General features: G+C 35.7%; 48 protein-coding genes and 1 pseudogene (2 of these 49 only partly in view). 9 read left to right on the top strand and 40 right to left on the bottom strand.

Going from position 1 to position 57,671, the window contains the following annotated elements; all coding sequences use genetic code 11:
- The 4 genes in view from OB_RS13225 to OB_RS13240 are tightly spaced (at most 44 nt apart) and all read right to left on the bottom strand, a layout consistent with a single transcriptional unit that may run on beyond the window.
- Nucleotides 1-521, bottom strand: the beginning of a protein-coding gene (locus tag OB_RS13225) for an AbgT family transporter (protein WP_011066974.1). Its footprint begins 970 nt before the window's first position; only the first 521 of its 1,491 coding nucleotides appear in the window; it begins with the start codon at nt 519-521; its stop codon lies beyond the left edge, outside the window.
- Between the two features lie 44 nt (nt 522-565).
- A complete protein-coding gene (locus OB_RS13230; RefSeq protein WP_011066975.1) occupies nt 566-1,876 on the bottom strand; it encodes a hypothetical protein in 1,311 nt (436 codons plus the stop codon).
- Between the two features lies 1 nt (nt 1,877).
- Nucleotides 1,878-3,188 carry an amidohydrolase gene (locus tag OB_RS13235; protein ID WP_011066976.1) on the bottom strand — a complete coding sequence of 437 codons (1,311 nt, stop codon included), beginning with the start codon at nt 3,186-3,188 and terminating at the stop codon, nt 1,878-1,880.
- On the bottom strand, nt 3,181-4,386 hold the full coding sequence (locus OB_RS13240) for a M20 metallopeptidase family protein (protein WP_011066977.1): 1,206 nt from the start codon (nt 4,384-4,386) through the stop codon (nt 3,181-3,183). The genes OB_RS13235 and OB_RS13240 overlap by 8 nt, the downstream gene beginning before the upstream one ends.
- Nucleotides 4,387-4,574: 188 nt before the next feature.
- On the opposite strand from OB_RS13240, the gene OB_RS13245 reads away from it, so the two are divergent.
- A complete protein-coding gene (locus tag OB_RS13245; RefSeq protein WP_231846950.1) occupies nt 4,575-4,784 on the top strand; it encodes a DUF2188 domain-containing protein in 210 nt (69 codons plus the stop codon).
- Nucleotides 4,785-5,900: 1,116 nt separating this feature from the next.
- On the opposite strand, the pseudogene OB_RS17965 reads toward OB_RS13245, so the two are convergent.
- The 4 genes and pseudogenes from OB_RS17965 to OB_RS13265 all read right to left on the bottom strand — a co-directional run bounded on the left by OB_RS17965 (nt 5,901) and on the right by OB_RS13265 (nt 10,111).
- Nucleotides 5,901-6,963, bottom strand: a pseudogene (locus tag OB_RS17965) (glycosyltransferase).
- A 65-nt stretch (nt 6,964-7,028) separates the two neighbouring features.
- Complete coding sequence (locus tag OB_RS13255) at nt 7,029-7,301, bottom strand: YwqI/YxiC family protein (RefSeq protein ID WP_011066981.1); 273 nt, start codon at nt 7,299-7,301, stop codon at nt 7,029-7,031.
- Nucleotides 7,302-7,718, bottom strand: a complete 417-nt coding sequence (locus tag OB_RS13260) for a DUF5082 family protein (RefSeq protein ID WP_011066982.1) — start codon at nt 7,716-7,718, stop codon at nt 7,302-7,304. It abuts the gene before it with no gap.
- A gap of 230 nt (nt 7,719-7,948) precedes the next feature.
- Complete coding sequence (locus OB_RS13265) at nt 7,949-10,111, bottom strand: DNA topoisomerase III (RefSeq protein WP_011066983.1); 2,163 nt, start codon at nt 10,109-10,111, stop codon at nt 7,949-7,951.
- Between the two features lie 165 nt (nt 10,112-10,276).
- Between OB_RS13265 and ytaF the strand changes: the two genes are divergently transcribed.
- Nucleotides 10,277-10,903 (top strand): sporulation membrane protein YtaF, encoded by a 627-nt coding sequence (ytaF, locus tag OB_RS13270; RefSeq protein ID WP_011066984.1) that lies wholly within the window; start codon nt 10,277-10,279, stop codon nt 10,901-10,903.
- Nucleotides 10,904-11,099: 196 nt separating this feature from the next.
- Here the strand turns inward: ytaF and OB_RS13275 are convergent, their stop codons facing one another.
- Nucleotides 11,100-11,996 (bottom strand): AEC family transporter, encoded by an 897-nt coding sequence (locus OB_RS13275; RefSeq protein ID WP_011066985.1) that lies wholly within the window; start codon nt 11,994-11,996, stop codon nt 11,100-11,102.
- Nucleotides 11,997-12,399: 403 nt separating this feature from the next.
- Between OB_RS13275 and OB_RS13280 the strand changes: the two genes are divergently transcribed.
- On the top strand, nt 12,400-13,260 hold the full coding sequence (locus OB_RS13280; protein WP_011066986.1) for a CvfB family protein: 861 nt from the start codon (nt 12,400-12,402) through the stop codon (nt 13,258-13,260).
- A gap of 381 nt (nt 13,261-13,641) precedes the next feature.
- On the opposite strand, the gene OB_RS13285 is transcribed toward OB_RS13280, so the two are convergent.
- The gene (locus tag OB_RS13285; RefSeq protein ID WP_041544295.1) at nt 13,642-13,926 is read right to left on the bottom strand and encodes a hypothetical protein; all 285 of its coding nucleotides are present in this window, start codon (nt 13,924-13,926) and stop codon (nt 13,642-13,644) included.
- A 201-nt stretch (nt 13,927-14,127) separates the two neighbouring features.
- Between OB_RS13285 and OB_RS13290 the strand changes: the two genes are divergently transcribed.
- Nucleotides 14,128-15,825: a M3 family oligoendopeptidase gene (locus OB_RS13290; RefSeq protein WP_011066988.1), complete on the top strand. Its 1,698-nt coding sequence runs from the start codon at nt 14,128-14,130 to the stop codon at nt 15,823-15,825.
- A 70-nt stretch (nt 15,826-15,895) separates the two neighbouring features.
- On the opposite strand, the gene OB_RS13295 is transcribed toward OB_RS13290, so the two are convergent.
- Together OB_RS13295 and OB_RS13300 are read right to left on the bottom strand one after the other, a co-directional pair.
- Nucleotides 15,896-16,087, bottom strand: coding sequence for a Phr family secreted Rap phosphatase inhibitor (locus tag OB_RS13295; RefSeq protein WP_011066989.1), 192 nt, complete (start codon nt 16,085-16,087; stop codon nt 15,896-15,898).
- A 5-nt stretch (nt 16,088-16,092) separates the two neighbouring features.
- Nucleotides 16,093-17,331: a helix-turn-helix domain-containing protein gene (locus OB_RS13300; RefSeq protein ID WP_231846951.1), complete on the bottom strand. Its 1,239-nt coding sequence runs from the start codon at nt 17,329-17,331 to the stop codon at nt 16,093-16,095.
- 307 nt (nt 17,332-17,638) lie between these two features.
- Here OB_RS13300 and OB_RS13305 point away from each other — a divergent pair, with 307 nt between their 5' ends.
- Together OB_RS13305 and OB_RS13310 are read left to right on the top strand one after the other, a co-directional pair.
- On the top strand, nt 17,639-18,853 hold the full coding sequence (locus tag OB_RS13305) for a S8 family peptidase (RefSeq protein ID WP_011066991.1): 1,215 nt from the start codon (nt 17,639-17,641) through the stop codon (nt 18,851-18,853).
- Between the two features lie 412 nt (nt 18,854-19,265).
- Nucleotides 19,266-20,057: an HAD family hydrolase gene (locus OB_RS13310; RefSeq protein ID WP_011066992.1), complete on the top strand. Its 792-nt coding sequence runs from the start codon at nt 19,266-19,268 to the stop codon at nt 20,055-20,057.
- Nucleotides 20,058-20,167: 110 nt separating this feature from the next.
- On the opposite strand, the gene OB_RS13315 is transcribed toward OB_RS13310, so the two are convergent.
- From OB_RS13315 to ilvD, 25 genes are all read right to left on the bottom strand, one after another.
- Complete coding sequence (locus tag OB_RS13315; RefSeq protein WP_011066993.1) at nt 20,168-21,328, bottom strand: mannitol-1-phosphate 5-dehydrogenase; 1,161 nt, start codon at nt 21,326-21,328, stop codon at nt 20,168-20,170.
- A 1-nt stretch (nt 21,329) separates the two neighbouring features.
- On the bottom strand, nt 21,330-21,767 hold the full coding sequence (locus OB_RS13320) for a PTS sugar transporter subunit IIA (RefSeq protein ID WP_011066994.1): 438 nt from the start codon (nt 21,765-21,767) through the stop codon (nt 21,330-21,332).
- Between the two features lie 13 nt (nt 21,768-21,780).
- Nucleotides 21,781-23,877: a BglG family transcription antiterminator gene (locus tag OB_RS13325; RefSeq protein WP_231846952.1), complete on the bottom strand. Its 2,097-nt coding sequence runs from the start codon at nt 23,875-23,877 to the stop codon at nt 21,781-21,783.
- A 15-nt stretch (nt 23,878-23,892) separates the two neighbouring features.
- Nucleotides 23,893-25,353 (bottom strand): PTS mannitol transporter subunit IICB, encoded by a 1,461-nt coding sequence (locus tag OB_RS13330; RefSeq protein WP_011066996.1) that lies wholly within the window; start codon nt 25,351-25,353, stop codon nt 23,893-23,895.
- A 912-nt stretch (nt 25,354-26,265) separates the two neighbouring features.
- Nucleotides 26,266-26,793, bottom strand: coding sequence for a chromate transporter (locus OB_RS13335; protein ID WP_011066997.1), 528 nt, complete (start codon nt 26,791-26,793; stop codon nt 26,266-26,268).
- Nucleotides 26,790-27,353, bottom strand: coding sequence for a chromate transporter (locus tag OB_RS13340; RefSeq protein WP_011066998.1), 564 nt, complete (start codon nt 27,351-27,353; stop codon nt 26,790-26,792). The genes OB_RS13335 and OB_RS13340 overlap by 4 nt, the downstream gene beginning before the upstream one ends.
- A gap of 193 nt (nt 27,354-27,546) precedes the next feature.
- The gene (locus tag OB_RS13345) at nt 27,547-28,215 is read right to left on the bottom strand and encodes a FadR/GntR family transcriptional regulator (protein WP_011066999.1); all 669 of its coding nucleotides are present in this window, start codon (nt 28,213-28,215) and stop codon (nt 27,547-27,549) included.
- Nucleotides 28,216-28,428: 213 nt separating this feature from the next.
- The gene (locus tag OB_RS13350) at nt 28,429-28,707 is read right to left on the bottom strand and encodes a YciI family protein (RefSeq protein WP_011067000.1); all 279 of its coding nucleotides are present in this window, start codon (nt 28,705-28,707) and stop codon (nt 28,429-28,431) included.
- A gap of 200 nt (nt 28,708-28,907) precedes the next feature.
- Nucleotides 28,908-30,752: an asparagine synthase (glutamine-hydrolyzing) gene (gene asnB / locus OB_RS13355; protein WP_011067001.1), complete on the bottom strand. Its 1,845-nt coding sequence runs from the start codon at nt 30,750-30,752 to the stop codon at nt 28,908-28,910.
- Nucleotides 30,753-31,205: 453 nt separating this feature from the next.
- Nucleotides 31,206-31,880: a ribose 5-phosphate isomerase A gene (rpiA, locus tag OB_RS13360; protein WP_011067002.1), complete on the bottom strand. Its 675-nt coding sequence runs from the start codon at nt 31,878-31,880 to the stop codon at nt 31,206-31,208.
- A 150-nt stretch (nt 31,881-32,030) separates the two neighbouring features.
- Entirely contained in the window at nt 32,031-32,540 is a 510-nt protein-coding gene (locus OB_RS13365) for a GNAT family N-acetyltransferase (protein ID WP_011067003.1), read from the bottom strand.
- Nucleotides 32,541-32,620: 80 nt separating this feature from the next.
- On the bottom strand, nt 32,621-34,462 hold the full coding sequence (opp4A, locus tag OB_RS13370; protein ID WP_011067004.1) for an oligopeptide ABC transporter substrate-binding protein: 1,842 nt from the start codon (nt 34,460-34,462) through the stop codon (nt 32,621-32,623).
- A 97-nt stretch (nt 34,463-34,559) separates the two neighbouring features.
- Complete coding sequence (locus OB_RS13375; protein ID WP_011067005.1) at nt 34,560-35,450, bottom strand: ABC transporter permease; 891 nt, start codon at nt 35,448-35,450, stop codon at nt 34,560-34,562.
- 30 nt (nt 35,451-35,480) lie between these two features.
- A complete protein-coding gene (opp4B, locus tag OB_RS13380; protein WP_011067006.1) occupies nt 35,481-36,443 on the bottom strand; it encodes an oligopeptide ABC transporter permease in 963 nt (320 codons plus the stop codon).
- A gap of 7 nt (nt 36,444-36,450) precedes the next feature.
- Entirely contained in the window at nt 36,451-37,383 is a 933-nt protein-coding gene (locus OB_RS13385) for an ABC transporter ATP-binding protein (protein WP_011067007.1), read from the bottom strand.
- Nucleotides 37,370-38,377: an ABC transporter ATP-binding protein gene (locus OB_RS13390; protein WP_011067008.1), complete on the bottom strand. Its 1,008-nt coding sequence runs from the start codon at nt 38,375-38,377 to the stop codon at nt 37,370-37,372. Before OB_RS13390 ends, OB_RS13385 begins: the two co-directional genes overlap by 14 nt.
- 572 nt (nt 38,378-38,949) lie before the next feature.
- Nucleotides 38,950-39,918, bottom strand: a complete 969-nt coding sequence (ilvA, locus tag OB_RS13395; RefSeq protein WP_081427541.1) for a threonine ammonia-lyase — start codon at nt 39,916-39,918, stop codon at nt 38,950-38,952.
- A 100-nt stretch (nt 39,919-40,018) separates the two neighbouring features.
- The gene (leuD, locus tag OB_RS13400) at nt 40,019-40,597 is read right to left on the bottom strand and encodes a 3-isopropylmalate dehydratase small subunit (RefSeq protein WP_011067010.1); all 579 of its coding nucleotides are present in this window, start codon (nt 40,595-40,597) and stop codon (nt 40,019-40,021) included.
- Between the two features lie 13 nt (nt 40,598-40,610).
- Entirely contained in the window at nt 40,611-42,017 is a 1,407-nt protein-coding gene (gene leuC / locus OB_RS13405; protein WP_011067011.1) for a 3-isopropylmalate dehydratase large subunit, read from the bottom strand.
- A gap of 16 nt (nt 42,018-42,033) precedes the next feature.
- The gene (leuB, locus tag OB_RS13410) at nt 42,034-43,134 is read right to left on the bottom strand and encodes a 3-isopropylmalate dehydrogenase (protein ID WP_011067012.1); all 1,101 of its coding nucleotides are present in this window, start codon (nt 43,132-43,134) and stop codon (nt 42,034-42,036) included.
- 16 nt (nt 43,135-43,150) lie between these two features.
- Nucleotides 43,151-44,698: a 2-isopropylmalate synthase gene (locus OB_RS13415; protein ID WP_011067013.1), complete on the bottom strand. Its 1,548-nt coding sequence runs from the start codon at nt 44,696-44,698 to the stop codon at nt 43,151-43,153.
- Nucleotides 44,685-45,719, bottom strand: coding sequence for a ketol-acid reductoisomerase (ilvC, locus tag OB_RS13420; protein ID WP_011067014.1), 1,035 nt, complete (start codon nt 45,717-45,719; stop codon nt 44,685-44,687). Before ilvC ends, OB_RS13415 begins: the two co-directional genes overlap by 14 nt.
- 54 nt (nt 45,720-45,773) lie before the next feature.
- Nucleotides 45,774-46,298 carry an acetolactate synthase small subunit gene (gene ilvN, locus OB_RS13425; RefSeq protein WP_011067015.1) on the bottom strand — a complete coding sequence of 175 codons (525 nt, stop codon included), beginning with the start codon at nt 46,296-46,298 and terminating at the stop codon, nt 45,774-45,776.
- Nucleotides 46,295-48,016: a biosynthetic-type acetolactate synthase large subunit gene (ilvB, locus tag OB_RS13430; RefSeq protein ID WP_011067016.1), complete on the bottom strand. Its 1,722-nt coding sequence runs from the start codon at nt 48,014-48,016 to the stop codon at nt 46,295-46,297. Before ilvB ends, ilvN begins: the two co-directional genes overlap by 4 nt.
- A 1,011-nt stretch (nt 48,017-49,027) precedes the next feature.
- The gene (ilvD, locus tag OB_RS13435) at nt 49,028-50,713 is read right to left on the bottom strand and encodes a dihydroxy-acid dehydratase (RefSeq protein WP_011067017.1); all 1,686 of its coding nucleotides are present in this window, start codon (nt 50,711-50,713) and stop codon (nt 49,028-49,030) included.
- A 219-nt stretch (nt 50,714-50,932) separates the two neighbouring features.
- Here ilvD and OB_RS13440 point away from each other — a divergent pair, with 219 nt between their 5' ends.
- Nucleotides 50,933-52,090, top strand: coding sequence for a pyridoxal-phosphate-dependent aminotransferase family protein (locus tag OB_RS13440; protein ID WP_011067018.1), 1,158 nt, complete (start codon nt 50,933-50,935; stop codon nt 52,088-52,090).
- A gap of 3 nt (nt 52,091-52,093) precedes the next feature.
- Nucleotides 52,094-53,680: a phosphoglycerate dehydrogenase gene (gene serA / locus OB_RS13445; RefSeq protein ID WP_011067019.1), complete on the top strand. Its 1,587-nt coding sequence runs from the start codon at nt 52,094-52,096 to the stop codon at nt 53,678-53,680.
- 214 nt (nt 53,681-53,894) lie between these two features.
- Here the strand turns inward: serA and OB_RS13450 are convergent, their stop codons facing one another.
- Complete coding sequence (locus OB_RS13450) at nt 53,895-54,686, bottom strand: HAD family hydrolase (protein ID WP_011067020.1); 792 nt, start codon at nt 54,684-54,686, stop codon at nt 53,895-53,897.
- A gap of 147 nt (nt 54,687-54,833) precedes the next feature.
- Here OB_RS13450 and OB_RS13455 point away from each other — a divergent pair, with 147 nt between their 5' ends.
- Nucleotides 54,834-55,928, top strand: a complete 1,095-nt coding sequence (locus OB_RS13455; RefSeq protein WP_011067021.1) for a branched-chain amino acid aminotransferase — start codon at nt 54,834-54,836, stop codon at nt 55,926-55,928.
- A 64-nt stretch (nt 55,929-55,992) separates the two neighbouring features.
- Here the strand turns inward: OB_RS13455 and OB_RS13460 are convergent, their stop codons facing one another.
- Nucleotides 55,993-57,393, bottom strand: a complete 1,401-nt coding sequence (locus OB_RS13460; RefSeq protein WP_011067022.1) for a sigma-54 interaction domain-containing protein — start codon at nt 57,391-57,393, stop codon at nt 55,993-55,995.
- A gap of 73 nt (nt 57,394-57,466) precedes the next feature.
- Nucleotides 57,467-57,671 carry the 3' end of a GntP family permease gene (locus OB_RS13465; RefSeq protein ID WP_011067023.1) on the bottom strand. Its footprint extends 1,079 nt past the window's final position, so only the last 205 of its 1,284 coding nucleotides appear in the window; its start codon lies off the right edge, out of view; it ends in the stop codon at nt 57,467-57,469.

Here is a 57,671-nt window from a genome sequence, read left to right on the forward strand (position 1 = left end):
ACAATTAAATTGGAAGTGAATCCCGCTCCAACACCAGCGAATCCAGCTGCTAGTCCTGCAAGTGGATGGCGACCGAGATTATAAAACACCATTGCTGCTAGAGGCGGGATAATAACAAAAGCCGCATCGGAGGCTATATTACCTAAAATACCCGTAAGTACAATCGCATACGTAACAAGTGATTTCGGTGCTTTTAATATGGTGCTTTTTATTCCTGTTTCAATAAGTCCTACTTTATCTGCTAATCCAATACCTAGCATCATTGTTAATACAATACCTAGAGGTGCAAATCCAACAAAATTATTTAATGTATCTGATAAAATATATTGAATTCCTTCAGTAGAAAGAAGGCTCTTAATTGCTAATTCCTCTGACTCATCACCAGGCACTACAAAAGTTACATCAAATAATGAAATTACCCATGAAGCTACAACAACAAGAGCTGCCAATGCAATAAATAAAATAAATGGATCAGGAAGTTTATTACCTATTCGTTCAACTCCATTTAAAAATCTTGTCATTCCTGTGTTCTTTTTCTTAGCCAATCTAATTTCCCCCTTTATTTCTATATTTCATTTTCTTTAAAACTAAAAACTCTACGTGGTCTGCCACGTATTCCAGATTGGATTTCACCACATTGTTCGATGATATTCGCTTTTTCTAACAATGTAATAATCCTTCTCGCATTTCGATCTGTTCCTTTTAGCCATCGTGATAAATCTTGAGCTGTAAATTGCTCATGATTATATCGCTTGCTATAGGAGAATATTCTATGGACTACACCTGGACTTACACCTGTATGTTGGATTTTAGTGCGCCAGCTCTCCCCTAATTCGATAGTTTTATAGGAAACAGATGTATCGTCTCCATGTTTCACTGTGATAGTTTCGTCTTCATCAATGATGACAATAGAGGCAATGTGTTGATCTTTTTGATGATGAAATCCTTTACGAACATGCTGCTCCGCCTGGGAAACCGTTTCTCCATAACCAATTGTAATCAATAGTTCCATATCTTCTTGTTCTTTTACATCATGAATTACACTTAATAATTCCGCCTCCGATTGTGGTCCAATTTCACCTCTGGTAGTGAATATTAAGAATAATCCATCTCCAATTTGCAATAATGAACCATGAACTTTTTCGGTAATAAATAAGAGCGTTCTTCGAAGTTCTATTTCTTTATGTTTCATTCGAAATGAATAATGAATGTCTTCGACTGATGTACTCATATTTACTTGACAGCCAATTACTGCTAGTTGTGCATTTTTATAACGAGAGGTTTTTGCCCGTTCAATTAATATCCGAAAAGTTTGCTCGATTGATAAATAAGAGGGGGTTACACGGAATACTGGAATACCTTTTCTTTTTAGCTCATTGTATGTTTCCCATATAAAAGTTATCGCAATATCGGTTTTGCCTTGTTTAAATAATTCTTCATGAAACTCTACCTCATCATTTTGACCTGCATAGGATTGAAATGGACGATTAAAATAATTTATTTCTTCCAGTCGATAATAAGAAACTATTTTCTCTACTTCTTCATTGGTGATCGTATCCATACTAATACGTTTATACACTTGATTGTTTTCTAATTGCGCCTCTAATAATGTACCAAAGAAAGTTGATCCACTCATATTTGGATATAAAGCATTATGATACGAAACAAAATTCTTTTCAATGGCATAACTGTAATTTAAAATACCTGAAAAAAACCATTGATCCACCCGTACATCATTTTCTTGAATAATGGTTTGTATATCTTCTAAATGATTATACGTAAAAGGGGTAATTTCAGTATTTGGAAATTCTTTTGCCACAGCCATTATTTGATTCACGGAATCGGAAGGTCCAATAACTCCAATTTTTATTTTCACATTATCTACCTCTATTCAGCACATACGTATTTTCTTGTTCTATTATTCTAGTAAACGTATCAACAGCAACTGGTAATACCTCTTCCTGAAAATCAAAAGACGGATGATGATGCGGATAATCTAATTTGGTACCAAACAGCATATATGTTGCTTGTCCACCATGTTTTTGTACTTCATTCATCATAAAACTAGCATCTTCAGATCCAGAAACCGATGTTTCTGATATGACATTTTTGACATACTTACTTTTTTCACAAGCATTTTTAATATCATTTATTATGGATGAACTACAACTCATTTTCTCTGTTGATCCAACAGTAGTTATTTCACATTTCGTATCATGCATTTCAGCAGCAGCATTTATGATTCTTTTGGCATGATCTGCCATATAATTATTTAATTCTTTTGTCTCTCCGCGCACCTCGATCTCCATAAAAGCTTCATCAGGAATTATATTTCTACCAATTCCCGCTTCTAATTTACCAACATTTACTCGAGTTGTTCCTGCACTATGTCTAGGTATACCATATAGATGTATTGCCGCTGATGACGCAGAAAGTAGTGCATTTTTTCCTGCTTCCGGATTTATTCCAGCATGTGATGCATTTCCATGATAACGAACATTCAGTTTAGTAGAAGCAAGAAATCCTTTAACAGTTGCAGCAACAGTTCCAACCGGCATTTCTTTTATTCCAATATGACCAGCATAAAAACGATCAACACCCGCTAACCAGCCTTTTTTCGTCATCGCTAATGCTCCTCGACCGCCCTCTTCGGCCGGTTGGAATAAGAAGGTAAATTTCCCAACTAACTGACTCTGATGTTCATAGATATACTTGGCAACACCTAACCCAATCGTTATATGGCCATCATGACCACATGCGTGCATCACTCTTGAATTTATGGAATTAAACGCTTCGCTTGCTGGTATATGAGATTGATGTGTGGATTCATTTATTGGTAAAGCATCTATATCAAATCGAAGAGCAATATGTTTGCCTGGTCTACCAGTATCAAAGGTAGCTACTAGTCCCGTATTTCCACCAGTCATTTTACAAAGCCAAGAATCTTCTACACCATGCTCTTTTGCCTTTTGTTCAAAATGAGTTAGTAAGGTAGTATTTGGTATACCTACTCGAGCATCAGAATCAAGAGCTTCTTTACCAACAAACAACGAATAATTCCATTCCTCTAACATTTTTCCTATGCGGTAAGTAGTTAAATATTCTGTAAATCCAAGTTCTGGATAAGAATGAAACATTCTACGCCATTGAGCTAATTGTTGAGTTAGATTGTGAATAAATTCAGACATAATCTTCCTCCTGCTTCAACTCCTTTAAAGCATCGAGTGCTAATTGAACTAACAATTTGGTCCCTTTTGGTAATGCTCGCTCATCAATTTGGAATTTACTGTCATGGAGTGGTGCTTGTTCATTTTCATTCTCTATTTGAGTACCTAACCAAATAAAAGCTCCTGGATACTTTTGTAAAAACCTCCCAAAATCTTCTCCAGCTAGAGCCGGATTCAAATCTGGTGTTGCAGATTCGCCATACACTGTTTGAGCAGAACGGCGAGCAATTTCCGCCCATTTTGGAGTATTAATAGTTGCAGGATATCCTTCCTGATAATCAATTTCAGCTTTCGTCCCAAATGCTTCAGCTATTTGATTGGTAATTGCAAAAAAGCGTTCTTTTAATCGTTTTTGAATATGTGGTTGAAATGTGCGAATAGAACCTTGTAACGTAACTGTTTTTGGAATGATATTCGGAACACTTCCCGCTTCTAACATACTAATCGTAACTACGGAGGCTTCCATAGGATCTAAATTTCTACTAACGATCGTCTGTAGAGAAGTAATTAAATGGCCAGCTGCAATTACAGCATCACTGGTTTGATGTGGCATACTTGCATGTCCACCCTTACCTTCAAGTGTTATCTTAAAACGATCTGATGCACCCATCACTTCTTTATCATGCACCCCAACTAATCCAGGCTTTAAAAATGGCCATACATGTTGAGCGAATATTACATCTGGCTCATATGTAGAAAATACTCCGCTATCAATCATTGCTTGTGAACCACCTATTGGAGCATCTTCTTCTGCAGGTTGGAATACAAGAAGGATTGTTCCTTCTAAATCTTTTTGCATTTGTTTTAAAATATACCCCGCTCCTAGCAACATAGCTGTATGTGCATCATGTCCACATGCATGCATGATATCTGCTTTTTTTGATTTAAAAGATACATCGGTTTCCTCTTGAATAGGAAGTGCATCCATATCAGCTCTTAATGCAACTGTTTTTCCAGGTTTGTTACCTTTTATAATTCCTAAAACGGCATATCCAGAAAAGTCTGCCTCAAAGTTAATACCATACTCGTGTAATTTACGCTGTACAAAGGCTGAAGTTTCCTTCTCATTATGACTCAGCTCGGGATTTTCATGTAAAAACCTTCGATTGCTGATAATTTCATCCGTTAAATCCGATAGTTGTTGATTTATATCTATCATTCTGCATCCCTCCATTATTAACGGAAAATTTCCTTTAATGTTCCTTTTTGAGAATTATATAGGAAAATCTTAAATTTGTATATATTTATTTGAAAATTAGTTCTAATTATCAATGGTTACCTTTTTCGTTTAATGATAGTTATATATGGGTATATTTTAACTAACTTCATAGATTAAAGGAGAATTATTTGATGAGATTATATACTGTAACACCAAACGTAGATGCAACTGGATGGTTTATAAAATTAGAAAATGTAGCACCCGAGGAATTATATGATTCGAAAGACGAAGCGGTTAGTGCTGCAACGCAAATGGCAAAGGAAAACACACCTAGTACAGTGCAGATATTAGATGGTGATAATAATGTAGAAGATGAGTATCATTACAAAGGTGTCTAAATATAAACGAACAAAAGCGCAAGCGCCCGTATAGAAAACGAAGGGAGCGCGCCCCTATTCTTTAGGGGGTGGTTCGACGGATGTCGAACTTCCTCTTTCCTTTGAGATATAGGAATCACGGTGAGGCGACGAACCCGATGATGACTTTCACCATGGCTTAAGTGCGACTATGCCTCACAAAGAACATTCGGCAGTCTTCTTTTCACCATGGCATAAGTGCGACTATGCCTCACAAAGAACATTCGGCAGTCTTCTTTATTATAGGGTGATTTCGTGAAGTCACCTAGTTTCTGGGCGCTGGAGCTAGACATGGCTAGATAACTTCGTAAGTTTATACACCGCTGCTTAATTTTATAAATTAACATAAGATAATGGGCTAATCTTAACTGATTAGCCCTTTTCTTTGGTTTGAAGCTATTTAGATTTTTACCTATTTCTATTATAGTTGAGTAATTCCCCCTTACCTTCTATTACATTTTTCTCTATACATAAATATAGAGAAATTTTTAAGGAGGATTAAATTGAATAACCACAACGATAATAGAAGAAATCAAGACAAAATTTATTATTCAAAAAGGCGAAATTCTCACCATCATTCTTCAAATCATCATAATCATAAACCCGACTCTCATTGTAATTGTATATATGAATGTACATGTTTTGGCCGTTAGCATTACTATGACCTCTGCTGACTTCTTGTGATTCACTAAGATGTCACCATCTTGGTTGTGCTGGTTCGTTATCATTCAACTCCCACTGCACCTTCACAAGACCTCCCCCGGTAAGAGTGAAAACTTTCCTCCCGTATAACTGTTAGATTTACTGTATAGGTTTCGGGCAGTATTGGACTTTGTCTTGATATGCAGACTTATCCGACCTAATCCAGCCTTCTATCTAATTTCTGTTCGTCAGTTCAGGAGTTTGCGTCCGGCTTCCTTCAGCCACTACCTCACGATAGCCACCTTGCCTTTCGCTAACAGTTCCTACTGCCAAGCCTGTAGTGGACTTTCACCACCAAGTTTCCTCCCCTGCAGGGCACACATAGAAAAAATGACCACTCATTCTTGAAAGTGGTCATTTTTCTGTTTAACTACTTATTTTTCTTTAAGTGAGACTTCATTCAGTAGGGCGGGTTCTCTCACTGTCTGTTACACAAGTGTTTAAAAGCTGTTCATTTGATAAAATTCTTTTATCATTAGGTCGGTATTCTTTTGCTTTTCCGTTATGATATTTCGAAAGGTCCTTATCCCCAGTATACCAATAACAAACACATAATTGTAAATGAGGATACCAAGTAGAGTAGTCCTTCAATTGAAAACCCATATTATTCTCAGCTTCCTTCTCCAGGGCTAGCTTATACCAAACAATCGCTTTTTGATATTGCAATCTCTCTTTATACAAATCTCCTAAACGACAAGAAACCTCTGGCCTCGGTATATCAAATGCCAAAGATTGTAGGAGACAATCAATTTCTCTCTCGGGATTTTCAAGTATTCGATAACAATTTGCCATATAAATGCATGCACGAATATTATCTTCTATCCAACCTTCTCTTGTCATTAGAAATTCTAAATACTTATCAATCGCTTCTTGAAAACGTTTATGATCTTTCAATTCGTTTGCAAAATAAAATAAATCCCTCGCCGTAAACTCAATTTCACTTTTTTCATTTTCTCATAAATTTTAATATTTCTATCGCTATCTTTTTTATCTGAAAAATTTGGTTGATGAATGATTGAAATCTCGGTATCTAATACTTTACCATTTACAGCCAAATATTCATGAACATTACCATACCATAAAAAATTCCTTGAACGTTTCACTAAGCGATGGCGTTTAAAGGAGAATGTAGGGTTACCATATTCATCTGTAGCAGTAATATATTTCATCGTTACGACATCATAAGTTGATTCAAGTTTATTCTTTAATCTTATTATTGCTTCTATATTTTTATCATCTATAATATCATCTGCATCTAAAACTAGAATATAGTCCTTAGTTGCCTTTGAAAATGAAAAGTTTCTAGCTTTTGCAAAAGAATCGACCCATTCAAACTCAAAAATTTTTTCTGTATATTGTTTCGCTATATCAATCGTACTATCTATTGATCCAGTATCTACAATTATTATTTCATCACAAAAACGTTTTTCACGATCATACATAGACTAATACTAATCATAACTTACCTCCACCAATATTTATTTAAAATATTGTATGATGAAGGTATCCCTACTGATATAACCTTTATATATTAAAGTTTTTTGCCGAATTTTTTTCTGCTTCTTCTAGGGATTCTACTACCAATTTAGTTGATTTCACATGTTGTTCAGCTAGTTGCTGATACGTTTGAAATATTTGCTTCATATTTTGGTTAATTTCATTGATTTTTTCTGAAAAGTTCATAAGACTTTGTCCAACAGGCGGTTCTTGAATGTCAATATGTAAATTTGCAATTGTTTCATTTAAGAATAAAAGTTTTTGCTCAACTTGCGCAACATCTAATTTAATCTCATTCATCTATGTATACTGCTCCTCTCGCTTCATCACTTCTAGATCATTCAATCGAAATTCTTGATGTTTAATATCAGATTCTAATACAGCAATTTCTGAACATAATGTATCCTTAGTTTTCAAAAGTGTATGTAAAATCTGTTCTAATTGAATCCTTGAAACATGATGATAGCTTTCCCGGATGTTTTCTTGTCGCATAGATTCAAATTGTTCCGCAAAGTCTCCTGTCCATGTAGTCCGAGTCAATGATGGTTGTTCCCAATGTTTTTTACTTTGATCATATTCTTGCTGATATATTTCTACATCGCTAATTACTTGTTCTAACCGCTCTAAGTCTTCTCTTCTCTGATTCATTTGATAATTTAAGTTATAAATTTGCTCATGAACATTACTCATTTGTAAATCAATTGAATGTAAAGCCATTCAAACACCCCACTTCAAAATCAGAAAAATCCCATTATATCTTCATATTATATCGACAAATCCAATCCTTTCGTAGAGTAGAATAGCACTGTTTTTATCTTAAATTCAAAGAAAATCAGTCAAAAAGAACTAAGTAATTAGTATCATCTTTAAAATATTTCTAAAAATAGGATAAATCCGTTATTTTCCCATAAAAAAAACTGCCTCTATACGAGACAGTTTTTCATACTTTATTCATCATTTTTTAGTTTAGCTAAAGCGTCAGCTAAGGCATTATTTTTAAATCCTTCATCTTGTTTATTCAAATATTTCTTCACATCTTTCTTTGACACACGTTGTTTTTTCTCTTTCTCTTTTCTAGCTTGGAATGTAGATAATTTTTCACGATGTCCACACTTACAAGTGAATATTTGTCCTTCACCTTCTCCACGAAGTTCTAATCGTTTATGACAGTTTGGACAGCGTGCATTCGTAAACTTGGCAATATTTTTCTTACCTCCACATGAGCGGTCCTGGCATACCAATTTCTTTCCGTGTTTATTTTTAATTTCTAACATAAGTTTTCCGCACTTTGGACATTTTGTTCCAGTCATATTATCATGTTTGAACGTTTCACTACTTTGCTTAATTTCTGTAACTGCTTCTTTTGTATATGATTTAATTTCTTTTATAAATTGATCTTTCTTCAATTTACCTTCCGCAATCAGAGATAATTTTTGTTCCCATTCTGCAGTTAACAAAGGAGAACGCAATTCTTCTGGTGCGAGATCTAGAAGTTGGCGACCCGTTTGTGTTAAATAAATATTTCTTCCTTTTAATTCTATATAGCTATTCATAAATAGTTTCTCAATAATATCTGCACGAGTTGCTACGGTACCTATACCACCCGTTTCTTTAATCGTATCTACCAATTCTTTTTTATTCGTACCCATATAGCGAGTTGGATTTTCCATCGCTTGCAAAATGGTACCTTCTGTAAAACGTTCCGGTGGCTTTGTTTCTCCCTCTTTTAATTCAACTTTTAATGTTAGTTTACTTCCTTTAGTAACGTTTAATGGTTGTATTTCATCTTCTTCATCGTTATGTTTATAAATTTCTTTCCATCCGAGTCTTTTCGTTACTTTGCCGTTCGCTATAAATTGTTCGCCTGCAATATCAATCGTAATTGTTGTCTGCTCATATTCCATAGGATCTGACAAAGCTGCCAGAAATCTTTGTACAATTAAATGATAGATCTTTTTTTCTTTATCATCTAATGCAGTCCAAACAACTGGAACTTCCGTTGGAATAATCGCATGATGATCTGTTACTTTTGCATTGTCTACAACTGATTTATTCAATCGTAATTCTTTATTTAAAATGGTATTTGCTATTTTTGCATATTCATCTACACCACATGCTTTCACACGATCCTTTAAAGTAGATACAATATCAGTAGATAAATGCCTTGAATCTGTGCGAGGATACGTTACTAGTTTATGCTGTTCATATAGCTTCTGCATTACGGACAATGTCTGCTTACCCGAAAATTGGAATATACGGTTCGCATCCCGTTGTAAATCCGTTAAATCATATAATCCTTGAGCATGTTTCTTTTTTAGTTTTTTATCTACATGGACTACCGTAGCTTGTTTATTACTTAATTTTTCTTCTAACTTAATTGCCTCATTTTTAGAAAAGATGCGGTTTTGGTTTTCATCATTCTTCCATAGAAAACGATGACCTTTGGTTGTTTTTGCTTCTAATTGATAGAATTTTTTCGGTTGGAAATTTTTGATTTCTTGTTCTCTTAACGATACCATTTCCAGTGTAGGTGTTTGCACACGACCACTAGAAAGTTGAGCATTATGTTTCGTTGTTAATGCTCGTGTAGCATTAAGTCCGACATACCAATCGGCTTCCGAGCGTGCTACAGCGGATTGATATAAATTCCAATAATTCTTTCCAGGCTTTAATTGTTTAAATCCATCTTTTATTGCTTTCTCTGTCACCGAACTAATCCAAAGACGCTTAATTGGCTTTTTCACTCTTGCTTTTTCAATAATCCACCGAGCTACTAATTCCCCTTCTCTACCAGCATCTGTAGCAATAACAATTTCTACAACATCTTGACGGTTTAGTTGAGTTTTTACCGACTGAAATTGCTTCCCAGTCTTTTTCATAACCACAAGCTTCAAATGGTCTGGAAGCATTGGTAAATCTTCCATTCGCCATGTTTTATATTTACTATCATACATATCTGGATCTGCCAATGTAACTAAATGCCCTAAAGCCCAGGTTACAATATACTTTGATCCTTCTAAAAATCCATTTCCTTTTTTATGGCATCCGAGCACTTTTGCAATATCTCGACCTACGGATGGCTTTTCTGCTAAGACTACTGTTTTACTCATTTATGTACTCCTCATTTCGAAGATAATTATTATCTATATTATTTCATTGTTTACTGTAACATATTTTCCTCAAACTGTACGGCATGATGCAATCACACCATCGTCTCCATAACCATATTATAAACTACAAAACACCGAGTTTTATTACGAAAGAGGATGTTCATCATGCTGATATATGCTGGAATGCTCTTACTTGTTATGGCAGTTAGCTTGGACGGATTAGGCGTTGGAATCACATACGGAATGCGTAAAATAAAAGTTCCGTTTATTGCAATTTTAATAATTATGATTTGTTCAGGATGCATTGTCTACACCTCGATGACAATTGGAGAGTTATTAAGCAATATTTTATCTACGAAGATTACGAGTATGTTAGGTGGTAGTATATTAATTTTCCTTGGGATTTTCTCTCTTATCAATATATTTCGTTCCAAAAATGATTCTAAGCACTCAGAGGAATTACATGATCCATCAAAGTTAGAAAATCTTAAAACAGTGATGTCAACACCAGATAATGCAGATTTAGATAAATCAGGAGTGATTACGGTTGGCGAAGCATTCTTGTTAGGGCTAGCACTTGCATTAGATGCTTTTGGCGCTGGAATTGGGGCTGCAATGCTTGGCTATCCACCTTTCACCACAGCAATTTTAACTGCTGTGATGAGTGGATTATTCTTGAAATGCGGTATTCAATTAGGCAGTTTTCTCTCTAAAAACCAGAAACTTCGCAGACTGTCATTTTTACCGCCAGCAATTTTAATAAGTATTGGCGTTCTAAATTTATTTGGATAATAAATATAATATCCCAGCAAAGACGAATGATTGTCTCTAACTGGGATATTTCTCTGTGTATTTTAAATCAACGATATAATAAAGCTGATTACTACAATAGCACCAATGATCATTAATATTGTACGTAACATGGCAATCCATCCTTTCCTTTTGCCTTTGTTTCTTACAATACCCAATCATTCAAATAAAAAAACATTTAAGTAATAATATTTAGAAGTATGGTTAATGTGATAACACTTACGATTGTTGAAATAAAGGTAATACTGGATACTAACTCTGGCTCAGTATCAAATTCAATAGCATACATTGTTGTCGTTGCCGCAGTCGGCATTGCTGAAATAATTATAAGCACAGTTGCAATTAATGGGTCTACATCAATAATACTAACGAATAACCAAGCAATCAAAGGTGCAATAATCATTTTTAATGATACCGATGATACAACAACTTGCCAATCTAACTTCAACCCAATTAATGACCCTAATTGCATTCCTAACATGATCATCATAACCGGAATTGCCGCATCACCAACCATCGTTAAGGTAGAATGAATAAAATCAGGTATAGTTATCGACAGCCAAGAACAGATGAATGCGAAAACTGCTGCATATGTAGTAGGCATTTTCAGGACATTTTTCATTGCCTTTTTCATACCACTTGTACTGCGAGACGCATAATATACACCAAAAAAATTATTCTGCAAGGCTTGAACAACCATAATAAATATCGCATATGGAACGGCTGCTGGCCCTATACTAAACAAAACTACTGGCAATCCGTAATTTCCAGAATTCATAAATCCTGTTGCTAAAATGGCGGCACTTTCTTTATTCGAATTCCATCCGAATAGTTTTGCTAATACTTTATTTATAAAAACCATAATGAAAAATAGTGCGAACATATAAATTACTATAATTACAAAGCCACTATCGAAAGTTGCATCATATAACGTTACAAAAACTAAAGCTGGCGTTAATATGTATAAGCAAACAGCAGATACAGATTTCACATCTAATAAGCGAATACGCTGTAATATAAATCCCGATGCAAAAACTGCCATAATTGGCATAATAACCTCAATAAACAAACTCATTTAAACATCTCCATCTATCATAGTACTCTCCTATTAGTTTACCATATAACGTCAAGAGTCAGATAAGATACCCTTGACAAATAATCTAGGTTGCTTCATAATGTATTAGTTAAGAGGTAACATTTAGTGATGATCTGGCATTCTGCTATGTTTTAGGGAAGATGCTTATTCACACTGGCGCGACTAAGGGGTCGCAAGGATGTAAGAGCAGGTAGGGCTTACATTGCTTAAGTAGAAACATCAAGTAGGAAAATAACCGCGGTAAATAATATAAAAAATGAAGATTAATCTTAGAATGAAAAAATTATAAAGTGTTACTTTAACTATAAAAGGGTACTCTTTTAAGAAGGGTACCCTTTTTCCAATCCATACATAAAACCAAACAAAGAAAGGATTGTTGTGCATGCAAACTGAATTGCCACTAGGCTCCATTATTACAATGAAAGTACTACGAAAAATAGATACGGGATATGTACTTACTGCATTTGGAGAAGAAGCATTACTACACAATAAGGAAACAGAAGAACAATTAGAGATTGATCAAGAAGTTGATGTTTTTCTCTATACCGATAAGCAAGGAAAAGTAATTGCCTCTGCTCGCTTACCATTTATTACAGTTGGTATATATGATTGGGCAGAAGTCGTAGGTGTCATTCCGAGGTTAGGTGTTTTTGTATCTATTGGTATCGTAAAAGATATACTCGTCTCTAAAGACGACTTACCATTATATAGAGAGACGTGGCCAAAATCAGGCGATCGCTTATTTATCACTCTTAAAGTAGATAAAAAAGGTCGCTTATTAGCAGTGCCAGCTACAGAAGATATTATTGCAAATGAAGTTTTTGCTGCTCCTGAACACATTATGCATGATCAAGTTCGTGGAACGGTTTATCACACAGAAAAAGAAGGAGCTGCATTACTAACGACCGAAGGATATCGCGGTTTTATCCATTATACAGAAAGAAAGGAAGAGCCACGAGTCGGACAAATAGTTGAAGGAAGAGTAATTGCAGTAAAAGAAGATGGTTCCATCAATATTTCCTTGCGACCATTGAAACAAGATAGTCTGGATGAGGACGCAAACTTAATTCTGCAACATTTAAAGGATAATCATGGTTCCATTCCTTTTCACGATAAAAGTGATCCAGAAGAAATAAGAGCTACTTTCCAAATTAGTAAAGCTGCCTTTAAACGTGCATTAGGAAGATTACTAAAACAAAGAAAAGTAAAACAAGAAAACGGACAGACCACACTGTTAGATTAATTTAAAGAGGCGCTCTAATTGATGAGCATCTCTTTTCTATTTCCCCTCTATTTCTATTAGCTTAACCATAATGTTTATGAGTTACCTTTTTCTGCTTTTCACATGAATTTTGGGCACTCATCTCATCTATGAGTTACCCTTTTTGCTTCTTACACGAATTTTGGGCACTCATGACGCTGATGAGTTACCTTTTTTGCTTCTCACACGAATTTTGGGCACTCATCTCGTCTATGAGTTACCTTTTTCTACTTCTCACACGAATTCCGGGCACTCATCTATGAGTTACCACTTTTTGGTGGTAGCCTACTATTGCTCATCTTCTCGGCACTCTATAAAAAGGAAAAAAGCAGAGTCTGTCATTAACAGCGTCTGCTTTTTTCTTTAGGCTTCTGCGTTCTTATAGGAATCCATTACGGATGAAATTATAAAGCCTAGTGCGGAAGCAAATAAACAAGCGATACCAAGTCCGCCAAAACCTGCCCCCATAATATCAACTTTTGGTGCAACTGAAGAAACGAGAACTAATAATAAACCTACTATTGCTAATAAAAAATTTGGATAGTATCCAGCATGCGATTTTTTAGAAGACATTCTAACTAAGAAAATACTCGCAATTGCTGTTACCGCTGTCAAAATAGCCCCAATCGTTATTACTGATTCGACCATATCTTTCACCTCATCACAAAAATAAAATTCTCTAAGTTAAGTCTACAATTGAATGTTTAGAAAGTCAATTGACGTCTAAATTAAAGTCCACAATTATTGTAGACAAACAATTTATCTAATAAAATTTATTATATCCATAACAAGGAATCTCATTAACAAATGTCGAAAAGAGTTACTATAAAGAAAAAAGGGGGACATATCATGCTAGCATTTGAAGATTACACCTATGAACGACCAGATATCGAAAAGAGTAAAGAAAAATTTCAACAATTAGTGGACGTTTTTAAAAGTGCACCTGATGTGAAACATGCGATAAAAGCGATTGATGAAATTAATCAATTAAGAAATAACCTTTATACAATGTCTAATCTCGTATTTATTCGAGCTTCTATTGACACAAGGGATGAATATTATCAACAAGAAAGGGACCACTTTGACCTAATTGAACCAGAAATACAAGAAATGGTGACAAGCTTCTATAAAGCATTATTCGAATCACCGCATGAAGAAGATTTACGGAAAGAATATGGTTCACAGCTTTTTGATTTAGCAGCTTGTGAGGTAAAAGCATTCTCAAAAGAGATTATACCCTTACTGCAACAGGAGAACAAACTTACTTCGGAGTACTCTAAATTAATTGCTTCTGCAGATATCGAATTCAAAGGCAAAAAATATACTTTGGCTCAATTAGGGCCTTTCGCACAGCATAAAGATAGAAATGTACGTAAAGACGCAATGAATGCAGCGCAGGGTTTCTATATAGAAAATGAAGAAACATTAGATCGTATTTACGACGATTTAGTTAAAGTCCGCCATGAAATCGCAGAAAAGCTTGGATATGACAATTTTATTGAAGTTGGCTATTTACGTATGCAACGAGTGGATTATGATGCAACCATGGTAGAAGTGTTCCGACAACAAGTACGTGATGTTATAGTCCCAATAGCAACGAATTTGTATAAAAAACATGCAAATCGAATTGGTGTCGATAAACTAAAGGCATATGATGAAAGCTTTGTGTTCCCTTCCGGCAATGCTACGCCTAAGGGATCGCCAGAATGGATTATTGAAAACGGAAAGAAAATGTATCAAGAGTTATCTAATGAGACTGGTGAATTTTTTCAGTTTATGTTAGATCATGAACTTATGGATTTAGAAGCAAAGAAAGGAAAAGAAGCTGGAGGATATTGTACGTTTATCGAGGACTATTCTTCCCCATTTATCTTTGCTAATTTCAATGGAACATCAGATGATATTGATGTTTTAACACACGAAGCTGGTCACGCTTTCCAAGTTTATAGCAGTAGAAATTACAGTGTTCCAGAATACTATTTCCCAACTAGTGAATCAGCTGAAATACATTCAATGAGCATGGAGTTCTTTACCTATCCTTGGATGAAAGAATTCTTTGGAGATGAGGTCGAAAAGTATAAATACGCTCATTTATCTGATGCATTACAATTTATTCCATATGGTGTTGCCGTAGATGAATTTCAACATTTAGTTTATAAAAATCCTGAATGGACACCTAAGGAAAGAAAACAAGCGTGGAAAAAACTTGAAGAAACTTACTTACCACATCGCGATTATGATGGCATTCCAAATTTAGAAGCTGGTGGGTTCTGGCAAAAACAAGGTCATATCTATGAAGATCCTTTTTATTATATTGATTATACATTAGCACAGATTTGCGCATTCCAATTTTGGAAGAAAGCGCAGGAAGATAATGAATCTGCTTGGAGCGATTATGTACATTTATGCAAACTAGGTGGATCTCAGCCATTTCTCCAACTTTTAAAAGAAGGTAATTTAAAATCTCCTTTCGAAAAAGGTACAGTTGCTTCTGTAGTAAAAATAATTGAAGATTACTTACAAGCAATTGATGATAACAGTTTATAAAGGAATAATTGCATCCTAAAAAGCTACAAAAGAAGTGTTGAGACAAACGTTCGTCTCAACACTTCTATTTTTAGCTAGGATCTGGGTGTTCTTCTTCACTTGGTTCAGGATGTTCTTCCTCACTAGGATCTGGATGCTCTTCTTCAGTTGGTTGGTAAGTGGATGACATTAAATCGACTTTCTCCGCACCTACATTCGAAGGAACGATTACCATAAGGGTAAGCAGAAATACGATTCCTAAAAGATAATTGATCTTTTTCATCTAATTCACCTCCCTTCAACAGCTTTCGTTGTATGAAGAGCATGATTGTAGTAGGTCGCTGCTAGTTTGTATTTTCTTTGACTATAATAATGTGTAGCCAATATTTCTAAATAAGCTGTTTTCTTCAAATACAATTGTTTCTCATCAACAAATGGTATAATTTTCTCCAAAATAATTTTTTCTAAGCTTGAATATACCTTATTTATTAATTGACTATACACATCTAACTCATACCGATATATCGATTGATCATCTTCCTCTACAATAGCTAGTCCTTTATTTAACCATTCTTTTGCATGGAATAGGTCATCAATGCGATAATACTCTTTCATTAATCCAATAATTGGGTATAACTGTTTCTTCGGGTCAGCTCTTAATACAAAACTTTTCTTATAATAGGCTATAGCTTGTTCCGATTGATTGCGTTCAGAATATAAATTCCCTATATTTTGATAACATTTAGTTTGTAAATTTATATTGTTGATTCGATCAGCAATTTTTTTTGCTTGTTGATAACTATTCATCGCAGATTCATAGTCTTGCATTCTAGAATAGCAAATCCCCAATAATATATAACACTGTGCTGTTCGTTTAAAGTTATATTGTTTCTGATAATACATTAAAGCTTGTTGGGCATAGATGATTGTAGTATAGGTTTCTCGAATATAGCTTGCAGATAAGGCAATCATATATAATATATCATGTTTTTCTTCTTTCTTTGATCGTTCTATATAAGCCAGATACTCCATCGACTTTTGAAAATAATCCATTGCCTTCTTATATTTCTCTCGCGAAAAATAGTATTGCCCAATAAATTTTAACCAATAGAAAGATTCTGCATCTGTAAAATACGGGGATAATAGTTGAAGTTTTTGAAATTGCTCTTCTACCTTCTGTTTATCATTTTGAATAAGATAGAATCTTAATTTATGAATTTCAAAGAGATGATTCATTTCTTGAATAGTAATTAATTGTTTATGACTACTTAGCTGCCTATATAAGATGACGGAAGTATTTATATTTCTTAAAAACAAGGCTTGAAACCATCTTTGACACAAATCTAAGACGGGAATCTGTTGTAATTGCGAATTGTTAATCTTAAGTTTTTTACATAGTAATTCTTTTATTTCTTCTGGAGGGTCGACATACTTATTTTCAATCTTTGATAAATAAGAAATGGATATAATACCATCGGCGAGTTCGGATTGCGTCATTTTTTGTTCTTGTCTATAAAATTTAAGCATATAACCAAAATGCACCAATCATATCCCCTCTCTATATGAATTTTTATTTATCTTACCATAAAATGTAAAAAATCACCATTTATTTTTATCTCAATATTTAGATTTATTAGCCAAATATATATTTCTATTTTTCGCGTTAATTTTTATAGCTTAGAAATAAGTCTTTCACATTATTTTTTTCGAAAAAACCAATATCATTTTGAGTTTATTTTCTGTAATTCTCATCCTTTTTCCCAACCCCTAAATAGCAGGACTCTTCGAAATTTCACAGAATATGTATAAGCATATCTTAAAAGGAGGAATTATGATGAAAAGCAAAATTTTTGGCGGATTAGCATTAGCTATTTTCCTAGTTACTTCACCACTGGCAACAGATGCTGCAATGGACAGGAACAACGGAATTGACATGGAAACAAACCCAAGTATTTCAGACTCTTATGACAAACAAACTCCATATGTTGAAGGAGAGGTTCTTGTAAAGTTCAAAGAAGACATGTCCATGAATATGCAACAAGAAGTATTAAGTGATATTAATGCCGAAATTCTTGTTGATGAAAATGTAGTAGACTCTCCTTTTAGTGTTTTAAAAGTAAAGGACGTAGAACAAGTAGTACAAACGTTAAGTAATAATTCTCAAATTGAATATGTCGAACCAAATTATATCTTGAATGCAACTTACACACCAAATGATCCTTTCTTTGATATTAGTTACCAATATGGATTATTCACATCAGAAACAACCTCTGCTTGGGATGTAACAACCGGTAATTCTAATCAATTGGTTGCCGTTCTGGATACTGGTGTTGATTACAACCATGAAGATTTAGATGATAAAACAATTCTTGGATATAATTTTGTTAATAATAATTACAACCCGATCGACCGTAATGGACATGGCACTCACGTAGCTGGAACTGCCGCTGCAGAAACGAATAATGGATTAGGGATAGCAGGTGTGGCTCCTGACACCTCCGTCTTAGCAGTCCAAGTTCTCGATAGTAGTGGTAATGGAAGTTTAGCAAATATCGTTGATGGAATTATCTACGCAGCAGATTATGGTGCAGAAGTTATTAATCTTTCCTTAGGCTGTAATTGTGATACCCAAGCAATGGAAGATGCTGTCGACTATGCTTGGGACAATGGTTCTGTAGTTGTAGCTGCAGCAGGAAATAGTAGTACCTCTACAACATTTGAACCCGCATCATATGACAATGCTATAGCAGTTGGAGCAGTTGACGAAAATAATAATATAGCTAGTTTTTCCAACTACGGAAGATGGGTAGATGTAACTGCACCAGGTGTTGAAATTGCAGGAACATATCCATCAAATAGATATGTCTATTTATCAGGTACTTCAATGGCTTCTCCGCATGTTGCTGGTTTAGCAGCGTTACTTGCATCACAAGGTAAGGATAACAGTGAGATTCGTAGTTCCATCGAAAATACAGCAACACCAATTAGCGGAACAGGTACTTACTTCCAACACGGATTAATCAATTCATTTGATGCAGTAAACTATTAATCTTTGAAAACGTTCCCCCTTCCCCTTCACTTTTTTTGAAGGGGAATTTTTTATGTAGAAGTATATTTCGTTATTTCCACAGTTTTATAAACATGAATAATCGATAATAGTTAGATATTCTTGTTGCGATTAAAAGAATACATTGAATTTGTTGGAAGGGAAAGATGGCAACTTTTGCTCAGAACAGGAGATTGAAGATTCATTTAAAAAGCGTACTCCTTTCATATTAGCTAAAAAAACCGCTGCTTGCTAGGCGTAGTCTGTAATGGGATTCAAACAGTATAGCATTCCAGTTTGTAAAATAAATTCATTATGAAATTGATTCATTCACGTAAATTTACAGTAAATAAGTGAATACGTAACAACCAATATGATAAAATAAGTCTTATTACGTTAGGATAAGGAGAATACAATGAATTATCAAGCACTTTTCTTAGATATTGATGGAACTATTTTGCGACCGGACCATACATATTCCGAACGAACGAAACAAGCAATTAAACAAGTGAAAAATCAAGGGTTGGAAGTCTTTCTTTGTACTGGAAGACCAATTATTGAAATTGATGATTTAGCAGATGAACTAGGTGTCAAATCATTAATTGGATACAATGGTGCCTATGCTAAATATGAAGGGAAAACAATATTAAATGAACCTATGCCCGAAAATGATGTAGATACGTTTTTACGTGTTGCTGCAAGCAAAAACCATGAACTCATATTATATACAAAAGATAAAAACCATTTCACAACATTTGAAGATGACTTTGTTAAAACATTTAAAAAGGTCTTTCAATTAAGGAAGAATGAGTTATTTGATAAACGTCTCAAAGATCAAATTCTCGGTATCACCGCTCTAAATGTAGATCCTAGTGAAGCTAATCACTATATGATTAATGATAATATTCGCCCTTCTCAAGTAAATGTCAACAGCATTATCGCTGCTTTTGATATTATTCGCGTTAATATGAATAAAGGAGAAGCAATAAAGCGTGTACTTGATGAACTCAATATTCCACTAGAGAATTCAATTGCCTTTGGTGATGGTATGAATGATAAGGAAATGTTACAAACCGTTGGTGTCGGATTTGCTATGGGGAACGCTGATAACGAACTGGTACAATACGCAGATTATCAAACTAAATCATCAGAGGATGACGGAATTTTTTATGGTCTGCAACAGTTAGGACTCGTTAAAGAAGAATAATATAATTTTTTCTCGCACATAGAGGATAAGATGAATGAAAATTCTTTACCTCATAAAAAAGTCTAGAATGATAACAGCGATATTATGCTGTTCTTCATCCTAGGCTTTTTTTACTTCTTATTTTGTAATAAGCGTAGTTGCTCGATGACTTTCTTCGTAAGTATAGAATCACTATCACATCCACTTACTTCAACAAAAGCTTGTTGGTAACCAGTAGCTGAAATTTTCTTCTGTAATTCTATCGCTTCTCTGTCTTCATCATTATTAAATAATAACGCTGCTGCAATTGTCTTCGCTAAATATACTGGGATTTTTCCTGTATATTCAATATACATTAAAGCTGGTTTGACTAAGCGATCCTTTGCTCCTAATTTTCGAATAGGACCACGCGCAACTCTCTTTACATCATCTGAAATATATGGATTTTGAAAACGTTGAATAATTTTACTCACATACTCTTGATGCATTTCGCGATTAAAACCATATGCATGAATTAATGCTTCTCCTGATTCAGCTAAAGCACCGTATATGGTATCATCAATACGTAAATCTTTCATAGCTTCTACGATAGTATCATAACCCAAGTGTGTTCCTAAGTAAGCCGGAATAGCATGTCCCGTATTTACCGTAAACAATTTACGTTCAATATAAGGAGCAAGATCATCTACATACGTAATGCCAAAAATTGGAGGTACTTCACCGACAATCTTTTTTTTCTCAACTACCCACTCATAATAAGGTTCCACCATCACATCTAATAGATTCTTATTCGTTTGATTAGGAACGATACGATCTACTGCAGCATCGGGAAAGCCATACAATCTATCAAACTCCCCTATTTTATGAGCCTCAAGCGACTCAAAAACATGCTCTTTGAGTAATGAACTTCCACCAACCATATTTTCACAAGCAATAATATTGAGAGGGCTATTATTTTGCTTTGTTCTTTCTTGTAATCCCTTAGAAATCGCCTTAGCAATAACTGGTAGAATTGTAGGTCCAACTGCAGTAGTAACGACATCAGCCTTCACAATGGCTTCTGTAACAGCATCTGGCTCTTTTATACTATTGATCCCAGTAATATGATTTACTGTTAATTCTTGTTTTTCCTTTCCAGCTAGGTAAACATGATATGATTTTTGTTTATTAATTTCATCAATAACTTGATTATTTACATCGATAAAAATGGTTTGATAACCGGATTGATAAAGTAAAAGTCCGATAAATCCTCGGCCAATATTACCTGCTCCAAAATGGACTGCTGTTTTCATATTAGTTCACCTCTTGGAGGAGTTCTAAAACTTCTTCTTTAGAACTTGCAGCTACTAATTTCTCAACATTCTCAACTTCTGAACAAATAATTGCAATTTGAGACAGAATTTCCAAATGTTCATCACCTTTACCAGCAATCCCAATCAAAATTTGCACTTGATTCCCTTCACCAAAATCGATCCCTTTTGGGACAGTTACGACAGATAAACCTGTATCGATCACCATTTCTCTTGCATCTTCTGTTCCATGAGGAATTGCTAGTGCATTTCCCATAAAAGTAGAAGTTAATTCTTCTCTTTCAAGCATTTTTTCAATATACGTTTGTTCTACATAACCATTACGAAATAAAATTTCTCCAGTATAACGAATTGCTTCTTCTTTTGATGAAAATTCAACACCTAATTGAATATTTTCTTTGCTTAAAATTTCTTTTGCCATGATGTATGCACTCCTACTCGTGAAATTTTTCGTTCATAAAATTTTTAAACTCATTTGCCAGAAACTGTTGAATCTCTTCCTCTGTTCCATATGCTACAATTCGAATATTCTCTTCCTCTTGTATAAATAAGCCACTAATAAAACTTAAGATGTCTAACACTTCTGATTCAGTTCTTTGTGGAGCCAACATAAGCAGAATTCGCTTAATCATCATCGGAATATTATCCATTCCTTTTAAATAAATCGGTTGTTCTAACTCATATACCCGAAGATATGGTCCCGGAACCCATTCTGAACGAGTGTGAAATAAAGCAAGCTCAGATGAAGGTATTCCTAAACCTCCTTGTTGTTCTCTTTCCACTAATTTTTCTAAAATAACATCAGCATGTGTAACTATTTTTGCTTGTTCTATATCTTTGCCGATTAAATGTAAATAAGACAACATATCCGTTTCTTTCGCTAAATTAGTAACTGTTAAATTATTAATTAATTGAAGCATAGCTTTGGAATAAAGTTGCATCGAATAAAGTTTGGCAACAAAATCATCCTGACCATTTCTACTTTTCATTTGTTGCTTTTTAATCGGAGAAGTAATTTTACTTTTTCTCAACTCTACTTTTATTTTTCTTGCTTCTTCATCCGTTAGCAATGGTGATATTAATACATAACTTCGATCAATATCCTCTAAAGCAACTGTCGATACAATGACATCGTATCCTGCTAGCGTCTCTTTATCCAAGTCAAATAGTGATTGATGGTTTGCTATACTTATCTCAGGAAATGTATTTTTCAATTTAGAAGCTAACATTTTCGAAGTTCCAATCCCACTAGAGCAAATAACAAGAACCTTAAGATTTGATTGTGAATCAGTCTGTAAAAACGTTGCTGCAAAATGTAGCACAATATAACCAATTTCTTCATCCGGAAACGCTAAGTTTGGGAACACATGTTGAATCGCTTTATCGACTACCTCAAACAGTTCGATATAATCTTTTTTAATTTCATCGATCATTGGGTTATTAATATTCATTTGTTGTTTTAGACGATATACTGCTGGTTTTAAATGTGTCGTTAAATCATTTAAAAACCGGTTGTTATGCGTAACATCAATATTCATTTCATTGCTCACAGAGCGTATTAATTCTTTTGCTTTATAAGCTATATCCATACTAGATTCCTCTAAAAGATAATTTTGGTTCTCTCTTAACTTAGCTCCCATTAAATGCATCGTAATATAGCCTATTTCATCTTCTGGAATAAATAAGGAAAAAGCTTCCTCTAAATGGCCAATAACCTCTGCAGCAATTTTATATTCTTGTTCATCTTTAATTTGTTCTTTGTATTCATCATCAAAGTGAATGATATCTCCTTTTTGTAATCGTTCCATTGCTAATGCAATATGAACAACTAAACCTATATATGCACTATCAGCAAGGTCATAAGGTAGTTGGTTACGCATGCGTTGAATTTGTTCTTCTATTTTATCCAACTTTTCAGCATCAACCAGTCCGAGTAATCGTTCTGAAATAGTATCAGATTTAGATACATCCTCTTGAATTCTTTCTTTTAGCTTCTCAACATATTGAAAAGGGTCTATATGACGGGAAATAAGGTGACTAAGCACAGATCTTTTCCGTCCTTCGTCCCCTTCAATTTGTACGCCATATCCCTTTTTTCTTATTAAACTTAATCCAAAAGATTTCACTTGAGATTCTAACTTGTTTAAATCTTGACTCACCATTGCAATTGTCACATTAAGTTCGGTCGCCAAGTGAAATAATTTTACAGGTTCTCGAAATTGCAAGAGGGTATATAACAATATCACCTGTCGTTCCTCTTCGGTTAATTCCGATGAAGACAACTCTTCCATAGCTTGTCGGAAGACTTTTTTATTTTCAGTAGATCCTTGAATGGAAATTCCTGTACCTGTCTTTTTAACAAGGTTTAATTGATAATCTCCAAGTACTTTTTCGATCTTCTTTATTTCACGGTGAATGGTCCGAACACTAACGTCAAGTTGATCGGCAATTTCTTTTACTGACATGTGCTTTTCTGCCTCTAAAAGAATCTTCAGTATATGTCGTTCACGACTGGAAAGATACAAGACCATTCACCTCCATTAATATTATTTATTTTTCAAACGTTCCACCAGTTCATCATATTTAGGACTATTCAAGAAATTCTCCACTGAAATATGCTCTGCAGTCGGAAGTTTAGCTTTAGCACGATTTGTTAATGTTTTTTGAGTAATTACAATATCGGCATCTTCAGGTATTTCATTGATCGCTTTATTGGTAACATCGATATTAATATCGCTCTTCTTAAATTTATTCTTTAATAACGATGCACCCATAGCGCTAGAACCCATTCCAGCATCACATGCAAAAATTATTTTATCTACTTGTGATGCATCTTTTACAGGTGTTTCTGGTACGACATCTTGATCATTTACTTCTCCAGGATTATTTTGATTCCCTTTTAACGAACCAGCAACACTGCTTTCTTTTCCTTTCATCGCTTCCATTTTTTCTGTAGAAGCACTTAAATCTCCTTCATCATCCGATTTCGATGATTTCAATATAATTGCAGCAATAGTAAAGGAAACAGCGGTTGCTAATATTACACTTAAAATAACTCCCATATAACTATCAGAAGCTGCCATAGCTAATACTGCAAAAATACTACCTGGAGACGCCGCCGCACGTAATCCGGCATCAAATAATTGCAGTGTGAATACTCCTGTAACCCCACCACCAATTGCAGCTAAGATAAGCATTGGTTTCATTAGAACATATGGGAAATAAATCTCATGAATACCACCTAAAAATTGAATTATTGCAGCACCTGGTGCAGAGGCTTTAGAAACTCCTTTACCAAAAATAGCAAATGCCAGTAAAATTCCTAGTCCAGGCCCTGGGTTAGCTTCCATTAGAAATAAAATTGATTTTCCAATCTCTGATGCCTGGTCAGCACCTAATGGAGTTAAAATTCCATGGTTAATTGCATTATTAAGGAATAAGATTTTTGCTGGTTCAATAATGATATTTGCCAGTGGCAATAAACCGGCATTAACAATTACTTCCACTCCAGCAGCAAGTGCGGCGTTCAATCCTGATACAATTGGACCAATTGCTTTTAGTGCAATAATTGCCATGATTGCCGCTAATATACCCGCTGAAAAGTTATTGTATAACATTTCAAATCCTTGACGAATTCTGTGTTGGAACACTCCATCAAACTTCTTCATCAAGTAAGCAGCTAATGGACCCATTAACATTGCACCTAAAAACATCGGGGCATCCGCTCCAACGATTACCCCCATTGTTGCAGTTGCACCAACGACTCCTCCACGAATATCGTAAACCATACGTCCACCAGTAAAACCAATTAATAATGGCAATAGATATAAGATCATCGGATCTACCAATCCCGCCAAATCTTCATTTGGCCACCAACCGTCTGGTATAAATAAAGCTGTAATAATTCCCCATGCAATAAAAGCACCGATGTTTGGCATAATCATCCCACTTAGATAACTACCAAATTTCTGTACTTTTGCACGAAAGCCAGATTGTTCTTCAGACATGAACAAACTCCCCTTTCACTTTCTATATTTATTGTATCTACATTTATTTTATGGCAATCAGGAATCCGCTTACAACACTATCTTAATGTGACTTTGGCAATTGATTGTTGCCAAATGTAATTTTGTGCTAACAGAAAATAATTTTTGTTCCTAATTTTACTTTGAGAAATGCACTGATATCATTTAATTAACTTTAACTGAGATGGCTGCTCGGATGTGAATTTAATCACATACTATTGCGGCCACAAACTATTGGGGTGTGGACAAATGACGATCCGCGGTTTTCTTCACAGTGGTCAGTAGTGTGAGTTGTATTTCGGAGTCAAGGAAGGTCTATTTACTTTTGGATGACTATCAGGGGGTGCTGGTGGTTTGATAACTTTTAATTAACTACTTTATCGGATTTCTTAAGGTTTTTTGGTTTAGAGAGCTTGGCTATTGACCAATTTTTTCGATTTCTCCTGTTTATTTGGTTTAGAGAGCTACTCTATTGAACACTTTTTTCGATTTCTCCTGTTTATTTGGTTTAGAGAACCGCTCTATTGACTACTTTTTCCGGGTTCTCCTGTTTATTTGGTTTAGAGAGCTGCTCTATTGAACACTTTTTTCGATTTCTCCTGTTTATTTGGTTTAGAGAGCCGCTCTATTGAACACTTTTTCCGGATTCTCCTGTTTATTTGGTTTAGAGAACACGTCTAAATAGTACTATTCACTTCATGCCAAATCGCAATTATACCTGAGAGTTCCATTCCCTTGTAAAAGGAGATTCATATCCAAAGAGGGCGCCTAGGCGACCTTAACAGTAGATCACCCGGAAGCCTGTTGATGTTGTTATTATTGAATACACCTACATCGGTCCGCTCCCGCTTTTAAACACATTACATTTCTTCTTGAAGAGTAAGATAAATTAAACTACAGGAAAAAACCGCCATATAGTAAAGCTCCTGCAATAATAAATGCTGGATGAACATTTTTACGTTCAATTAAAAAATAACTTATAACTACAATAATCGCTGTCTGCCAAAAACCTATTCCTATGTATGCTTCATTCCAAAAATTCCAAGCTAATACACCTAATAATATCGCAATTACAGGTTGTACAAATAAAGTAAGTCTTTTAACCCGGGGAGATTTCTTATATTTTATTAAGATTCCTCCAAGTAAAATCATCAGAATTAATGAAGGGGCGATGCTAGCAAACAATCCAATTCCCGCACCTACATAACCACCTACTTCAAATCCGATGTATCCAGCTAATTTTGTAGCAATTGGACCTGGTAAAGAATTTGCGAATGCAAGCAGTTCACCAAACTCTTGTGTAGACATCCATTCAAAATTTCGTACTACCTCATTTTCTACTAGCGGGATAGATGCGGGGCCTCCACCATAACCAAGGATTCCAGGAATAAAGAAAGCTACAAAAATTTCCCAGTATATCATGAAGGCTCACCTTCTTTATCATGGCTTTTCACAGGTAGTATGAGCGCTAAAATAAGCAGCGCTGCTATAACAATCCCTGGATGTATATGTATAATTTGAAGCAATATAAACATAACTATAGTCATAAAAATGGTAATTAACCAGCCCAAGCCTTTTCCTGCTTTTTGTATAAATTGCCATGTTAAAACAGCCATCATCATACCCACAACTGCTATTACTGCTGCTGTCATCCCTTTCACCCAATCAAATTCACTAATTCCCGATAAGGTACGCAATAAAATAATAAGTAAAATCACTGTCGGCATAACAGAAGCTATCAATGAACTAAGCATCCCTCCCCAACCAGAGACACGATAACCTATATACCCTGCAAGTTTGGTTGCAACTGGGCCGGGTAATGTGTTCGCAATCGCAAAAACATCACTAAACTCTTCATCATTCATCCATTTATATTTCTTTACTACTTCTTTTTGAATTAATGGTATAGAAGCTGGACCTCCCCCAAATCCAAGCATCCCTACTCGAAAAAATGCAATAAAAATATTCCTATGTTTTTTCATTACGCCATTTCCTTCTTTACTCAAATAATTACTTTTACGTAAAGGATACCATATTTGTTTCTTCATCTATAGTTATCTGAGATTGTTGAAATGATATCATTTTAAACTCTCCCGTTATGGGTAAGGAATGTATACTTTTCTTTAAGCGTTAATGAAAAAAACTTTGTAGCGCATGGAGTTCTTAGAGGAGTAATTAGAAGTTGGATGGAATCGTCCAATGAGCGTGTAAATGTTCCATCATCATTTGTTTCGCATTGATTTCTTGGTGTGTTTTGATTGCTTCATAGATTTTTACATGATCTTCAAAACATTTGACTGAATCTACCGTTTTCCATTTTTGACGAAGTGTATGTTGAACTAACTCAGAAAGGCTTTGATAGGCTTGCTTAATAATATGATTATTCGATGCTACAATAATGGATTGATGAAATAGTTCATCCGCTTTTATAAAAGAAGTCTTTTGGTCAATTGCTTCTCGATGTAAATAAATCGCTTCTTCCATTTTTATGAGATCTTGTTTACTTGCAAAACAAGCAGCTCTTCCAGCCATCTCCACTTCTAAAATGAACCGAAAATCCATCATCTCCGTTAAACAAATATTATCTAGTAAGGATGCAATTACATACGCATCAGCAAGTTGATTCACTTTCAATTGTTTGACAAATACGCCAATACCCATTCTTTTCTCTACAATTCCCATATCTTCTAATGTGTTCAATGATTCACGGATGGATGAACGACCAACATGAAGCAATTCCATAAATTCTCTTTCTGACGGTAATTTATCACCAATCTTATATCGTCCGTTTTTTAATTGCTGAACGATATATTCTGTTACTGTAGCACTTATTTTTTTTGACATCCAAGCCCCTCCCTATGCAAACGAATTACCATCATTGAATAGCTTTCCTTCACTGTAATTTATCCTAACTTAATATGTTAGGTTATATTACATATATTTTAAAGGGAATTTTCAAAAAAATCAATCCAACTTACGACTTATAACTTGTGTAACTTAGAATTACCTAAAAAAAGAGCCAATCACTAAACGTAATTGACTCAACTTAAACTTATATTATTCTGGTAAAACAGCTCTTGTAGTCATTTCCCATTCATGAATCTCATATGTACGTGCTTCTTTAACAACATATGGATCTTCTTTTGCTATTGACTCAGCATGAGCTAAATCCTCAGCTATGTAAATAACCATACCACCAAAACCATCAACGAATCTTCCCTTTGCAAATACGTGACCTTCTTCATCTTTCTTCGCTATATAATCAAGATGATCCTGACGATATTGTTTACTTTTTTCTTCATCTAACATTGGTAACAGCACCATAAAATATTTCATCTTATCCCTCCTCAGCTAGTATTATACTATACTTCTTGTCCAAATATAGTGTAAAGACGTGAATTGTTTTTTAAAATCATTTATCTAACAGGTGGTTGGTGAACCTCCATTAAATAGTTAATCCGGAAGCTCACCTAAACCTCTTCCCCTGCAAGAACCTAACTGGTCTTTTCAACAAACCAGTACATGTGATCACTACATCAATCTACTACTTCAACATCATACTGACGCAACCAATGATCAATTTGACAAAGGTGCGCAATCAACTGTGGGCCACGCATTAGTTGACCATACCAAGGATCCTTAAATTCTTTTCCTTTACTTTTTACTATTGCTTCTACTTTTTCTTTTTTCATAAATTCAAATAATCTTGCATTCGGATCAACCAGTATTCGATTCATCCATTGACTGACTTGCTCTGTATATTCCGGTTGAAAAGTTCGTGGATAGGGACTCTTTTTTCGATAAAGCACTTCATTTGGAAGAATACCTTCCATTGCTTTACGTAGAATTCCTTTCTCATGACCATTTACCATTTTGATATCCCAAGGAATGTTCCAAACATATTCCACAAGACGATGATCCGCAAAAGGCACACGTACTTCTAAGCTTGCCCCCATACTCATTCTGTCCTTACGATCTAACAATTGGGACATAAACCATTGCATATTCAAATAAAATAACTCTCTACGTTTAGCATCTATTTTATCCTCTCCATCTAAACGAGGTGTTTCAGCTATCGTAGATTGATATTGTTCTTGTACATAACTCTCTAAATCTAATTTTTTCTTCCAATCCCCATGCAGTAAATCAATTCTAGAATCTAAAGAACGTATCCAAGGAAAATTATTACCAGCTGCAGCAGGATCATGGAACCAAGGATATCCTCCAAATATTTCATCCGCACATTCTCCAGATAAAGCTACTGTGGTATGCTGTTTAATTTCACGACAAAACCAAAGTAGCGAAGAATCAATATCCGCTTGCCCTGGCTGATCACGGACCTCCACTGCTTCCTTTAGTAAAATCGCAAGTTCTTGACCTGCAATTATCTCATCATGATGATCTGTCGAGAAACCTTCTACCATTTTTTCAATCCAAGCACGGTCACTAGAAGGCTGGAATTTACTTTTCTGGAAATGTTGCTCATTTCCTTGATAATCGATAGAAAATGTTGTTAATGGTCCATAACCTTTTTCTTTATAATAATTTGCTGCAATTGCAGTTATTGCACTTGAATCCAATCCACCTGACAACAAAGTAGAGACCGGTACATCCGCTACGAGTTGCCGTTGTACTGCATCTACAAAAAGCTCTCTCACTTTTTCTGCGGTTTCTTCTTCCGAATCCGTATGATGATTACTTACCATATTCCAATATCTCCATACTTTCAAACCATGTTTTGAGAAAGTTAAAGAGTGTGCCGCTCTTAGTTCATCAATGTCTTTAAATAGTCCATGACCAGGTGTACGCGATGGTCCGAGGCCAAATATTTCAGACAGTCCTGTACGATCAACTTTTGTAGAAATATCTGGATGAGCTAATATTGCTTTTAACTCCGAACCAAAAATGAATCCTTTTGCTTTTTCTGCATAGAATAGAGGCTTTACACCTAATCGATCGCGTGACATAAACAGTTGCTCTTTTTCCTCATCCCAAATTCCAAATGCAAAAATACCATTAAAATGGTCCACACATGCTTCTTTCCATTCGATATAACTTGTTAATAATACTTCTGTATCGGATGTTGTAGAAAATGTATATCCTCTTTTTAGTAGCTCCTTACGAAGATCCTCTGTATTATATAGTTCTCCGTTATAACAAACTGTATAGGTTATTCCATTCACTGTCTTGCTCATTGGTTGCTTTCCGCCCTCTAAATCTACAACCGACAAACGCTTATGGCCAAAACCTGTATGTCCTTTCGTCCAAAGTTGTGTATCATCTGGACCACGTAGTGATAACGTATCCGTCATTTTTCCTAATACAGACCGTTGTTCGTCTGCTGTTTTACCCCAATTCACAAAACCTGTAATTCCACACAAATCCAACCACCCTTTCTAATGAACCTTAGGCCTCCTACACATTTTATGCATGAGTGCCCATGAAGTGATTAGAAAAACATTTTTCTTCAATTGAATTTCATGATTGGTAGATTCAATATAAAAAAACAAACATGTTAGCAAAATTTATATTTTAACGATAATGGCTATAACTTGGCTTTAGTTGTAATGGAAAATGGCACTTCTATAGGATTAGTATGGGCTAAAAATCCACTAGGAAAAGGGATTTTTAACTGATACTTATTTGAATCCCTGCCTGCGAAAGCGCGTCTACAATCATAATCAAACAATAATCCATCCGGGTTTCACACTAAGTATCTTAATTATGAAATGGACTCAAAGATAAAAAATTTAGAAATTCTTAGTCTATACATAAAAAAAGCAAGAAAAATCATTGTCCAATGACTTTTCCCGCTATTCAACAGTATCTAGAAATTATTTTATATAAATATTATCTTTTTCTCCAACAATTACCGTAGTAGCCATATCAATAAATAAGCCCGTTTCAATTACTCCTACAATTGATTTAATCTCTTTATTTAATTTATCCGGATGCGGAATAACTTTAAAAGGACAATCTAAAATATAATTCCCATTATCGGTAACTAGTGGCTCCTCCTCATGAACACGAACCGTAGGAACACAACCTAATTTAGATATTTCATTTGCAGTTCGTTGCCATGAAAATGGCAGAACCTCAACAGGAAGAGAAAATTCTCCTAGAGTCTCTACTACTTTTGATTGATCGACAATTATGACAAACTCTTTAGCAGCTTGAGCAATTATTTTTTCACGAAAAAGCGCAGCTCCCCCACCCTTAATCAAATGATTATTAGCATCTACTTCATCCGCCCCATCAATCGTTATATCTAATTCTTTCACATTCGAGAAATCTGTTAACGGAATACCAGCTTCTTCTGCCCATGTTGCTGTTTGATTTGAAGATGGAATGCCTTCAATTTTCAAGCCATCTTGTTGAATACGTTCACCCAATGAACGAATCATCCAATATACAGTGGATCCTGATCCTAATCCAACTTTCATTCCGTCCTTCACCATAGTTGCCGCTTTTTCCCCAACTGCTTTTTTTAATTTATCTTGCTCATTCACCGATAGCTACCTCCTCATTATGTATACGTAATCATTATAGCGTAAAAGGTGTTGGAAGTTAAATTTGCATATAATTGAAAAATTCAAGCCTACAATTGAGGAATTCATATAAGATAATATGAGGAATTCATCTAAGATAATAAATTATTATTAATCTAATTCTCTTCTATATTTAAGAACGATTGCTCCAGGTTTTTGCTTAATATCTTTAGATTGGATTTCTTCTTGAAAAACAAAACCACGGGCTTCATAAAAAGGAATTCCTTTCATATTTCCTTTTTGAACAGTAACATATTGTTCTAAAGCACCTAATTGTTTTTGCTGCTCCGTCACTGCTTCGAGTATTTTTGTCCCAATCCCTTCATTTCTACGAGTAGGATTCAAGTAAAGAACGTATAGCCAACCAGTTTGGTCCGTCGTCATGCCGCCTCCTCCAGCACCAACTACAATTCCACCTTCAAGCGCAACAAAATAACCGCCCCATGAATGATTAAATTGTGTTACTTCTTTTCGTATTCGCTCTTCTTTATAATATTCTTCACATTTTTGTTCAATAAGTTCGTGGGACAATAGTCCTTTTGATACATCGCAGTAGCCAGCTCTACATACAGAAATAATCCCTTGAACATGATCTTCATTTGCAAGTTCGATACGAATCATTTTTTTCACCTACTAAAATAAAATTTGATTTTAAGCATAAAGAAAAAACCCTATCAACGTAGGGTTTTTTCTTTATACTATTATTCTACTGTTTGTGGTGTTTCTTCTGTTACGCCAACTTCATGCCAACCATTCCAGCTCCATTGAATAGAGTAATCTGTTACGCGATTGTTAACTGGAACTAATACTGCACGATAAAGTGTTGGGAATACAGGAATTTCATCTACCATTAATTGTTGCCAATCTTTGTATACTTCTTGACGATGTGCGATATCAAGAGATGCTTCTGATGCACCTTCTGCTAGTAATTCATCATTTTCTTCACTCGCATAACGAGTATAGTTGAACTGAGCATTTCTTCCATATAATCCTGAAGGATCTACGTCAGAACCAGTACCCCAAGCACCTTGATAAATATCGATATCTGGATCGTCAGCTTCTACACGATCATAGAAAGTGTTGAACTCTTGTAAACGTCCATCTAATAATTGTACTTTCAAACCTACAGCTTCCCAAGACTGAATGTAATAGTTAGCTATGGGTTCAGCTGTATCTCCACCAGACATTGAAGCAAAGTTAATCACTAATTCTTCACCATCTGGATTTTCACGAATTCCATCACCAGTAACATCTTCATATCCTGCTTCATCTAAAATCTGATTAGCTAAGTCTGGATCATAAGTTGGTGCTTCAATAGAAGGATCATGATAATCTGGATATGCTGGAATGATTAATGTATTTGCATTCCAACGTAAACCATTATAGAACTGCTTTCCTACGGCATCATTATCAACAGCATGCCACATTGCTTTTCTTAAATTCACATCAGCCATTTTAGCATCTGGGTTTGGTACTACCTCACCAGCATCTCCATCCCATTTACCCAATTTAAATCCAATATAAGTATACGCTAGATCTGTTTGACCTAAAAACTCCACATTTGTCATTGTTTCAGCAACATCTGGATATTGATCAGTCGGGAATGAATCAACCAAATCAACCTCACCAGTTTCTAAAGCTTGAACTACTGTTTCCGGTGCTACTACTTTTAAAGTTAAACCATCAAGTTTTGGTGTTCCTTGCCAGTAATCTTCGTTTGCTGTAAATGTAACAGACTCTCCAGGTACGATGGAATCAACTTTAAACGGCCCCATACCTATTGGGTTTTGACGTACAGCATCTGACTCAGCCATTTCTGCAACTGGAATTTCTTCAAAAATATGTTTAGGCATTGCATATGGCCAAATTCCACTTGCTATAAGTGATGGATTAGCTTCAATAAATGTGATTTTCAGCGTTTTCTCATCAACTACTTCGATTCCAGAAATACTTTCTGCTTCTCCGTTATGATAAGCTTCCATTCCCTCAACATTAGTCATTGTAGAGTCATAACGAACACCAGTATAATCAGGATGACCAATTACTTCAAAAGAATATGCCCAGTCTTCTGCTGTAACAGGCTCTCCATCATGCCAATTTACATTATCACGAATTGTAAATGTAAATGTTTTATTATCATCGGATACTTCCCACTCCGCTGCTCCATCTTGTGTGTAGTTAAAATTATTATCAGTACTTAGAAGGGGTTCATCAAATAGTCCAATAATTTCTGCGTCTGGCGCACCTGAATAGAAATTCCAGTTTAAGGTACCTTCAAATACAGTATCAGTAACTAAACCGAAGTTTAACGTACCACCATCAATTGCTTCCCCTTCACTTGTCTTATCTGTAGAAAAATCATCAATTGAATAAATACCCTCTTCAGATTCTTCATCCGTATTTTCCTCTGTATCTGATCCTGCGTCTGAACCTGCATCTGATTCTGAGTCCGCATCATCAGAACCTCCATTACATGCAGCTAATACTAACAATAGCATTAACATCATTGCGAGTAAAAGCTTGCTTAAACTAGATTTTCTCATCCTTGTAACCTCCCTTTGTTATTGTTTCTGTCTTGCCAGCAAGGACTACCGGCTTATATACTCAACATCAATTTTGATGTAGGTACCAAAATATTTCTTAACCTCGACGCTGTTTTGCGTCTGCAGCACGTCTTAAAGCCTCTCCAACATTTCTTACTGAAAGCATTAATAACAGAATCAATATTGCTGCAGGTATCCAAATCCACCAGCGAAATTCAAGTGTTTGTGGATTTCTAGCATAACTTAATAATGTACCCAAACTAGGAGTATTCTCTGGAAAACCAAATCCTAAAAATGAAAGTCCAGATTCCAATCCAATATTAGAAGCTAAGTTTAACGTCATCGTTACAATAATTAACGAGGTAATATTAGGTAACACTTGATTAAAGATTATTTTTAAATTTGATGTTCCTAATGTTTTGGATGCTTGTGCATAATCCAATTCTTTTTCTTGCAAAGCCTTTGATCGTATTAATCTGGCTATCCCCATCCATGAAAATGCAGCCATAATAATAGAGAAAGTTAACGTATTGTAGCTAGGAACAATTGCCACGAAAACAATAATAATCATTAAGAATGGTAATACGTTAAAGAAATCTAAAATACGCATCATAATGTTATCGATATGGCCACCAAAATATCCAGAAACTACACCGTAAATAATTCCAAAAGCACCACTAAACAACGTAACCATGATCCCAATCGCTAATGAGTTTCTAGTTCCAATGATTAATTGACCGAATACATCTCGCCCGCCATAATCTGTACCTAATATAAATTGATCAGATGGGGCTTCATGTATGGCAAACAAATCAACACTTACAATCTCTTTTTGGTCTAATATAAGCGAAGTGCCAAATACAAATAGCATTGTACCTAATAAAAATATTAAAGAAACAAGAGCTAATTTATCTCTATAAAGTTCTTTAATAAGTATTCTTAACGCGGAAGGACTCCTTTGTTCAACAACCTTCGAATTTATCTCCATGTAATATTCACCTCAAAACATATGCTGTTTCTATTTAATACGAATACGTGGATCAACGATACTTAAAATAATGTCAGAAAGTAATGCCCCTAAAATATTAGCAATACCAAACAATAAAACTAAGGAAGTTACTACACTATAGTCACGCTGAGTAATTGACTCTAAAAATAGTGCACCCATTCCTGGGAATCCAAAAATATTTTCAATAAATATTGTTCCAGAAATTAAAGTGGTTATCTCCCATCCAAAGAAAGCTGCGATAGGTAATAATGAATTTCTAAAAATATGTTTGTTGTATACTCTACTTTCCGATGCACCTTTAGATCTTGCTGTAACTATAAAATCTTTTTGCTTTGTATCCACAATTTCACTTCTTAAGTATTGTACCGTCGATACAACTTGTATTAACGCCATAGAAAGTCCTGGTAAAATGAGATGATATAATTTACTTATCGCATATTCCATCGTCCCTCGCTCTAACCCAGGCTCAACACTTCCACTAGTCGGGAACCAACCTAATTGATATCCAAAAACCCATAACATAACTAAACCAAAAATAAATAATGGAGTTGCAAAACCTAAATAAGTATATCCAGTTATACTTTGATCAAGAACTGTATCGTTAAATCTTCCACTAGTAATACCAAGTGGAATAGCAATTAGGTATGTAAAAATTAATGTTACGATGGAAAGCAACACTGTATTTTCCATTCGTTGTGATATTAATTCTGTAACCGGCATTTTAAATCTAAATGATTGCCCAAAATCTCCCTGTACTGCTCCACCTAACCAATCTCCATATTGTACATACCAAGGGTTATTCAATCCCATTTTCTCTCTTAATTCATCAATAGTTGCTCTATCAATATTTGGATCTATCAATCCAGTTAATGCATCACCTGGCATTAGCTGTGCTAATAAAAATACTAAAATACTCAAAAATAGTACTTGGGGAAAAGTGATTACTAATCTTCGAACTATAAATTTCCACATGTATAAATCAACCTTTCTGCGGTAGCGCGACTCTATGTGAATCCGAAATTGATTGCAATTTATAAGCTAATCCTTGCTGATCAAAGTAATCATTAAAAGAATGGTTATATTCATTTAAAACTTCTTTTCGGAAACCAAATTGTTTATCACGATTTCTTGGATTAATATCAGGTATTGCTGCAATTAATCGTTTTGTATATATGTGCTTCGGACTCTCAAAAATATCTTCTTTCGTCCCTTGTTCCACATACCTACCTTTATACATGATAGAAATATCATCACACATATGCTTTACAACCCCAAGGTCATGGCTAATAAATAAAAACGTTAAATTGAGCTCTTTTTGAATATCTTTCATAAAGTTAAGTACCTGTGCTTGTACGGAGACATCCAATGCAGATACTGGTTCATCCGCGATGATTAATTTTGGCTTTAAAGCAATTGCTCTCGCAACACCAATTCGCTGACGTTGACCACCAGAGAATTCATGTGGGTATTTATAAATACTGTCCGGGCTGACTCCAACTATTTCTAATAATTCTTGTACTCGTTTTTTCTCTTCAGCCTTTGTAAGCTTTTCAAAATTTCTAATTGGCTCTGCAATAACATCAATTATTCGTTTTCTAGGATTTAATGATGAATAAGGATCCTGAAAAATCATTTGTACATCTTTTCTAAATTCTTTATCTTTGCTTTTTTGACTTGTGATATCTTTTCCATTAAACAAAATTTGTCCACCGGTAACTTCCTCTAGACCGATAATCGCTCTACCAGTAGTAGATTTGCCTGATCCTGATTCTCCAACAAGACCATAGGTTTTCCCTTCCTCTAGTTCAAAAGACACCCCATCAACCGCTCTGATATAATCTACTGTGCGGTTAAATATTCCACCTTTAATAGGAAAGTAGACTTTTAGATCTTTAACCTCAAGAAATGCCATTGGATTGTTCCTCCTTATATTCCTCTGGGAAGTAAAAATTCTCGTAGCAAGTACATCTAACAAAGTGACCTGGCTCTACTTCGTGTAGTTCCGGATTCTCTTCATGTGCAGATTCATCAATCCATGGAATTCGTGCCGCAAAACGACAACCTTTTCTCGGCAAATTTTTTAAATTTGGTACGATACCTTGTATAACATGAAGTTTATCTTCCCCTTCTTGGGGTACAGAGTGTAATAAAGACTTTGTATAAGGATGTAAAGGATTTTCAAACAATGTATGCACTTCAGCAACTTCAACAATTTGACCTGCATACATCACTGCTACTCGGTCCGCCATTTCAGCTACTACACCTAGGTCATGCGTGATCAATATAATTCCGGCGTGGATTTTTTCTTTTAAATCTCGAATTAAATCTAGTATTTGAGCTTGAATAGTTACATCTAACGCTGTTGTAGGCTCATCAGCAATCAATAACTGTGGTTCATTCGCAATCGCAATCGCGATGATCACCCTTTGTCGCATTCCTCCAGATAATTCATGTGGAAATTGCTCATATACATTTTTAGGTCTTGGTATACCTACCATTTCCAGAAGTTCGATAACTTTATTTTTCCGTTCATTTTGTCCCATTTTTTTATGAAGCAAAAGTACTTCTTCAATTTGTTTTCCTATAGGCATTAGTGGATTTAATGCAGTAAGTGGATCTTGGAAAATCATTGCCATTTCATCTCCACGCATTTGATCCAAATTAGACTTAGACATGGTTACTATATCCTTATTATTTAAGAGAACTTTCCCTTCAATTTTCGCTCTGTTATGTAATCGCATTATAGAAAATGCCAGTGCACTTTTACCTGAACCAGACTCACCAACAATTCCTAATACCTCATTTTTATGCAAGGTTAGACTAACATCGTCTACTGCTGCATAATATTCACTATCGATACGAAAAGATGTTTTTAGGTTTTCAATCTTCAAAAGTTCTTTACTCAATCTTAATCCCCCTAATGAAATTAATTTATATGATATATGTCTAGTAACTATTGGACGGCTACAAATTTCATCAGGATAATACCAACTTAAACGTATGCTCTTTATTTTCAATTAAGAACAACGATATAATCTACTATCCTTTGATTTTATATTCTTGCGATTTTTCTAATAATTTATAGTAAAATTACGATTTGTGAGCTGAAATTTCAACTATGTAATCATTCATTTATTCAACCCGAAATATAATCGTAAACAAATCTTAATATATTAAAAAATTATAGTTCATAATTTTTAGAAAAGCAATAAGTTTTGATAAAAATTAACATTAGTAATTTACAAATAAATGGATTTACCATCTAAAAACACTTTAGGATCAAGGTATTTCACTATTTCTTTTTGTTGGAAATTTTTATTTTTTTCACCAAAGAAAAGTGTCGAATTATAGGATTAACCTTCATAAAATATTACAAATTTCGCTTTTCTCGAATTTAACTTTATTATCTATCAATCTAATTTTCTTATACACAGAAAAAGTCTTTTAACCTTTTTCCTAGGTCAAAAGACTTTTCCTTTTATAGCGCCACATATGCTCTTTCTGGATTTTTATTAATATTACTGGATAGATGTTGTATTTTTTGCATATTACTGATGTCCAAGTTACCTCCACTAACTATAACACCACAATGCCTGGATGAGATCGTGTCATTATGTGCAAATAGTGCAGCTAATGCAGCGGCACCAGCACCTTCCATTAACGTCTTATTTCTTTCCAACATGTAAATGATTGCTGAAGCAATTTGTTCATCATTAACCGTAACAATATCATCAACATAGGATCGAATAAGTGGCAAGGTCAAATCTCCTGGTTGTTTTACCGCTATTCCTTCTGCAATTGTTGAAACATTTGATAAAGAATGTACTTTGCTCGAATGATAACTTTGATGCATTGCTGCAGCACCTTCAGCCTGTACGCCGATTATTTTAATGTTTCTATTTACATGTTTAGCAGCAACTGCAATGCCACTAATTAATCCACCTCCACCAATTGGGACAATAATGGTATCAATACGGTCTTCTTGGCGGAGTAATTCCATTGCAATTGTCCCTTGACCAGCCATAATATCATAATCATCAAATGGGTGGATATACGTAGCACCAGTTACTTTTTGATGTTGAAGTGAAGCCTCATAAGCTTCTTGAAAACTTTCTCCAACAAGATTTACGGTTGCCCCATAATTTCTTGTCGCATTAATTTTCGCTAGAGGCGTTCCTTCAGACATAAAAATCGTTGCCTTAACTCCTAATTTTGCAGCGGCATGAGCTACACCTTGTGCATGATTACCAGCTGAAGCTGTAATTACGCCGTGTTGTAATTCTTCTTTTGACAGTTGCATTAATTTATAACTTGCTCCTCGAAATTTAAATGCCCCAGTTTTTTGTTGATTTTCCATTTTACAGTAAACATGTTTTCCAACAATATCATCCGTTGTATGTGATGTTACTAATGGTGTACGATGAACAATCGGTGTTAATTTCTTCATAGCTTGGTATACTTTTTCACCAGTTAAGCGATCCCCAAGACAACTCACTCTCCTTCTATTCTGTAACGAAAAAATGAAACTTTATTCAGCGGAATAAATCTCAGTTAGCAGATTCATAGGCCGCAATCTTTTCTTCCTTTAATAAGGTTAAGGCTATATCATCCCAACCATTGATTAATTTTTCACGTTGGTACGGCGTAATATCAAATGATGTTATTGTTCCATCAGAGGCTTGAATCGTTTGTTGCTTTAAATCAACATCTAATGTTAACCCATCTACTGCTTTTTGCATCCACGACTTCACTTGCTGCTCATCCATCTTAATAACTAATATGCCATTTTTTAACGCGTTATTATAAAAAATATCGGCAAAGTCTGGTGCAATAATCACTTTAAATCCATAATCAGCAAGGGCCCAAGGAGCATGTTCCCGACTGGATCCACAACCAAAATTATCTCCGGCAACTAAAATGCTAGAACCTTTATAGTCCGGATCATTTAAAACAAAATCACTTCGCTCTGTTCCATCATCATTGAACCTCCAATGAAAAAATAGAAACTGTCCAAAACCAGTTCGTTCGATTCGTTTTAAAAATTGCTTTGGAATAATTTGGTCCGTGTCTACATTAGCTCTATTTAATGGACAGACCTTTCCACTATGAAATTCCAATGGTTCCATTTAAGATCTCCTCCTAACTCGGGACGCTAGCGTAGGATCTAACATCAACAAAGTGTCCTTCTATTGCCGCAGCTGCAGCCATTTCTGGACTGACGAGATGTGTTCTAGCCCCGTTTCCTTGTCTACCTTCAAAATTTCTGTTGGAAGTTGAAGCACATCTTCCTCCAGCTGGCACAATATCATCATTCATTCCTAGACACATACTACATCCAGAATTTCTCCATTCAAAACCAGCATCCATAAATACTTGATCTAACCCTATTTCCTCTGCTTTCTGCTTTACAAGAAATGAACCGGGCACTACCATAGCACGAATACCAGCTTTCACTTTTTTACCCTTCACAATTGCTGCTGCTTTTTTCAAATCACTTAGTCTCGAGTTCGTACATGATCCGATAAATACATGGTCTACTTCAATAGAAGTCATTAATTGATTTTCTGTTAACCCCATATATTCAAGCGCACGTTCTACTTCGTCTGGATAACTTGCTTTTTCAATAGATGGTGTAGAAGAGCTTATCGGTACACACATACCTGGATTTGTTCCCCATGTAACTTGAGGCTCAATTTCATTAGCATGAATAGTAACCGTATCATCATAGACAGCATCTTCATCCGTAGCTAATTGTAACCATTCAGCTGCTAAAGTATCATATGCTTCTCCTTTTGGAACCATTTCACGTCCACGTAAGTAGTCTACTGTAGTTTGATCAGGGCTAATTAAACCTGCTCTCGCACCCGCTTCAATCGACATATTACAGATTGTCATTCTTTCTTCCATGGACATTTTACGAATGGACTCACCTGTATATTCCATTACATATCCAGTACCAAATTGAACACCAAACTTTGCAATAATCGCTAAAATTAAATCTTTTGCAGTTACCCCTATGCCTAGTTCACCTATAACTTTGACATTTAAGGTTTTTGGTTTGTCTTGCCAAATAGTTTGTGTTGCTAAAACATGTTCGACCTCACTTGTACCTATTCCAAATGCTAAAGCACCAAATGCTCCATGTGTTGAAGTATGACTATCCCCACATACAATCGTTTTCCCTGGTTGGGTAAGACCAAGTTGCGGGCCAATTACGTGTACAATCCCCTGATCTGGATGGTACATATCAGCAAGCTTTATACCAAATTCCTCACAATTTTTCTTCAGTGCGTCCATCTGCTTTTTGGAAATTTCATCTTTAAATGACTCCCTATTTACAGTTGGGACATTATGATCCATCGTTGCAAATGTTAAGTCAGGACGACGAACCTTTCGATTATTTAAACGAAGCCCCTCAAAAGCTTGTGGAGAAGTTACTTCATGAACCAAATGTTGATCAATATAAAGAAGACTTGGTTTCCCCTCTTCTTCATGAACCATATGATTTTCCCATATCTTTTCGAAAATAGTTTGTGGTTTTTGCACGTCTTTCACCTCCATCCTATACATACGAGCTACATATAGAATCTGAAATACTTTTTGTTGTTACATTTTCCAAAACTGCGTCTGTCATTTGCTTTGTACCAACTTGAACTCCACCTGGTATATGAATATCTGCTGTGTGAAAACCTTGTAATAAACAATCATTTACCGCTCGCTCTATTTCCTTCGCTTCATCTACTAAGCCAAAAGAATGCTCTAACATTAATGCAGCAGATAAAATCATTGCTAATGGATTAGCGATTCCTTTTCCTGCGATATCAGGAGCTGACCCGTGTACAGGTTCATATAAGCCAAGTCCATCAGCACGTAAACTCGCTGATGGCAGCATTCCTAAAGACCCGGTGAGTACGGATGCTTCATCACTCAATATGTCTCCAAACAAATTCTCCGTTACGATTACATCAAAGAAACTCGGCTGTGTAACAAGCTTCATTGCAGCTGCATCGACAAGTAGATGGTTTACAGCTACATCAGGATAATCTTTCGACTTTTCTTCCACGATTTCTCTCCATAGTTTGCTAGACTCTAGTACATTTGCCTTATCAACGGACGTAAGATGTTTTTTTCGAATTCTTGCAGCTTCGAATCCGCGCTCGACAATTCGTTCTATTTCTTCTCGTGAGTACTGAAGTGTATCTACTACGCCATTAGTTGTTCGTTCACTAGGTGTGCCAAAATAAATTCCTCCAGTTAACTCGCGAATGATTAACATATCTGCCTGACTTACAATTTCTTCTTTTAATGGTGACGCATATAATAAGGAAGAAATTGTTTTAACTGGTCGTAAATTGGCAAAAAGTCCAAGTTGTTTTCGTATCCCTAGCAATCCTTTTTCTGGTCTTAAATGAGACGGGTTGGCATCCCATTTAGGACCACCAACAGCTCCCAATAAAATTGCATCTGCTTTCGAACAGGCATCTACTGTTTTATCAGGCAATGGTGTACCATATTCATCAATAGCACTTCCACCAATTGCATGCTCTTCAAATGTAAATCGATGATTATATTCGCTTGCTATTGCTGTTAATACTTGTTTAGCAGAATCAATAATCTCTCTACCTATTCCATCACCAGGAAGCAAAATAATATGTTTCTCCATTTCTTATTTCCTCCTTTTATGACTCATAGACAAGTCGAGTTAGATTTGCTTTCTTTTGAACGTAATAACGATTTACTGCCTGAATGAATGCTACTGCAGACGCTTGAAGCACATCCTGAGCAGACCCTCTACCATTGATTGTTTCTCCATTAATAATAATTTGAACATGGGATTCTGCCAGGGCGTCTTTCCCCCCACCAACCGAATTAATTTGATAATCTACTAGTGTTATATTTTCTGCAATCAAGTAATTTATCGTTTTATATAACGCCTCAACACTACCATTTCCTTGTTGCGTTGCCTCGATTAGTGAACCATTTGGAGATTCTAAGATGACATTTGCTTTTGGAGTGGCTGCTGTATCATAAGAAACTCCAAATTGAATTAATTTGTATTTATCAACTACAGTTGAATCTGTCTTAATATCCATTAAAATAGTATATAAATCATCGTCCGTTACTTCTTTCTTTTGGTCTGTTAATAATTTAAATTGTTCAAATGCTGTTTTAAGCTCTTCTTCTGATAACTCAACACCAAACTCTTTTAATTTATCTTTAAACGCATGCCTTCCAGAATGTTTTCCAAGAAATAGTGTGTTAGAGGATACACCAACCATTTCAGGAGTAATAATCTCATATGTCTCGGTATTTTTTAAGACACCATCTTGGTGGATACCCGATTCGTGTGAAAATGCATTTCTTCCAATAACCGCCTTATTTGCTTGCACATACATACCAGTTAGCTTTGCTACCAAATCACTTGTACGCTTCGTCTCTTTCAGAATTAATCCTGTCTCAAATGGATAATAATCAGAACGAATTTTTAACGCGACAGCTACTTCTTCTAAAGCCGCATTTCCTGCTCTCTCACCGATTCCATTGATCGTTCCCTCTACTTGTGTAGCCCCATTTTCCACTGCTGCTATTGAATTAGCTACTGCCATTCCAAGGTCGTTGTGACAATGACAAGATAAAGCAACTTGATTAATATTTGGAACTGTTTCTTTGATAAATCGAAATAATTTCCCATATTCTTCAGGAGTTGTATAACCCACCGTGTCTGGAAGATTTATTACGGTTGCCCCAGCTTCAATAACCTTTTCAATAATTTGCGCTAAGAAATTCCAATCCGAACGAGTTGCATCCTCTGCAGACCATTCAATTTCATCAAAACGTTCTTTTGCATAAGTGACCATGTTAACGGCTGTTTCAATCACTTGTTCTGGTGATTTCTTCAATTTATACGTCATATGAATTGGAGATGTTGCTAAGAAAATATGAATCGCAGGTTTCTCTGCTCCTTTTAACGCTTCATAAGCAATATCAATATCAGATTTCACCGCACGAGCAAGCGCAATGACGGAGGAAGACTTGATCGTTTCAGCAATTTGTTTCACCGATTCAAAATCCCCTTTAGAGGAAGCAGGAAACCCTGCCTCCATCCGGTCCACACCATACTTTTCAAGTTGTTTTGCTATCTCAAGCTTTTCTGCTTTATTCAAGTTAACTCCTGGAGATTGCTCTCCATCTCGTAGTGTTGTGTCGAAAATCTTAATTCGGGACATGGACGTTCACATCCTTTTTCTTAGCATTAATTGGCTGTTTAACAAATGGCATTAACTCACGTAACTCCCTTCCCACAGTTTCAATTGGGTGTCTATTTTCCCTACGATTAATCGCGTTAAATTGTGGTCTGCCAGCCTGATTCTCTAAAATCCACCCTTTAGCAAATGACCCGGTTTGAATATCATCAAGAATAGATTTCATACGCTCTTTTGTTTGATCATCTACCACACGCTGACCTGATACAAAATCTCCCCATTGTGCTGTATCCGAAATGGAGTAACGCATATTTTCCAATCCGCCTTCATAAAGAAGATCAACAATTAATTTCATTTCATGAAGACATTCAAAGTATGCTACTTCTGGTTGATATCCAGCATCTGTCAAAGTTTCAAAACCAGCTTTGATTAGACTAGTAACTCCTCCACATAATACTGCCTGCTCACCGAATAAATCTGTCTCCGTTTCTTCTTGAAAGCTTGTTTCGAGAACCCCTGCTCTTGCAGCGCCAATTCCTTTTGAATAAGCTAGTGCTACATCTTTTGCCTCACCAGTATAATCTTGATGTACACCATATAAAGCTGGTACTCCAGCTCCCTCTTCAAAAGTACGACGAACCAAATGTCCAGGTCCTTTTGGAGCAACTAAGAATACATCCACATTTGCTGGAGGTACAACTTGTGTGAAATGAATATTAAATCCATGTGCAAATACAAGTGCGTTCCCTTGTTCAAGATTATCTTTAATGCTCTCTTCATATACTTTTGGCTGCATTTCATCCGGAAGCAGTACCATCACAACATCCGCCTGACTACTTGCCTCTGCTACAGACAACACATTAAATCCGTCTTCTTCTGCTTTTTCCTGGGACTTCCCTGGACGTAATCCAACGACAACATCATATCCAGAATCCCTTAAGTTCATTGCATGGGCATGCCCTTGTGAACCATAACCGATAACTGCAATCTTCTTATTTTTCAATACTCCGTCTTGAATGTCTTTTTCATATAATACTTTTGCCATTTTAATCTCCCTCTCCGTTTATAATTATTTTATATTGTGAATCAATTTTCGAAATTAACCTTTCGCCACTAGATTGAAATCACTGATCGATTGTTCTGGCTGCTGTCCTCTTAAAAATGCAGTTAAGCCTGTTTTTGTCAGTTCCTTAATTCCATATGGTCTTAATAGAGCAATTAACGCATCCACCTTATCTGGTTTACCAGTTACTTGGATGATTAAGCTATCTTTACTTACATCAATCACCGCTGCTCGAAAAGGTGTAATAATACTTTGGATTTCCGCTCTTGTTTGATTAGTACCGACTACCTTTATAAGTGCCAACTCTCTTGCAACTAAGGCTTTGTCAGTCACATCCATAACCTTTAATACATCGATTTGTTTATTTAATTGCTTTGTTAATTGTTCCAATTTTTGTTTGTCATTAATTTCAACAACAAATGTCATTTTGGATATGCCTTCTGTTTCTGAAGCTCCTACAGAAATACTTTCAATGTTGAATTGCCTTTTGTGAAGCATTCCAGTAATGCGATTCAGGACTCCCCCTCGATCTTGTACAGTAGCGATGATAATTCTCTTCATCTTCTCACTCCAATCATTTCTTGGATTCCTGTACCTGGTGCAATCATTGGATAAACAGAGGTTTTTTGCACTACTCTGCAATCAATTACAACTGGGCCATCGTAGGTAAATACTTCAGATAAGATATTTGGAACATCAGCTTCTTTCTCCACTCTCATTCCTCTCACACCATAACTTTCTGCCAATTTCACAAAATCAGGGTTTTCTGAAAACAGCGAATGTGAATATCTTTCTTCGTAAAAACTTTCCTGCCATTGGCGTACCATACCAAGCGCTTCATTATTTAAGATTATTACTTTTACTGGCAGATTCTGTGATTTCAGTATGGACAATTCCTGTAAAGTCATTTGAAAACCACCATCACCAACTACTGCTAAAACTAAACTGTTTGGTTTAGCCATTTGAGCTCCAATGGCTGCAGGGAAGCCGAACCCCATTGTCCCTAATCCACCAGATGTCACCCAATTATGTGGATCTTTAAATGAGTAATACTGTGCAGCCCACATTTGATGCTGCCCTACATCTGTTGTTACAACTGCTTCTCCCTTAGACAGCTCATATATTTGCTCCATTAACCATTGGGGAGAGATTTCTTGATCGGAACGATCATACCACAATGGGAAATCTAATTGATTATGCTTCAACTGATGGAGCCAATTTTGATGATCACATTTTTCTGTTGTATTTTTTAAAAGAGCTGTTAATGCTCGTTTTGCATCAGCAACAACAGGAATATTCGTTTCGATATTTTTCCCAATTTCAGCAGGGTCGATATCAATGTGAACGATCTTCGCATTTGGTGCAAAGTGTTTAATATTTCCCGTCAGCCTATCATCAAATCGTGCACCAATATTTATTAACAAATCACATTCATAGATTGCCATATTTGCTGCATACGTTCCGTGCATCCCCGCCATTCCTAATGATAAGGATTCCTTACCAGGATAGCTTCCTAATCCAAGTAAGGTGGTAACTACCGGTAGTTGATAATGTTGAGCAAACTGTTTTAATTCATTGGAAGCGTCAGAGATAAGAATTCCCGCTCCAGCTAATAGTACCGGCTTCTCCGCTCGTTTTAATGCTTCATTTACTTTGGTAATTTGTAAAGGATTCGGTGTGATTGTTGGCTGATAACCAGGTAAATGAAAATCCGCTTCATAATCATTCACCGTCACTGTCGAAGAAATATTCTTTGGAATATCTACAACGACTGGCCCTGGTCTACCTGTTGTCGCAATGTGAAATGCTTCATTTACAATACGGGGCAGTTCAGCTATTTCATTCACTTGGTAGTTATATTTGGTAATAGGTGTTGTAATTCCCATTACATCTGCTTCTTGAAAAGCATCTGTTCCAATAACTCCTTTTGCAACTTGACCAGTAAAAATGACAAGAGGTATAGAGTCCATCATCGCATCCGTTATCCCAGTAATTAGATTTGTCGCGCCCGGTCCAGAAGTAGCAATTACAACTCCTGGTTTGCCAGAGACTCTCGCATAACCTTCTGCTGCATGAATGGATCCTTGCTCATGTCGCGAAAGTACATGCTCAAAAGATGTTTGATTCCGATGTAACGCATCGTAAATCGGTAATACTGCACCTCCAGGATAACCAAAAACTACTTCCACATTTGCTCTTTCCAATGCTTGCACAAACAAATCAGCACCCGTTACTAAATTACTTTTAACCTCCATCTGCTGGTTTGCATCTACTTTCACAACAGTAACCTCCTTTAGTTATTATTCGCTAACAAAAAAAGACCCTTCTCACCCCACACACATGTTCTCTATCATGCATGGGATGAAAAGAGTCTTCTTTTCACGGTACCACCCAGTTTCACAGAATCCTCACGAATCCTGTCTCATCAGCTGTAAATCAGCTGTTTGATAACAGGTACACTATTTTGTGCACCCGACCACATCTACTTAGATAAATAATCCATGTTTATACTAGCTATTTAAAAGTCAGCTAAACATGAAAAATCTGTTCCATGTGGCACTCAGGGACGATGTCAGATCAAAGCACATTGCTGGGCTTCCAGCAACCCCAGCTCTCTGTATATGTAACTATTTTGATCCTTTATTCCCGTCAACGAATTAACGATATTAAATTAACATTATGCAGATGTCAGAATAATTGTTTTTGTTAGTCAATTGTTATATTGCGGTTAATCATATCTCGTTTTTTATATGTCGTCAATAGGTTTTCGAAAGTTTTTTAATTATTCCGGATTGTCAGATTTTATGAATGCGTTTACATTGTCAACATGATTAGGTATAGCGGATTTTATTACATTTGTGTAATAAAGTGAAAAAGTATTGATCTTTTTAGATGAATTTATGTAAGAAAACCTTACATTTAAACATGTCTCGGTATTAGGAATGAAAAACATTTGCATTCTCGATAAGAAGCATTGATTTTGGTTAATTACCTGAAATCCCAATGTTTGCTGTTTTGATTTTCATTCCAGACGGACGCTTTCCGCAGGTACGGCTTCAGCTAACTTGAAAAGAAGAACACTTTTCAAGTGGATCTTCAGCTCGTACTATTCCTGCTGGAGTCGCCGTCTTCCATTACAATCAAAGCAATTATTTTTTATAAACGATCATTAATTATCAAATTTAAATAATAAATTGATTATTGTATAACACTTAACAATCAGTTTATTCTTGAACACAAGAAAAAAGCTATCAATTAAGTCTGACTTGACCTAACTGACAGCTTTTGGTTTATTCTCGGTTCAAATAATCTGTTACTGCACCTTTGGATGAGCAAGTAACATTATGTGCATATTTTCCAAGAACCCCTTTCTTATGTAGTTCAGGGGCTTCCCATTTTCCTTGACGTAGTTTTATTTCATCTTCCGAAACGTCCATGGAAATTTCTCTTTTATTAGAATCTATGGTCACCATATCTCCTTCTTGCAGAAATGCAATTGGTCCGCCATCTTGTGCCTCTGGACTTATATGACCTACCACAAGACCATGTGTACCACCAGAGAATCTACCATCCGTCAATAAAGCTACCGATTCTCCCATTCCTTTACCTACAAGAATACTAGAAACAGACAACATCTCCGGCATTCCGGGACCACCTTTTGGTCCAACATAACGAATAACTAATACATCTCCCTCTTTAATTTTGTTATCCAGAATTGCTTGAGTTGCCTCTTTTTCTGTGTTGAATACACGTGCAGGACCTGTGTGTCGTTTCACTTTCACCCCTGATACTTTTGCCACAGCACCAGTTGGTGATAAATTCCCCTTTAAGACAATCAGAGGACCATCTTCCCTTTTTGGATTATCAAACGGCATAATGACTTGTTGATTTTCTTTCAAAGCAGGAGCTTCAGCTAGATTTTCTGCTATAGTCTTTCCTGTTACAGTAAGACAGTCGCCATGTAAGTATCCATTTTCATGCAATAATTTCATTACTGCTTGTACCCCACCAACTCGATGAAGGTCTTGCATTACAAAACGTCCACTTGGTTTTAAATCGGCTAAATGCGGTACTTTTTTCTGGATTCGATTAAAATCATCAATCGTTAAGTCTACTTCTGCGGCATGAGAAACTGCTAGTAAATGCAAGATCGCATTTGTAGATCCTCCCAATGCCATAACTACTGTAATTGCATTTTCAAAAGCTTTTTTCGTTAGAATATCTTTTGGATAAATACCTTTCTCTAATAAATCTTTAATCGCTTCACCAGCTGCCTCCACATCACCCTGCTTTTCTTCTGATTCAGCTGGGTTAGAAGAGCTTCCCGGTAAACTGATTCCTAAAGCTTCCGCTGCAGAGGCCATTGTATTGGCGGTATACATTCCACCACATGCTCCTGCACCTGGACAAGCATTACATTCTACTTTTCTTAATTGATTATCGTCAATAGCTCCTGCATTATGTTGTCCTACTCCTTCGAAAACTGAAACAATATCTATATCTTTCCCATCCACATTTCCTGGGGCAATTGTTCCGCCATATACAAATACCGAGGGAACTCCTGCATTAGCAATCGCAATCAAGCACCCTGGAATATTCTTGTCACAGGCTCCAATTGCTACTAATCCATCTAAATTTTCTGCTCCAACAACGGTTTCGATTGAATCAGCAATAAGATCTCGACTCGGCAATGAGTAGTTCATACCTTGTGTTCCCATGGAAATTCCATCAGATACGGTTATCGTATTAAAGACCAAAGGAACAGCATCCGAGTGCCGGACCCCTTTTTTGGCAAGAAGAGCTAAATCATTTAAATGTATATTACATGGTGTTACTTCTGCCCATGTACTTGCTACACCAATCATAGGCTTCTTAAAATCTTCATCTGTCAGACCGACCGCACGAAGCATTGCCCTATTTGGAGCTCGCATAGTACCGTCAAATGCTTTACTTTTTATCCGCAAATCTTTTCCCATAAATATTCCACCCTTCTTTTCGGACTATTATATGACTAATATTTTTATAGTTCAATGAATTTCGTCTTTTTAGTTTATTTTCTGATACTCAAGCACCTTAAAACTATCATTATGTTTTTGAATTCCAGAAATATATTGACATTGGTATTCAGATTGCTATATTGATAACAACACATTAAATACTTTGCTGATTTACAGCATTAAAAAGGAGTAATAATTATGCTTACTGACCAACACCTCCTACGTATACCAGGACCAAGTCCAATACCACCCAGTGTACAACAAGCAATGAATGGTACGATGATTGGACATCGAGGTAAGGAAACAAAGGAACTATTACAACGTATATTACCAAGATTAAAGCCAATTTTTGGTACAAAACAGGATGTAATTCCAATAGCAGGCAGTGGTACTGCAGGACTGGAAATGGCAGTAACTAATGCTGTAAGACCAGGAGATCATGTATTAGTAATAGTTACTGGAGCATTTGGTGATCGCTTCACAAAAATTTGTAATGCTTATGACTTACATGTAAATCGAATAGATGTACCATGGGGAGAGGCAATTGATCCATCTTACATAGAATCATATTTACAAGAGCACCCAGAAATTAGTGTAGTTTTTGCAACATTTTGCGAAACTTCAACTGGCGTGTTAAATCCTATTCCATCATTAGGTAAAGTAATTCATCAAAATTCCAATGCTTTATTGGTTGTTGACGGTGTCTCATGCGTAGCCGGAGTAGAAACAAAAATGGATGATTGGGGTATTGATATCCTCATTACCGGCTCTCAGAAGGCATTCATGCTCCCTGCTGGTCTAATGTTTATTAGTGCGAGTGATCGTGCATGGGAAGTGATTGAGAACAATCCACATCACCGTTTTTATCTTGATATGCGTACGTACAAAAAAAGCTTAGCAGATATCTCTACTCCGTTCACACCTGCTTTGTCTCTATTATTTGGATTGGATCAAGTATTGAACTTAATTGATCAAGAAGGATTAAATAATGTCTTTAAACGTCATCTCCTTTTACGCGATATGACAAGAGCCGCTTTTAAGGCATTAGATATTCCGCTGTTAACTACGGACGAAGCAGCTTCACCGACTGTTACTGCTGTACAACCAACTGATTTTGACTCTGAAGAACTCAGACAGATATTGAAATCACAATTTAATCTATCGCTTGCAGGAGGACAGCAACATCTAAAAGGAAACATATTCAGGGTAGGGCATATGGGTTATTGTTCCCCAGCCGATGCTTTGCAAACAATCAGTTTAATTGAGATTGGTTTACAACTAATCGGGAAGAACATTGAATTAGGAAAAGGGACAGCTGCAGCTCAGCAAATTTATATACAGCAGGAGGTAAAATAAACGATGACTTTTCACGTACTTATTAGTGATCCATTAAGCGAAGAGGGACTCAAACCGCTTCAAGAAGCTGAAAATATTGAGGTTGTGATTAACCCAGGATGGAATGAACAAGAATTATCAGATCAAATAGATTCATTTGATGCCATTTTAGTTCGAAGTCAGACCCAAGTAACACGTGCCTTAATTGAAAAAGCAAGCAATTTAAAAATCATTGGTCGAGCTGGAGTTGGTGTTGATAATATAGATCTTGAAGCTGCTACAGAAAATGGAGTTATTGTTGTCAATGCGCCAAATGGGAATACAAACTCTGCAGCAGAGCATACGATGGCAATGATTATGGCATTATCAAGAAATATCCCACAAGCTTATCACGCGTTAAAACAAAAACAATGGGATCGAAAACGTTTTGTAGGCGTTGAGTTAAAACAAAAGACACTGGGCATTGTCGGATTAGGAAGGATCGGTGCTGAAGTAGCTGCTCGAGCAAAAGGTCAACGTATGAATGTCATTGCCTACGATCCTTTCTTCACAGAAGAAAAAGCAGAACAAATGGGTGTTCAATATGGGACACTAGAAGACGTATTACGTGCAGGTGATTTTATCACTGTCCATACCCCACTGCTTAAGGAAACAAAGCATTTAATTAACAAAGATGCTTTTGACCTGATGAAAGATGGTGTACAAATTGTTAATTGCGCTCGGGGCGGAATTATTGATGAAGATGCATTATACGATGCAATACAGTCTGGAAAAGTAGCAGGTGCCGCACTTGATGTGTTCGAACAAGAACCTTTTACAGAGCATAAGTTGTTAACACTTCCCGAAGTTGTAGCCACACCGCACTTAGGTGCGAGTACTGTAGAAGCTCAAGAAGTAGTCGCTATTGATGTGAGTCATGATGTCCTCAGGTTCTCTCAAGGAGAAGCAGTTCGTAATCCTGTTAATATGCCATCAGTTCCAAGCGAGATCATGTATAAAATTGAGCCGTACTTCCACCTTGCTGAAAAGCTCGGTACATTTATTACAGATTTAACAAAAGAAGTGGTAAGCGAAGTAAAAATTACGTATGCTGGTGATTTAGCAGATATTGAAATTGCACCATTAACTCGGAATGCGGTTAAAGGTCTCTTAAAACGTTACTTAGGAAGTAGAATCAATGATGTAAACGCATTGTTTCTAGCTGACCGCAAAGGAATTGAGGTCAGTGAAAGTAAAACGTCGTCTAAAAAAGGGTTCACAAACTTAATCACAATTGAGGTTTCAGGAAAATTTGGAACTAGAAAAGTAGCAGGAACATTATTAAATGGTTTAGGTCCACGTTTAGTTCGTGTCGATGAGTACCGCGTAGATATAACACCAGAAGGTCATATGGTTGTAATCCAACATCGTGATCAGCCAGGGGTTATTGGTCGAATGGGAAGTACTATCGCAAAACATGATATTAATATTGCTACGATGCAAGTGGATCGCTCAGATATTGGTGGAGACGCTATTATGATTCTAACCATAGATCGACACCTAGCAGATGAAGCATTAAACGAAATCGAAAGCCTAGATGAAATTAAATCAGTTACTGCGATTGATTTATAAATAAAGTTCCATCGAGATCAGTTATAACAACCATTAATAGATGTTTTGATTTTCATTACAGACGGCGCTTTCCGCAGGCACCGGTTTTTAGCTAACTTGAAAAGAAGAACTCTTTTTAAGTTAGCTGAAGCCGTGCTGTTCCTGCAGGAGTCGCCGTCTTCCATTACTATCAAAGCCAAGTTATTAAAAACATTCCAATTCCACATAAAATATCTTAGTATGAAAATGAATCTACTAGCGTTACTAATTCATCTAATGATTTTATTTCATATGCTGGTTGAATATCCGTTTCATTTGTTTGATTAAATCGGTTCAGCCACACAGAATGTATTCCATGACGATTTGCTCCGATAATGTCCGTATGCAAATTATCCCCAACCATTAACACATCTTCAGATGATACATTCAATTTTGATAAAGCAACATCAAATATCACAGTATCTGGCTTACCTACACCCACATCACCAGAAATAATAATATGTTCAAAATAAGGTACTAACTCTGGTGATAATTCCAATTTTAGATTTTGTAAGCTAGGCGAACCATTTGTCAAAAGTAACAGTGGTACCTTCGTATATAATTTTTCCAATACTTTAATCGTATCTGAAAATACACATGCCGTTCGTTTTCTGTTTTCTCGAAATGCATTTGCAAGCTGTTTAGCAAAGTTCTCATTTTCTATCCCTAAATCTCGTAATCCTTGATTCCAAGCTTCTTTTTGATAAAGAGGAGCGATCTCTTTTAACTTTTTAAATTCACTTCCGGTATCATTAAACGACGCCCATAAACCTTCAAATGGATTGATCCCAATTTTTTTAGTGAATTCATAGGTTTCATACGATGCATACAAGTTTCGCGCATGCTTCCTTACACTGTTTTCTAGGCTTTTCGCATCAACGCCTATATCTTGTTTTGCTTTTTGACAGGTGAGATCAAATGCATCCTGTACACTCTTTTTATCCCAGAGCAAAGTATCATCTAAATCTAACATAATTGCTTTAACCAAAATATTTCCTCCCTTATCCAACAATTCTCTTTTACAAACGGATATATTACTAATTTAACATAATTAATTTAAAATTTAGGCTTGATAAAATCTTTTTTATGTCTTATGATAAATAGAAATTTACCAACAGCAAGGGAGACGTTTGATATGGAAGAACAAACAATTCGCGTACAACGAAGTGAAACAAAGAAAGAAAAACCTCAGTCTGATCAGTTGATTTTCGGAAGATCTTTTACGGATCATATGTTTGTCATGGATTACTCTGATCCTTTGGGATGGCATAATGCGAGTATTGTACCATATCAACCATTGTCGATTGATCCATCTTCAATGATTTTCCATTATGGTCAATCTGTTTTTGAAGGATTAAAGGCATTTCGTACTGAGAGCGGAGATATTCAATTATTCCGTGCGGAAAAAAACCTTGAGCGTTTAAATCGTTCAAATGACCGTCTATGTATTCCGCAAATCGATGAGGAGTTCACACTAAAAGCAATTAAACAGTTAATTTCCATCGAAAAAGATTGGGTACCAAGTGCAGAAGGAACATCCCTTTATATTCGTCCTTTTATTATTTCAACAGAGGCTTATATTGGGGTCGCACCATCGATGAATTATAAGTTGATCGTCATTTTATCTCCAGTAGGTGCTTACTACAAAGAAGGAATAAACCCAGTCAAAATTGCTGTTGAAGATCACTATGTACGAACGGTGAAAGGTGGTACTGGTGAAGCAAAAACTGGTGGAAACTATGCATCAAGTCTAAAAGCACAAGAAATTGTAGCGAAACAAGGATTTGCACAAGTGCTTTGGTTAGATGGTGTCGAGAAAAAGTATATTGAAGAAGTCGGCAGTATGAATGTCTTCTTCAAAATTAATGGAGAAGTTGTTACTCCTCAATTAAACGGAAGTATTCTTTCAGGAGTAACTCGTAGCTCTGTCATTGAATTATTAAAACATTGGGGTGTACCTGTATCTGAAAAGCGCATTTCCATTCAGGATTTATACCAAGCTTATTTAGATGGTGAGCTAGAAGAAGCTTTTGGATCCGGTACAGCTGCTGTAATTTCTCCAATTGGTCAACTTACTTGGGAAGGCAAAGATATGATCGTCAACAATGGGGAAACTGGTGAACTCTCTAAACGCATATACGATACAATTACTGGCATTCAATATGGTCATTTAGATGATCCATTCCAATGGATTCAAGGGATTGAAGCAAAGAGTCCCGTAAAACATTGAAAAGACCCTGCCAACTAAATATATGAAAAATCCCCCTTATAATCTATCAAAAGGGGGATTTTTATTAGTTAATACTATATTGGTGACACTTATCATATAGACTTGTTTTACCTATCCCTAAAAGTTTAGCTGCTTCTAGCTTATTGCCTTTCGTGTGCGATAAAGCATTTTGTATTGCTTGCTTTTCTGCATCCGCTATTACTTCTTTCATCTTTTTTAAATAGACTATTTCATTACCTCTATTTTTTTCTGTTTGTTCGATATTCATTCTTTCTTCTAAAATTATATCACGAATATAGAGTGGCAAATGCTGTAGTAGAATAGTATTCTCTTTCAACATATTAATCGCTCGTTCTAGTACATTCTCTAGTTCACGAACATTGCCTGGCCAATGATGCATTTCTAATTGTTTGATGACTTCCTTCGAAATCATTACATCCGAACGGTAAAATTTATGCTCTAATTTTCTTAGTAATTGATATGCAGTCTGTTTGATATCTTCCTTCCTTTTTCTTAAAGGCGGTATATCAATATGAATCACATTCAACCGATAATAGAGATCTTCTCTAAATTCTCCATTCTCTACCATTTTTAATAGGTTACGGTTAGTAGCAACAATTATCCGTACATTAATTGAGATATATTTTTGAGCTCCAATTGGCTGTATTTCTCTTTCTTGTAAAACTCTCAGCAGTTTGCTTTGCATCGATAATGGTAATTCACCAATCTCATCTAAAAATATAGTTCCGTTATGCGCAATTTCGAAGAGACCTTTCTTTCCACCTTTTTTTGCATCTGTAAATGCCCCTTCTGAATAACCAAATAGTTCCGATTCAAATAATTCTTCTGGGATAGCTGAACAGTTAATCGGTAAAAATGGATGCTGTTCACGTAAACTGCTGTTATGAATAGCGTTTGCAAATAGTTCCTTTCCTGTTCCAGACTCACCGGTAATAAGAACAGAGGAATCATTACCAGCAACCGTTTCTGCGAATTCTTTTAAGTGAACGAATTCTTGACTATTTCCTATTAGATCCTTAAACGTATATTTACTTCTTAATTCATTGTTCACTTTATCTCTATAATAGCTTAAGTCAGTGACGAGTTGCTGAATCTTATTTTTAAAATCACGAAGATTTTCTGGCGTTGGAAACATCACTGTTCCAACTGCACCAACTATCTCATCATCAACTACTATCGGAAATCGATTTGCTATCATTACACTTCCATTAATAGGATGAAAATCTTCTAGCTCTATTTTACCTGTCTTCACAATTACGTGCATTCTCGTGTTTTCTATAACATCCTTTACATGATAACCTATACATTGGTTCACAGGGCGTTCAATAAAATCACAATACGCTTGGTCCATATATACCACTATTCCCTTTGCATCTACTACGACAATACGTTCATTTAATAATGTAATAATTTGTTCTATCCACTCTTTAGGGAGTTGCTTCATAACAATTATACCCTCCAGAATTAAATATTTATTACAAGTATATAATTAAATTTAGTAATTTAAAAAGCTATTCTTAATATATCCCCATTGCAGCTAAAGCAATCGCTACTGCTGTTGCTATAATCGGAATAATTACAGCTACTACTGCAATATCTTTATAACTGTCTTTATGTGTCATACCTGTAATTGTAAGAACAGTTAATACGGCACCATTATGTGGTAAAGCATCTAAACCTCCCGAAGCTAAAGATGCAATACGATGAAAAGCTTCCGGACTA

Source organism: Oceanobacillus iheyensis HTE831, from assembly GCF_000011245.1.
Classification (GTDB): Bacteria; Bacillota; Bacilli; order Bacillales; family Amphibacillaceae; genus Oceanobacillus; species Oceanobacillus iheyensis.

What these genes read in the sequence shown, in the direction of transcription:
- OB_RS13235 (WP_011066976.1), bottom strand. Translation starts at nt 3,188, where the DNA reads ATGTCTGAATTTATTCACAATCTAACTCAACAATTAGCTCAATGGCGT.
- OB_RS13240 (WP_011066977.1), bottom strand. Translation starts at nt 4,386, where the DNA reads ATGATAGATATAAATCAACAACTATCGGATTTAACGGATGAAATTATC.
- OB_RS13255 (WP_011066981.1), bottom strand. Translation starts at nt 7,301, where the DNA reads ATGAATGAGATTAAATTAGATGTTGCGCAAGTTGAGCAAAAACTTTTA.
- OB_RS13260 (WP_011066982.1), bottom strand. Translation starts at nt 7,718, where the DNA reads ATGGCTTTACATTCAATTGATTTACAAATGAGTAATGTTCATGAGCAA.
- OB_RS13265 (WP_011066983.1), bottom strand. Translation starts at nt 10,111, where the DNA reads ATGAGTAAAACAGTAGTCTTAGCAGAAAAGCCATCCGTAGGTCGAGAT.
- ytaF (WP_011066984.1), top strand. Translation starts at nt 10,277, where the DNA reads ATGCTGATATATGCTGGAATGCTCTTACTTGTTATGGCAGTTAGCTTG.
- OB_RS13275 (WP_011066985.1), bottom strand. Translation starts at nt 11,996, where the DNA reads ATGAGTTTGTTTATTGAGGTTATTATGCCAATTATGGCAGTTTTTGCA.
- OB_RS13280 (WP_011066986.1), top strand. Translation starts at nt 12,400, where the DNA reads ATGCAAACTGAATTGCCACTAGGCTCCATTATTACAATGAAAGTACTA.
- OB_RS13285 (WP_041544295.1), bottom strand. Translation starts at nt 13,926, where the DNA reads ATGGTCGAATCAGTAATAACGATTGGGGCTATTTTGACAGCGGTAACA.
- OB_RS13290 (WP_011066988.1), top strand. Translation starts at nt 14,128, where the DNA reads ATGCTAGCATTTGAAGATTACACCTATGAACGACCAGATATCGAAAAG.
- OB_RS13295 (WP_011066989.1), bottom strand. Translation starts at nt 16,087, where the DNA reads ATGAAAAAGATCAATTATCTTTTAGGAATCGTATTTCTGCTTACCCTT.
- OB_RS13300 (WP_231846951.1), bottom strand. Translation starts at nt 17,331, where the DNA reads ATGCTTAAATTTTATAGACAAGAACAAAAAATGACGCAATCCGAACTC.
- OB_RS13305 (WP_011066991.1), top strand. Translation starts at nt 17,639, where the DNA reads ATGAAAAGCAAAATTTTTGGCGGATTAGCATTAGCTATTTTCCTAGTT.
- OB_RS13310 (WP_011066992.1), top strand. Translation starts at nt 19,266, where the DNA reads ATGAATTATCAAGCACTTTTCTTAGATATTGATGGAACTATTTTGCGA.
- OB_RS13315 (WP_011066993.1), bottom strand. Translation starts at nt 21,328, where the DNA reads ATGAAAACAGCAGTCCATTTTGGAGCAGGTAATATTGGCCGAGGATTT.
- OB_RS13320 (WP_011066994.1), bottom strand. Translation starts at nt 21,767, where the DNA reads ATGGCAAAAGAAATTTTAAGCAAAGAAAATATTCAATTAGGTGTTGAA.
- OB_RS13325 (WP_231846952.1), bottom strand. Translation starts at nt 23,877, where the DNA reads ATGGTCTTGTATCTTTCCAGTCGTGAACGACATATACTGAAGATTCTT.
- OB_RS13330 (WP_011066996.1), bottom strand. Translation starts at nt 25,353, where the DNA reads ATGTCTGAAGAACAATCTGGCTTTCGTGCAAAAGTACAGAAATTTGGT.
- OB_RS13335 (WP_011066997.1), bottom strand. Translation starts at nt 26,793, where the DNA reads ATGATATACTGGGAAATTTTTGTAGCTTTCTTTATTCCTGGAATCCTT.
- OB_RS13340 (WP_011066998.1), bottom strand. Translation starts at nt 27,353, where the DNA reads ATGAAAAAACATAGGAATATTTTTATTGCATTTTTTCGAGTAGGGATG.
- OB_RS13345 (WP_011066999.1), bottom strand. Translation starts at nt 28,215, where the DNA reads ATGTCAAAAAAAATAAGTGCTACAGTAACAGAATATATCGTTCAGCAA.
- OB_RS13350 (WP_011067000.1), bottom strand. Translation starts at nt 28,707, where the DNA reads ATGAAATATTTTATGGTGCTGTTACCAATGTTAGATGAAGAAAAAAGT.
- OB_RS13365 (WP_011067003.1), bottom strand. Translation starts at nt 32,540, where the DNA reads ATGATTCGTATCGAACTTGCAAATGAAGATCATGTTCAAGGGATTATT.
- opp4A (WP_011067004.1), bottom strand. Translation starts at nt 34,462, where the DNA reads ATGAGAAAATCTAGTTTAAGCAAGCTTTTACTCGCAATGATGTTAATG.
- OB_RS13375 (WP_011067005.1), bottom strand. Translation starts at nt 35,450, where the DNA reads ATGGAGATAAATTCGAAGGTTGTTGAACAAAGGAGTCCTTCCGCGTTA.
- opp4B (WP_011067006.1), bottom strand. Translation starts at nt 36,443, where the DNA reads ATGTGGAAATTTATAGTTCGAAGATTAGTAATCACTTTTCCCCAAGTA.
- OB_RS13385 (WP_011067007.1), bottom strand. Translation starts at nt 37,383, where the DNA reads ATGGCATTTCTTGAGGTTAAAGATCTAAAAGTCTACTTTCCTATTAAA.
- ilvA (WP_081427541.1), bottom strand. Translation starts at nt 39,918, where the DNA reads ATGAAGAAATTAACACCGATTGTTCATCGTACACCATTAGTAACATCA.
- leuD (WP_011067010.1), bottom strand. Translation starts at nt 40,597, where the DNA reads ATGGAACCATTGGAATTTCATAGTGGAAAGGTCTGTCCATTAAATAGA.
- leuB (WP_011067012.1), bottom strand. Translation starts at nt 43,134, where the DNA reads ATGGAGAAACATATTATTTTGCTTCCTGGTGATGGAATAGGTAGAGAG.
- OB_RS13415 (WP_011067013.1), bottom strand. Translation starts at nt 44,698, where the DNA reads ATGTCCCGAATTAAGATTTTCGACACAACACTACGAGATGGAGAGCAA.
- ilvC (WP_011067014.1), bottom strand. Translation starts at nt 45,719, where the DNA reads ATGGCAAAAGTATTATATGAAAAAGACATTCAAGACGGAGTATTGAAA.
- ilvN (WP_011067015.1), bottom strand. Translation starts at nt 46,298, where the DNA reads ATGAAGAGAATTATCATCGCTACTGTACAAGATCGAGGGGGAGTCCTG.
- ilvD (WP_011067017.1), bottom strand. Translation starts at nt 50,713, where the DNA reads ATGGGAAAAGATTTGCGGATAAAAAGTAAAGCATTTGACGGTACTATG.
- OB_RS13440 (WP_011067018.1), top strand. Translation starts at nt 50,933, where the DNA reads ATGCTTACTGACCAACACCTCCTACGTATACCAGGACCAAGTCCAATA.
- serA (WP_011067019.1), top strand. Translation starts at nt 52,094, where the DNA reads ATGACTTTTCACGTACTTATTAGTGATCCATTAAGCGAAGAGGGACTC.
- OB_RS13455 (WP_011067021.1), top strand. Translation starts at nt 54,834, where the DNA reads ATGGAAGAACAAACAATTCGCGTACAACGAAGTGAAACAAAGAAAGAA.
- OB_RS13460 (WP_011067022.1), bottom strand. Translation starts at nt 57,393, where the DNA reads ATGAAGCAACTCCCTAAAGAGTGGATAGAACAAATTATTACATTATTA.